The following is a 57,671-nucleotide window of genomic DNA, read 5'->3' as shown; positions in this document are numbered from 1 at the left end:
GCCGGTGGCCGTGGTCGGTGAAACCTTCAAGCAGAACGGCTTGACGAACGCCGCCGATATCCACGGCGTCGATGCGAAAAAGCTCAACGAGATCTTTGGCGCCGATGCGGGCTTGTACGTGACGATTTCCAAGTACGGCACGACCTACGCCGTGATCGACAGCGTGACGGTGGTCTCGGTCAACGCCAAGCTGGTCGACCTGAAGACGGGCGCCTTGCTGTGGCAGGGCGCGGCCAGCGCATCGAGCAACGAAGGCAATAACAGCGGTGGCGGCGGCCTGGTCGGCATGCTGGTGACGGCGGCGGTCAAGCAGATCATCAACACCAGCACCGATGCCAGCCATCCGCTGGCTGGCACGGCGAATGCGCGTATGCTGTCGGCCGGCGTGCCGAACGGCCTGCTGTACGGCCCCCGTTCGGAGCGCTACCTGGCGCAGTAAGCGTCTGGTAAGCTGCCGCACAGGCCCTGCATCCCCCAGGGCCTGTTGTGGGCAGTGCCAGGCGAGCGCCGCTGCATCGTTTGCAGTGATGACCAGCGCCAGAGGAAATCGCGGGCTCGTCGTCCGGCGCGGGTGTTCCTGAAACCGCAGAACCCGCAGAGCAATTAGCAGATTCCTGCCTGGCAAGTGTTGAAGGGCGTGCCTGGCCCCACCGAATCGTTCGTCTACGACCAGCATATCCCGCTCGACGTGCGCAGCCATAGCGCCGACGATCACATGAAGATGACGTCGGAGCGCCAGTGACAGCATCCACAGGCCAGTCTGACGCCGCAGCAGGGCGGCGGTATCCACAAGACCCATCCCTATATCCAGTTCGACAGCGACTCGTACGTCAACGCCAGGCCCGTCGTGACACCGGTGCAGCGATGGGGCGTCGCATACGGGAGTAAGATGACGGTATTTTCAAGACTGCGAGAGGTTCCCGTGCGCGTGTTGCTGGTGGAAGACGATCCGATGATCGGGGAAAGCCTGGTCGAGGGCTTGCGCGGCGAGTGCTATGCCGTGGACTGGGTGCGCGACGGCCACGATGCGGAGTTGGCGCTGGCCGGTTTCGCCTACGATTTGATGCTGCTGGACCTGGGTTTGCCCGGCAAGGAGGGCATGGCGGTGCTGCGCGCCATGCGCGCGCGGGGCGCCGAGTTGCCCGTGCTGATCATCACGGCGCGCGACGGCACGCCGGCCCGCGTGGAAGGCCTCGACAGCGGCGCCGACGACTACCTGGTCAAGCCGTTCGACCTCGATGAGCTGCTGGCGCGCATACGTGCGCTGCTGCGCCGCCGGGTCAGCCGTTCGCGCTCCGTCATCGAGCATGGCGCGCTGATCCTGGACCTGGCCAGCCACGACGTCACGTTCGAGGGGGAGCTGATCAAGCTGCCGCCGCGCGAGTTTTCCGTGCTGCGCGCCTTGCTCGACCATCCGGGCAAGGTGGTGTCGAAGCGCCAGCTGAGCGAGAAGCTGTACGGCTGGGATTGCGAAGTGGAAAGCAATACCGTCGATGTGTACGTGTACCAGCTGCGCAAGAAGCTGGGCGCCGACTGCATCCAGACCGTGCGCGGCGTGGGCTACAAGATGCGGGTAGCATCTTGCTGACCATCCGCCGCCAGTTGCTGCTCGGTTTGCTGGCAGCGACCTTGCTGTGCGTGCTGGGCGCCGGCATTTCGCTGTTCCGCTCGCTACTGGAAGAAACCAATGAACTGGCCGATTTGCAGCTGCGCCAGCTGGCCGTGGCCTTGCCGGACGAGTTCGAGCCGCTGGCGGGCCTGGCCGCCGCGCAAGACCCGGAAGAAGCGTTCGTGCTGCAGGCGTGGGATGAGGGCGGGCAGCCATTGCCCGTCCTGCAGGGCCAGCCGTCACTGCCGCGCTATGCGCTGACCGGCTTTGCCGATGTCGTGTTGCATGGCGAGGACTGGCGCCTGTACGGCGAGACGCGGCGCGGCCGCTACGTGCAGGTGGCGCAGGCGCAAACCGTGCGCGATCAGCTTGCCTGGCGGATGACCATGCGCGCCGGCGCGCCCCTGCTGGTGTTCGCGCTGATCCTGGCGCTGCTGATCGTCGCCGTGGTAGGGCGCGCGCTGGCGCCGCTGCACCGGCTGGCCGAATCGGTGGCGGGCCGTTCGCCGGACAGCCTGACGCCGCTGGCGGCCGACGACATGCCGCCTGAGCTGCGGCCCGTGGCGCTGGCGCTAAATAGCCTGATGGGACAGTTCGAAGCGGCGCTGACGGCGCAGCGCACCTTTGTTGCCGATGCCGCGCATGAATTGCGTTCGCCGCTGACGGCGCTGAAATTGCAGCTGCAGGTGGCCGAGCGGGCCGGCAGCGAGGAAGAACGCCGCGTGGCGCTGGCGCGGCTGCATGAGCGGCTGGACCGCAGCACGCACTTGGTGCGCCAGCTATTGAGTCTGGCGCGCCATGAAACGGCGCTGGCGACCAGCCAGCTGCACACGGTGGACCTGGGCCAATTGCTGGAAGCGGCCGTGGCCGATCACAGCGCGCTGGCCGACAGCCGTGCAATCGACTTGGGCGTGGTGGAAGCGCCGCCGGCCAGGGTGCTGGTGCAGGCCGATCCCGACGGCTTGCAAGTGTTGCTGAATAACCTGATCGATAATGCCTTGCGCTACACGCAGCAGGGCGGCAGGGTCGACTTGCAGGCGGCGGTGGAAGGGGGCCGGCCCCTGCTGCGCGTGTCCGACAACGGCCCCGGCGTGCCGCAGCAGCACCATGCGCGCCTGTTCGACCGCTTCTTCCGTCCCGACGGCAACGACGCCTGGGGCTGTGGCCTGGGCCTGTCCATCGTGCGCCATATCGCCGAGCACCACCAGGCCGATATCGCGCTGGCCGAAGGGGAGGCCGGACGGGGCTTGCAGGTGACGGTGCGCTTCCCGCAAGCGGCCTGAACGAAAAAAAAGCGGATGCCGGTGAGGGCATCCGCTTTTCAAGCACGGGTGAGGCGCTTACGCCAGCTCGGTGATGAATTGCTCGCGCGCAGGGCGCACTTTTTTCAAGTCCACCAGCCAGTCGCCTTCGTCGGCGCGGTAGCCCAGCGGCAGCATGACGACGGAACGCAGGCCTTTTTCGCGCAGCTTCAGGATGTCATCGACCTTGGCCGGATCAAAGCCTTCCATCGGCGTCGAATCGACTTTTTCCTGCGCCGCGGCGATCAGGGCCGTGCCCACGCCGATATACGCCTGGCGCGCCGCGTGCTGGTAGTTGGTCTCGGCATCGCGCTGCGGATACGTGGCCAGGATCTGCTGGCGGTACGCTTCCCAACCTTCATTTTTGAAGCCGCGCACTGTGTTGACCAGGTCAAACATCTTGTTGATGCGTTCGACCGTGTAATTGTCCCAGGCGGCAAACACCAGCAAATGCGAGGCGTCCGTCACTTGCGACTGGTTCCATGCATGCGGCTTGATCTGCTCGCGCAGGGCCGGATTCGTCACGACGAAGACTTCGTAAGGATGCAGGCCGCTGGAGCTGGCCGTCAGGCGCACGGCTTCCAGGATGCGCTCGACCTTGTCTTGCGGCACCGTTTTAGTGGGGTCCATCTTCTTGGTGGCGTAGCGCCATTGCAGTGTTTCGAGCAAATCGGACATGTCAATCTCTTTCATAATGAATAGTTCAGATTGGAAATGATAGCGGAATCAGGCATTTCAAGTGCGGCGCCCAAAGGAAATATGTCCAGCCAGGTGCTGCCTTGCCTTGCCGCTGTGCTGGCTGACGCCCGATTTCCCAGCGTTGCCGCCAGTATGCCTGATCTGTGGCGGCCAGGCAGATGCCCGTCAGTGCCTGCCGATGGCCCAGGGGCGGGATAGCAGGAGGGCTGCCAGTGCCATCAGTCCCGCCATCCACGCCAGCAGCGCAACGAGTTGCATGCGCCATGGGGAGGTGAGCGATAACGCCGCTGACGGCGCGAAGACGGGTACCTGCCCGAAGTCGCGAAAACCGTAGCCGCCCAGGCAAGTGGCTGCACAGGGCGCGCGCTCGTCGCCCAGCGCCGACAGCTGGATGGTGCGCTGGAAATAGTCGCGCAGGCGCTGCTGGTGCTGCTGGACTTCCCCGAGGAAGCGCTGATGGCGGGCGCTGTCATTGCCCGCCATGCCGACCAGGGTCTGGTAGGCGAGCGTCATGGGACTGAATACTTGCCATTGCGCCAGCAAATCCTCGCGCCGCTGCCGGGCCTGTGCGAATTGCCCTTCGACGCCGACCATGGCCCGTTCCAGCTCCTGCGCCCGCTGCAGCCGCGACACGCTGGACGCAACCTTGTCGAGCGGTGTGGCGGGACGCCATTCGGGGTGGCTGTCATAGAAGCGGCCCAGGCTGGCGAGCTTGTTGGCGGCGACCTGATCACCGGCGTCGCGCATGGCCTGGACGTAGCTTTCGCGCTGGGGCACGGGCGCGCGCCATTGGGTCACGGCTTGCATGGCGCCGGGCATCAGCACGGCCAGCACCAGCCAGGCGCCAAAACCGGCAAAGGCGGCGCTCATCCGATTGCCGCAGGTGGCGCAAATGGCCATGGCAACGCAGGCCCAGAACAAGGAATACAACAGCACCACGCCGCACCAGGCGGCGAGTACCGCGATGCCGGCCACGTTGCAATTGACCGTGCCGAGCGCCAGCGCGCCCGCTGCGCACATGGCGCACAGCAGCGCCGTGGCGGCCAGCGTGCGTGCAGTAATCTGCGCCGCCAGCATGCGCCCTGGCCGCACGCCTTGCAGCTGCAGGGTGCGCAGGCGCAGGGTTTCCCGGTCCTGCGTGAGGACGGAAGTGGTCAGCGCCAGCAAGATAAGGGGCCATAGATAGATGATAAAGAACAGCAGGTCGAAACGTCCTGCCGCCAGCAGCGCAGGATGGGCGATCTCCAGCGCGGTGCGCACCGACTCCATTGATTCGGCCCGCACGCGCACATAGGACGGCAGCAAGTCCGCCTGGCCGATGGCCAGTCCGGCGCCTGCCATGGCGGGTTTCGCGGCAAATCCCACGTGCTCGCGGAACGCATAGCCGCGCACATCGACCGCTGTGCGGTACCATTTCAAGTCGGCAAATTCCTCCGCCGCCGGGTTGGCAAAATAGCGTTGCGCCAGCGCCGTGGCGTCCGCCCGGGCTTGCACTTCCTGTGCTATCGCCGAAGCGGCCGCCTGGCGGCCCTGGCGGTCGAAACGCGTGCCTTCGCACAGCGCGAACGCGGCCAGCAGCAAGCCCGCCAGCATCAGGATCAGCGTGCCGCGCTCGCGCAACTGACTGCGCAAGTCGTAGGCGATCAGGGTCATCGTCTGTTTCATCGTATACTTCCATGGCGTAGATGGCGCAAGCCGGTGCCGCATAGCAGCAGGCTGGCGCCGAACAGGGTAAACAGGGGCAGCAGATGCCGCGACAACAGCTTGTCCAGGTCGAGCGGTGCGAAAACGAAGCGCAATGGCGGCACCTGGTTCCATAGCGACGCGTCACCCAGATACCGCACGCCGGCGTGTTCGCGATGCGCCGTGATGGCCCGGTTCATGATTTGCTGTATCAGCCGGCGCTGCCGTTCCGCGCCTTCGACAAACTGCAGATGATGCTCCATGTCGCTACCCGCCACCGAGCTCGACAGGCCAGCGATGGCCACCGACGGCGAGAGCCAGCCGGCCAGCGTCGCCGCCGCGCTCTGGCGCCGCATGGCGTCGAAGACGCGTCCATAGTGTGCATCAAAGAGCCGGTCACCCCGTTCTTCGCCCCGCTGCAGGCTGATGCCGGCCCAGTTGACGGGCAAGTCGCTGACTTCCTTGACCCCATGCTGACGCAGCAGCTGCTCGCGGTCGCGATTGGCCTGCGCTGGATCGTCGGGCATGCCCAGCGCGTTATCGAGGTCGGTGCGGAACTGCTGCATGCTGGGCAGGGGCGAGGCAAGTTGCGCCAATTCGACGGCGGCGCGCGGCACGGCCAGGGCCGCCAGCGCCCAGGCGCCTATCAGCACAGCCAGGCTGCTGCGCAGATTCGGCATCCAGGCGGAGACGCCGGCGATCAGCGCGGCCCAGGTGCACAGATACAGTCCATAACCCAGCGCAAACAGCGCCGCGCGCAGGGGACCGTCGCTGAACGGGCTGCGTTGTTCCAGGGTCCAGTCGAGCAGGCTGACAGCCAGGCAGGCCGGCAGCGCCATGCTCAGGGCTAGGCACAGCAGGACGGCGCCGCGCGCCAGCGCCAGGGCACCGAGCGGCGCGGCGTTGATGCGCAATGCGGCCAGTGTGCCCCGTTCGCGTTCGGCGGCGAACATGCCGAAGCCGAGAAAAATCATCGCCATCGGCGCCAGCACCTGGAGCACGAATGCGGGCTGCAGCCGCAGCTGGCGATTGATGCCGATGTCGTCGTTGGCAGGGCGATATGCCAGCTCGTTCTGCTTGTGCGCCTCCAGCCAGACGCTGGCGCCGACATACTGTTCGATGCCGGGATCGAGGGCGGCCAGCGCGGACAGCGGCTTGAAGACGTACACGCCATAATGGGCTGCCGCGTGCGGATACTTTTCGCCCTGCTGCGACCAGCGCTGTTTTTCCGCCTGTTGCGCCGTCTGTCGGGCATCGAGCGTCGCGCGCAGCTCCAGCGACGACAGTGTCGCCGCACAGATGGCCAGCGCCAGGCCCACGAGGATCACCAGCCAGACGCGCCAGTCACGCCGGCGTTCGCGCCAGTCGGCCTGCCATGCGCCCTTATACGCGTGGCGCCAGCGCCTCCAGCCACCACGGCGCTCAGGCGCTGCGGGCGAGGATGTCAAGGTAGTTGCGTTCAAGTTCGCCTGCATTCAATTCTCCCAATTTCCATTCTCCGGCCAGGCGGCCGCCTACCAGCATGCCGCAGCGGTCCGCCAGTTCCTGCGCGCGGAACAGATCGTGCGTTGCCATCAATACCGCCGCGCCGTCGTCGGCCAGTGAGCGCACCAATGTGCCGAACGCTACGCTAGCTTCGGGGTCGAGGCCGGACGTCGGCTCGTCGAGCACCAGCACTTGCGCGCCCTTGGCCAGAGCCATCACGATGCCCACTTTCTGCCGCATGCCTTTCGAATAGCCACAGGCCATGCGGTGCCAGGCGTGTTCGGGCAGGCCCGCGCGCTCCAGCAAGGTTTCGATGTCGCGGCGGCGCGGCTTGATACCCAGCAAGCGCATGAAGAATTCGACGTTCTCGACGCCGCTCAGGCGCTCATACAGCGCCACGTTTTCCGCGATATAGGCCGCGTGCTCGACGGCGGCCTGTGCCGGCGCCAGCGTGGATCCGGCCAGACGGATGCTGCCGGCGTCGGCCTCGATAAAGCCCAGCAGGCAGCCGATGGTGGTCGACTTGCCAGCGCCGTTCGGCCCCAGCAAGGCATAGATTTCCCCGCTATCCACGCGCAGGTTGAGTCCATCGACTACGCTTCTGCCGTCATAGCGCTTGCTCAGTTGTGCGATCTCTATCATGCCGTTTCCTTGTCTTCTTAAAAGGCGTAACGCACTTCGGCAAACAGCGTGCGCCCCGGGTAGGGATGCAGCTGGAACGCCTTGTCATTGTTCAGGTTGTCGATGCCGAGCGCTACTTCCGTGCCTCTGGCCGGCTTCAGGCGCAGCCGGACATCGAGCTGGCTGATGCGCGAGACGCCGCCATACACGTTGCTGTTGACATCGCTATTCGTCATTTCATTGAACTGGGCGCTGGAATAGCGGTAACTGGCCGCCACGTTCCAGGCATCGGCGGGCGCATACACCAGCGTGGCGCTGGCGCGCACGCGCGGCACGCGTGGCCACTGCTTGCCCACCGATGGCTGATAATTGTCGTTCTCGACAATAACCGCGCGCGTGAAGGCGATATTGGCTTCCGCGCTCAGCCCATCGATGCCGAGACTGTCCTGTTGGCCGACCAGTTCCAGCCCCCGCGTGCGCACGCGGCCGATATTTTGCACATTCGTCACGTTGGGAAAAACATTCAGATTGAGCTGGGTCCAGATGGTATGGCGAATATCGTCCTGGAACAGCGAGGCGCGCACGCTGCCCGCAGCATGGCGGTGTTCCGCCGTCAGTTCCAGCGCATCCGAACGCTCCGCCTTCAGGCCCGGATCGTTGATGGTGATGCTGCTGCCTGCCGCGGTGCCCTGGAACAGCTCGGCGACGGTGGCGAAGCGCGTGCCGCGCCCGGCGGAGGCGCGCAGCGTGGTGTCCGCATCGGCATCCCAGCTGAGCGACAGCTTGGGCGACCAGGCTTGCTCGCTGCGGCGCGGATAGTTCACGCTGGCACCCGGCACCACGCGCTGCGTACCGTCGTCCGCGTTCCACGCTTCCGCGCGCAGGCCGACAACTGCGCGCCAGCGGGGCGCAAGCTGCCATGCGTCCTGGCCATACAGCGCCAATGTCCGCGTTTTTCCGCCCACGAATTGCGTTTCGCCGCCAGCGGCAATGCGCCAGTCCGCTGTCTTGCGGCTCTGTTGCCGCAAGGTATAGTTATCCGCGTGCATGCCGAAGGTCAGGCTGTGGGCGCCATTGCCCCAGTCGCCGCTGGTTGGCGTGTAGGTGGTTTGCGCGTCGAGCGATTGAAAGCCGCTGCCGTCGCGCACTACCGCCGTACCGGCCCCGCCCAGCGCAGCCAGGGGATCGGCGCTGCCTGCATTGCGCTGCACGTCGTCGAGCACGCGGTACAGGCTGGCGCTGACACTGCCATTCCAGCCGCTCCTGTTGCGCGTCTTGATGCTCAAGCCGGCTTGCGCGTGATGTTCATCGCGCTGGTAGGGGGCGAAGGCGTTGGCGGGAATGGCGAAGACATGCGTGCCATCGCTGACGCGGCCGGACCATACGGGCTTGCCGCCCGCATCGCGCAGGAAGGTCTGATTACGGGTGACGCTGGCATTGCTCCACCAGGCGGCGAAGCCTTCGGCGCTGACGGTGGGGCTGACGTCGTAGCCCACAGTCACTTTTGCCGTGTTCTGCCTGGTGTGATCGATGGCGCCTGCATTCGCACCGAAGATGGCGCGGCGGCTGCCAAACGGCCCCTGGTCATAGACGATGCCGGTGACTGGCGTCGCCGCGCCGCCGGCTGGCACGGCAAATACGCCGGCGCCATTCGCCGTGGCGCTGTAGTAGCCCATCGGCTGGCTGGTCGCATCCTGATGGTTGAGCAGCAATTTGTACCACAGCCCGGATGCCAGTTTGTCGCCCAGCAGGGCGGAACCCTGGACGTTGCGGTAGTGGCCATGCAAGCCATACTGGCTGAATGACTGATCCTGGCCCGCGATGCGCACGGAGCCCGCGAAGGCGGTCGGACGGTTGGTGCTGATGGCGATGGTCGTACCCATCGAATTGCCGGGATAAAGCGCCGAAAAGGGGCCATACAGCACATCAACGCGGCTCATTTCCTCCGGCGCCAGCATGTTCCAGCGCGGCGCGTCGAAGCGGCCCAGAAAATTCGACAGCAGGTAGCCGTCCATGTAGACCAGCGCGCGCGGCGCCTGCGTGGTGGAAAAGCTGCGTCCGCCAACCAGGGCGTTGCGGTCGCCGCTATAGCGCTTGCGTATGCTCATGCTGGGCATGTTGCGCAGCGCATCCTCGGGATTGAAGATGTTTTGCTGCTGGCGCATTTCCTCTTGTGTCTTGCTGGCGCTGCTCGCTGGCAGGTTCGGATCGAGGGCGCTGCGCGTGCTGTTGACGGTGATCGCCTGCAGGGCTGCTTCGCCGATGGCATCGTCTGCAACGGCGTAGCCGCCATGGGCGAGGGCGAGCGAAATGGCCATGGCCGTAGGCCGTATTCTAGTTTTCATGATGTGGAAGTGGGGCAATGGTGGTAAACGGCAGTTACCGGATATAACTGCCGGCTGTCAAACGGCTTGCCGGCTGCGGCATGGCGTTAATAATGCAACTGACTTGCATAATATAGCCGCGTGCGCATTAATGCAATTGATTTGCATTTTTGAGGAGGGAGCGGGGAGTTGCTGGTAAAGCGGGTACTGCGGCTGTTGCCGCCGGCGTGATCAGGCCGTGGTCTGCGGCATGGCGTGGTCCGCAGGCCACTTGATGGTAAACAAACTGCCGCCCGCCTTGCCGCGCGTGCAGACCGCGCTGCCGCCATGCGCGCGGGCGATGGCTTCGACCACGGCCAGACCCAGGCCGCTGCCCGCGTTCAGGTCGACCCTGGCGCTGTCGCCGCGGCGGAACGCTTCGAACACACGCGGCGCCAGTTCCTCGGCAATGCCGGGGCCCGCATCCTCGACGCTCAGATAGTACTGGCCGGCTTGCACGCGGGTGCGCACGCGCAGCAGGCCCGGATGCGCATAGCGGCGCGCGTTGTCGAGCAGGGCCAGCACGATTTGGCGGATGCGCGCCGCGTCGCAGCAGACGGGATGGTCGGACAGGTGCAATTGCAGAGTAAATCCGGCCGCTTCCATTTCCTGCGCCAGCAGGTGGCCCACTTCCTCGATTTCCAGGGTCAGGTCCGTCCAGGCCATGCGCAGCTGCATGTGGCCGCTGTCGGCCAGGCTCAGGGTGCGCAAGTCCTCGATCAGGCGGCCCAGGTCCTCGACTTGCGCCAGCAGGCTGGAAAACGGCACTTCCTCGGGCTTGAAGACGCCATCGACGACGCCTTGCAAGGTGCCGCGCAAGATGGTCACGGGTGTGCGCAGTTCGTGCGCGATGGCCGCATTCCACGTTTCGCTTTCCTTGGCTCCCCGCTGCAGGCGCTCGGCCATGCTGTTGAAATCGTCGACCAGCATGGCCGTCTCGCCCAGGCTGCGGTCGCCGGCGAAAGCGCGCGCCGACAGGTCGCCATGCGCCACGCGGCGCACGCTGTCCATCACGGAATTGATTGGTTTCAATATGCGCGCGGCCAGCCTGATGGCGAAAAAGGCGGCCAGGGCCAGGCCGAAGATGGTGATGGCGAAGATCCACAGCCATTCGACGGTGCTGGGCGACCAATCGTCGGGCTCGGACAGCATGCCGGGGTCGATCTTGAAGGCGATGGCGAAGAAGGTCCAGGAACCGATCCAGATGATCAGGATGCTGCACACCATCAGCACGGACATCGACAGTACGATCTGCCGGTTCAGGCCCGTGAAGCGCATCAGGCGTCGCTTTCCAGGCGGTAGCCCACGCCGCGCAGGCTGGCCGGCATGTTCATCACGCCCGCTTCCTCCAGCTTCTTGCGCAGCTTGCTGACGTGGCTGTCCACCGTGCGTTCCATTGAATTGCTCTCGGGCATGCACGATTCCAGCAATTCCAGGCGGCTGCAGACGCGGCGCGGCGTGCGCGCCAGGTGGGCCAGCAGGCGAAATTCCGTCAGCGTCAGGCTGAGCATGAGGGGCTGGGGCGCGCCGTCGCGCAGCACGCTGGCCACATACGTTTCCTGGTCGATTTCGATGGGTCCGCAGCGCAGGCGCTGGCCCCCCACCGGGTGGTGGCGCACGCGCGAGCGGCGCAGCACGGCCGCCACGCGCGCCACCACTTCGGCTGGATTGAAGGGCTTGATGATGTAATCGTCGGCCCCCACGCGCAGGGCGGCCAGCTTGTCCGCATCCTGGTCGCGCGCCGTCAGCATGATGACGGGCGTCTCGCCGCGCCGCCGCACTTCGGCCAGCACGCCCCAGCCATCGACACGGGGCATTTGCACGTCGAGCAGCAGCAGGTCCGGCGCGATGGCCAGGTGCTGCTGCAGCGCTTCCTGGCCATCGTGCGCGAAGGCCGTGCGGTAGCCGTCGCGCTCCAGGTAACCGGCGAGGATGCGGGCGATTTGCGGTTCATCTTCGGCGATCAGGACGAGGGCGGAAGGCGGCGTGGTGGCAAGGAAGGAGGGCTGACTGGCGCTGTGATGATAGTTCATGCAGGAGTCTAGCATTCTTCGCTCTCTCCATCGAATCTCCACATTTCTTTGACGGAACATCCACGCAAGGCTTTTATGCTGCGCTTATCTGTCGACCGGACCGCCGGTTGGGATCCGCCATAGAGAAAGACCATGCATCCGAACCACCTCACCAAGAAAAACATATTGATCGCCGCGGCACTGCTCAGCCTTGCCGCCTGTTCCAAGCCCGCGCCAGAAGAAGCTAGTGCGCCGCCCGCCGCTGTGATGGTGCTCAAGCTGCAAGCGGCCCCTGTCGTCCTCAGCGACGAATTGCCGGGCAGGGTGGCGGCCTTCCGCACGGCCGACATACGCCCGCAGGTGGGCGGCATCGTGCTGCGCCGCCAGTTCGAGCAGGGCGCCGAAGTGAAAGCGGGGCAGAAGCTGTTCCAGCTCAACCCCGCGCCGTTCCAGGCGGAAGTCGATTCGGCCGCCGCCGCCCTGCAGCATGCGGTGGCCACGGCGAACCGCGCCAGCAACCAGGCCGAGCGTTTGAAACCGCTGGTGGAGGCGGACGCCATCAGCCGCCAGGCGTATGACGATGCCGTGGCCCAGCGCGAGCAAGCCGTGGCCACCGTGGCGCAGGCGCGGGCCAGCCTGGCGCGCCGTCGCCTGGACCTGGCCTTTGCCAGCATCGAGGCGCCGATTGCCGGGCGCATCGGCTCAGAACTGGTGACGGAAGGCGCGCTCGTGGGCCAGGCCGACGCGGCGCCGATGGCGCGCATCCAGCAGATCGACAAGGTGTACGTCGACGTGCGCCAGCCGGCCGCCGCGCTGGCCGCGTTGCGAGCCGCAGGTTCGGATAGCACCGGTGGCGCGGACAAGCTGCCCGTGACCATCCTGGGCGCGGATGGCCAGCCGCATCCCGTCACGGGGCGCATCCTGTTCTCGGGCATCAGCGTCGATGCGGGCACGGGCGACGCCGTCATCCGCGTGCTGGTCGACAATCCGCAGCGCCAATTGCTGCCGGGCATGTTCGTGCGCGCCCGCATCGCCCGCGCCGTGCAGGAAAATGGCGTGCTCGTGCCGCAGCAGGCCGTCCTGCGCAGCAGCGATGGCCAGGCGCAGGCCTGGATACTCGATGGCACGCACAAAGCCAGCCTGAAACCGATTGCCGTGGGCGACGTGATCGAGCACCAATATGTGGTCAACGGCGGCTTGACGGCCGGCGACACCGTCGTCATCGAAGGCCAGGAACGCTTGCAGCCGGGCGCCACCGCCGCGCCGCAACCGTGGAAGCGCGCCGTCGTAGCCACTGCGCCCGTCGTCAGCGCCGTGCGCTGATCCGTACTTATTGAAAGTGTAAGCACATGCCTCAATTTTTCATCAACCGCCCCGTCTTTGCGTGGGTGGTGGCGGTCTTCATCGTCCTGTTCGGACTGATCGCCATACCGCAATTGCCGATTGCGCGCTTTCCTTCCGTCGCACCGCCCAGCGTCAGCATCAGCGCCAACTACCCTGGCGCCACACCGCAAACCATGAACGATTCCGTGGTGGGCCTGATCGAACGCGAACTGTCGGGCGTCAAGCACCTGCTGTATTTCGAGTCATCCACCGATACCTCGGGCTCGGCCTCGATCAGCGTCACCTTCCAGCCCGGCACCGATCCTGAAATGGCGCAGGTGGATGTGCAAAACCGCCTGAAAGCCATCGAACCGCGCCTGCCGCAAGCCGTGCGGCAAAATGGCTTGACGGTGGAATCGGCGTCGTCGGGCTTTTTGATGATCGTCAGTTTGATCTCCGAGAATGGCCAGCATGATGAAGTGGCGCTGGGCGACTACCTGGCGCGCAACGTGACGGAAGAACTGCGCCGCATCTCCGGCGTGGGCAAGGTGCAGCTGTTTGGCTCCGAGCGGGCCATGCGCATCTGGGTCGACCCGGCCAAGCTGGTGTCGTACAACATCGCCATGGGCGAGCTGACGGCCGCCATCGCGCAGCAAAATGCGCAGATCGCCCCGGGCCGCTTGGGAGACTCGCCCGCCGTCGAAGGCCAGCGCGTCACGATTCCGCTGACGGTACAGGGCCAGCTGCAAACGCCGGCCGAATTTGCCGCCATCGTGCTGCGCGCGAATGCGGATGGCTCGAAAGTGACGATTGGCGACGTGGCGCGCGTATCCTTGGGCGCGCAAAGCTTCAATTTCAGCATCCGCGAAAACGGGCAAGCCGCGTCGGGCGCCGCCATCATGCTGTCGCCGGGCGCCAACGCCGTGCAGACGGCGGCCGCCGTGCGCGCGCGCATGGCCGAACTGGCGCACACCATGCCGGCCGGGATCAAGTATTCGGTGCCGTTCGACACGGCGCCGTTCGTGAAGATATCGATTGAAAAGGTCATCGTCACCCTGTTGGAAGCCATGGTACTGGTCTTCCTCGTCATGTACCTGTTCCTGCAAAAGATACGCTACACCCTGATTCCCGCGATCGTCGCGCCGATTGCCCTGATGGGCACCTTCACGGTCATGCTGCTGGCCGGCTATTCCATCAACGTGCTGACCATGTTCGGCATGGTGCTGGCCATCGGCATCATCGTCGACGATGCCATCGTCGTGGTGGAAGCGGTGGAGCGCCTGATGGCCACCGAAGGCTTGTCGCCGAAGGAAGCGACGTCGAAAGCGATGCGAGAAATCACCGGTGCGGTGGTCGGCATCACCCTGGTGCTGACGGCCGTGTTCATCCCCATGGCCCTGGCCAGCGGTTCCGTGGGCGCCATCTACCGCCAGTTCACCCTGGCCATGGCCGTGTCGATTTTGTTCTCGGCCTTTTTGGCACTCACCCTGACGCCGGCCCTGTGCGCCACCATGCTCAAACCCATCGGCCCGCACGACCACGATAAAAAGGGATTCTTCCTTTGGTTCGACCGCCAGTTCGAGCGCATGACGGCCCGTTATGAAAAGGGCGTGGTGGCGATGCTGAAACGCGCCGGCCGTTCGATGGTCGTGTACGTCGCCATCGTCGCGGCGCTGGGCGTGGCCTTCATGCAGCTGCCTTCGGCCTTTTTGCCGGAAGAAGACCAAGGCTACTTCATTACTTCGATCCAGTTGCCGTCCGACGCGACCATGGAGCGCACGCTCGATGTCGTCAAACTGTACGAGCAGCACGTGGCCACGCGGCCCGGCATTGAAGTAAATCAATCGATCCTCGGCTTCAGTTTTTCCGGCGCGGGGCCGAACGCGGGCCTGGCGTTCACCATGCTGAAGGACTGGAAAGAGCGCAACGGCGCCACGGCGCAGGAAGAGGTGGCGCTGGCGCAGGAAGCCATGTCGCAGGCGAAGGAGGGCGTGATCATGAGCCTGATGCCGCCGGCCATCGATGAACTGGGCAATTCGTCCGGCTTTTCCATGCGCCTGCAAGACCGCGCCAACCAGGGCATCGCTGCCCTGCAGGCGGCGCAGAACCAGTTGCTGGGCCTGGCCGCGCAAAGCAGCAAGGTGGCGGGCGTGTATCCGGACGGCTTGCCGCCCGGCGCCAGCGTGCGCCTCGATATCGACCGCACCAAGGCCGAGGCCCTGGGCGTGTCATTTACGGCCATTGCCGACATGCTGACGGCGGCCATGGGGTCGACTTATGTCAACGATTTCCCGAATGCTGGCCGCATGCAGCAGGTAATCATCCAGGCCGATGCGCCGTCGCGCATGCAGCTCAACGACGTGCTGGCCTTGCGCATCCGCAATAACGCGGGCGGCATGGTGGCCTTGGGCGAGCTGGTGCGCCCCGTGTGGAGCGAGTCGCCGCTGCAACTGGTGCGCTACCAGGGTTATCCGGCAGCGCGCATTTCGGGCAGCGCGGCGCCCGGCGTGTCGAGCGGCGACGCCATGCTGGAAATGGAACGGCTGGTGAAGCAATTGCCACCCGGCTTCGCGCTGGCGTGGACGGGGCAGTCGCTGCAAGAGAAGGAATCGGCGTCGCAAGCGCCCATGCTGATGGCGCTGTCGATGCTGGTGGTGTTCCTCGTGCTGGCGGCCCTGTATGAAAGCTGGAGCATTCCCGTCTCCGTCATGCTGGTGGTGCCGCTGGGTTTGCTGGGCGCCGTGCTGGCCGTGATGCTGCGCGGCATGCCGAACGATGTGTTCTTCAAGGTGGGCATGATCACGATCATCGGCCTGTCGGCGAAGAATGCCATTCTGATCGTCGAATATGCGCGCCAGTTGCAGGCGCAAGGGCGTGGGCTGGTCGAGGCGTCGGTGGAAGCGGCCAGGTTGCGCCTGCGCCCGATCCTGATGACGTCCTTGGCCTTCGCGCTGGGCGTGGTGCCACTGATGCTGGCCACGGGCGCCAGCGCCGAGACGCAGCATGCGATCGGCACGGGCGTGTTCGGCGGCATGATCACCGCCACCGTGCTGGCCGTGTTTTTCGTGCCAGTGTTCTTTGTCGTGGTGCTGGGCGCCGTCGACAAGATGGGCAGGTACTTCAACAAACGCAGTAATCACATCGCCGTCAAGGCAGTGGAAGGAGAGTTGTAATGCGTTTGATTTTTATCACGCCGCTGGCCGCGCTGGCTTTGTCGGCCTGTTCCTTGACGCCGCCGCTGGTCAAGCCGGCGCCGCCTATCCCTGCTGCCTATGCCGAGGTCGCCGCGCCAGCCTCGGCCAATACTGCAGCCGACCTGGGCTGGCGCCAGATGCTGCTCGATGCGCGTCTGCAGCGCCTGGTCGGTATCGCACTGGAAAACAACCGCGACTTGCGCGTGGCGTCCCTCAACGTGGAAGCCGTGCGGGCCCAGTACCAGATCCAGGATGCGGGCCGCACTCCGGCCATCGGCGCGAATGCGGGCGGGGTGCGCCAGCGCGGCGCCGATGGGGTGACGCAGAATCAGTTCACTGCCGGCATCGCCATGAGCGCGTTCGAGATCGACCTGTTCGGCCGCCTGCGCTCCCTGTCGGACGCCGCGTTTGCCCGCTACCTGGCCACGCAGCAGGGCCAGCGCGCCGCGCACATGGCCCTGATCGGGGCCGTGGCCGATGCCTACCTGGAACAGCGGCTGGCCGAGGAACAGCTGGCGCTGGCCCGCCACACCTTGCTTGACTGGCGCCAGGCTTTGATCCTGACGCAGCGCCTGCACGGCGCGCAGCAGGGCAGTGGCCTGGACGTGGCGCAGGCCGAAGGGCAGGCGGCCACGGCGGAAGCGGATGTGCAGGCGCGTGAGCGGGCCAGCACCTTGGCGCGCAACAACCTGGAATTGCTGCTGGGCGCGCCGCTGCCAGCGGACTTGCCGGCGGGCCGGCCGCTCGATGGCCAGCCCGTGCTGACGCAGCTGCCGCCCGGCCTGCCGTCGGACTTGCTGGCGCGCCGTCCCGACATCCTGCAAGCGGAATACGCGCTGGTGGCGGCGAATGCGGAAATCGGCGCCGCCCGCGCCGCCTTCTTTCCCCGTCTGTCGCTGACGGCGTCGCTGGGTTTTGCCAGCCCGGAGCTCGGTGATCTGTTCCGTGGCAGCGCGCGCGGCTGGTCGTTTGCGCCGCAAGTGACGCAGCCCCTGTTCCAGGGCGGCCAGTTGCGCGCGGAATTGCAGTTGTCGCGCCTGCGCAAGGACGTGGCCGTGCTGCAATACGAACAGGCGATCCAGGCGGCGTTCCGCGACGTGCGCGACGGTTTGGCGGGCAGCGCCACGTATGCGCAGCAGATCGCCGCGCAAGAACGCGTGGTGGCAGCGGCGCGGCAACGCCAGCGCCTGTCGCAGCTGCGCTATGACGCGGGCCAGGACAGCCGCCTGGAATTGCTCGACGCACAGCGCCAGTCGTATGCGGCCCAGCAAACCCTGCTCGACGTGCGGCGCGAGCAGTTCAAGTCGGCCGTGGCCCTGTACAAGGCGCTGGGAGGAGGGCTGGAAGGGTAGCCGATGACGGCGGCGCAATACTGCTCCCCGGCCGCCGCCGCCCTGCGGCAGGCTGCGGCCGGCCACGCCGGGCATGAGCAAGTCTGCGTTGCCGTGCTGCACGATGGCTACCCGCATGTCGGCTTCGTCCATGTTGCCGGTCTGATGGATGCGCGCCACTTTCCTGCCCCCAGTTTTCATCGTAGCTGCGACCATATACCGGTCAAGTTGCTTAAAGATAAACGCCAACGGCAGCGGGGGGACACTTTTTTTTTACGCCGTTGCATCCAAACGCGCGCATGGCGCGTAGTACAGGGGTGCGCTCGCCGCAACGGCGGCACGGGCGGCACTTCCACTCACTCTTTCAGGGGCCACGATCATGCCGATATTATCAACCTTGCCAACTTTGCCATTCGCCAAGCTGCTGCTTGTTTCCGCTGTCGCCATGTCGCTCGCCGCTTGCGGCGGCGATGACCATGATGATGCCATTGTCACGCCACCGCCGCCCGTGGTGGTGGCCGGCGACGTCTTCGTGCTCACCGCCAGCAACAAGCTGCTGTCGTTCGACCGCGCCACGCCAGCCACCATCCGCACCACGGCCGCCGTCACGGGCCTGCAGGCCGGCGAAAACCTGCTGGGCATCGATGTCCGTCCCGCCGATGGCCAGCTATATGGTGTCGGCAGCACGGGGCGCATCTATACCCTGAATGGCGTAACGGGGGCGGCCACCCTGAAAGCCACCCTGGCGGCCGATGCGGCCGACACCACGGCGCCCTACACGGCGCTGGCCGGCACGGAATTTGGCGTTGATTTCAACCCCGTCGCCGACCGCTTGCGCATCGTCAGCAACACGGGGCAAAGCCTGCGCATCAATGTCGATACGGGCGCGACCACGACGGATGGCAGCATCAACGGCGGCGTGGCCAGCACCGCCATCACGGCCGCCGCCTATACCAACAGCTTCGCCGGCACGGCCAGCACCACCCTGTTCGTCATCGATGGAGCCAACGCCACCCTGTATACGCAAAATCCGCCGAATAACGGCACCCTGGCCAGTGCCGTGCCGCTGGGCGTGGCGGCCACCAGCGTGGCCGGCTTCGACATCGATGCGCGCACGAATACGGGCTACGCCGTCATGACGGTGGCCGGCGTGCGCAACCTGTACACCCTGAACCTGGCGGCAGCCACGGCGCCGGCGACCCTGGTGGCGGCCATCGGCGTGACGGAAGAACTGCGCGGCATCGCCTTGACGCCGCCGGCCGCGCCCGTCGCCTACGGCTTGACGGATGATGGCCGCGTGGTTACCTTCAAGACGGCCACGCCGAACACCCTGGACGCCAACGTGGCCGTCACGGGCCTGGCGGCGGGCGAACGCCTGCTGGGCTTTGACATCCGTCCCAAGGATGGCTTGCTGTACGGCATTTCTTCGGCGGCGCGCCTCGTCACCATCGACCCGGTCACGGGCGCCGTCAGCGTCAAGGCGACCTTGGCGGCCGACGCGGCGGACGTCACCGCACCGTACACGGCGATTGCCGGCACGGCTTTCGGCGTGGATTTCAACCCCGTCGCTGACCGCCTGCGCGTGATCGGCAACACGGGCCAAAGCCTGCGCATCAATGTCGACACGGGCGCCACCACCACCGATGGCGCCGTCAACCGGGCAGGCGCGACGCCGGCCGTGACGGCGGCGGCCTACACCAACAGCTTTGCGGGCACCACGTCGACCATGCTGTTCGATATCGACACGGCCAGCGCCAGTCTCGCCCTGCAAAATCCGCCGAATGACGGCACCCTGGTGAATGTGGGTGCGGTGGGCGCGTTCGGCGTGGCCGTGGCGGGCGACGTGGGCTTCGATATCGCGGGCGGCGCCAACGGGCTGGCGCTGGCGGCCCTGCGCACGGCGGCCGGCGGTCCCAGTTCGCTGTACCGCATCGACCTGGCGACGGGTGTGGCCGTGCTGAGTGGCGGCGCGGCCACGCCGGCGGCGTCCGCCATCGGCAACGGGACGGTGGGACTGGTGGATATCGCCATCGCGTTCAAGTAAGAAAATGCGCCGCAGCTTTGCTTTGATTCAATAATTCCAGTGTTACGGAAATATTGCTGACATACGCAGGCTGCGGCGCATGGTGCCCGCCACGCCGTGGCCGCCACCTTCCGCGCCAGTTGGCCGCGCTGGCGCTGCGCCTGTCCTGAGTTCCGTGTATCGTAGTGGCTGACAGCAACTTTAACGGGAAAGCCATGAAATTACTGCTCGTGGGCGCCACCGGCCTGGTGGGCCGCGAAGTGCTGCGCCTGGCGCTCGCCGACGCTCGCGTCAGCACGGTCGTGGCACCGGCGCGCAAGCCCTTGCCCGCGCATCCGAAACTGGAAGCGCCCATCGTCGACTTCGACCGCTTGCCGGCGGACGCGTCCTGGTGGCAGGCGGACGCCGTCATCTGCACCCTGGGCACGACCATGAAGGTGGCCGGCACGCGGCAAGCGTTCCGGCGGGTCGACCACGATTATCCGCTGGCCGCAGCGCGCCTGGCGCTGGCCGCAGCGCGCCTGGCGCTGGCGGCCGGCACGCGCACGTATGCGCTCAATTCCGCCGCCGGCGCCAATGCCGCCTCGCGCTTCTTCTACAACCGCGTCAAGGGAGAGCTGGAACGCGACCTGGAAGCGCTGGGCTTTGCATCGCTCACGCACGTGCGGCCGGGCCTGATCGGCGGCGAGCGCGACGTGGCGCGGGCGGGCGAGGGCGCCGCCTTGCGCATCCTGCGCCTGCTGGACCCCGTGCTGCCGCGCCGCTGGCGCATCAATCCCGCGCCGCGCATCGCCAGCGCCTTGCTGGAAGCGGCGATTGCCGCCGCGCCGGGCGTGCATGTGGTGACGTCCGAGGGCCTTTTGTGAGCGCGCGCGCCGTATAATTATTGAGATGATAACGTTAATCGTTTACGATCATTGGGTGTTTCAACTAGGAAAGATGCCCATGTGCCCCTCGCTCTTGTCTGACCGCCCATTGCAGACCGCCGCCAGGCAAGGTTGGCAGCATGGCTGATGACAGCCTGCCGACATCCCCGCTCGTCATCGTCGCCAGCAGCGGCACCGGCGGCGACATGCAACCGTTTATCGCGCTGGCGCAGGGCTTGCAGCAACGGGGCCGGCGCGTGCTGCTGCTGGTGCCGGGCTGGCAGGAAGCGGCCGCGCAAGCCTCAAGGCTGCCGTATCAAACCTTTGGCAGCGCGGAAGAGGGCCAGGCCATGCTGGGCGACCCTGGCCTGTGGGATGAGCGCAAGGGCTGGGGCGTGGTGTGGAATGGCCTCGTGCCACACCTGGATGCCTTGCGCGATGTCGTGCAAGGCTTGCCGGACGGTGAAGATTGCGTGGTGCTGTGCCACCCCATCCTCGTGCCGATGGCGGCCTTGGCCAGATCCGCGCGGCCGGACCTGCGCATCGTCGCGGCGTATCTCGCGCCATCGAACCTGTGCAGCAGCCATGATTTCCTGGCGGCCGGCTCGCTGCGCATTCCCGCCTGGGTGCCGCTGGCCTGGCGCGAGGCCCTGTGGCGGCTGATCCACCGCAGCATGATCGACCCGCTGATGCTGCCTGGCCTGAACGGTGCGCGCGCGCAGCACGGCTTGCCGTCGGAGTCGCATTTTTTTGCACACATGCTGGCCGCGCCAGACACGTCGCTGGGGCTGTTTCCCGCCTGGTTCGCCGCTCCTCAGGCGGACTGGCCGCCGCATTTTGTGCAAGCCGATTTCCCCGGCGCCGCCATGCATGGCGCTGCGGCGTTACCGCCGGAGCTGGTACGCTTTCTGGGCGAGGGCGAGCCGCCCATCGTGTTTACGCCCGGTACCGGGCACCAGCACGCGCAGCGCTATTTCAGCATCGCCCTGGACGTCTTGCAGCGGCTGGGGCGGCGTGGCCTGTTCCTCACGCCCCATGCGGCGCAATTGCCACAGCATTTGCCCCCGAACGTCATGTGGCAGGCGCACGTGCCGTTTGCGGCGCTGTTGCCGCGCGTGGCGGCCGTGGTGCATCATGGCGGCATCGGCACCAGCGCGGACGCCTTCCGCGCGGGCATTCCGCAACTGATCGTGCCGTTTGCCTACGACCAGTTCGACAATGGCTGGAGGATCAAACGGCTCGGCGTGGGGGATGTCTTGCTGGCCAGGCGTTTGTCGGCCGGGCGCCTGCGGCGGCAGCTGGCGCGCCTGCTCGCCGCGCCCGAGGTCAAGCTGGCGTGCGGCGAGGTAGCCCGCCAGATGCAGCAGGGCGTCGACTCATCGCGCCTGCTCGATCAGGTCGAAGCGGCGCTTATCGGGACTGGGGCACGCCGTCGTCGAGGGCGATGACACGGTCGTTTGCGCCAGGAATACAGCCGTCGGCGATCGGTTCCCAGCCCCGGTGCACCACCACTTGCTTGCCGTCGTGGCAGATTTCCACGCGTTCGCTGGCGGGCAGGCGCTGGCGCGCGAACGCTTCCAGGCTGGCCGGCAGGCTCACTGCCAGTTGCATCGTGCCGATGGCTTCCTGCGGGTGGTCGTCCATGTGCACGAGCGGCACGAAGATCGAACCGAGCATCAGCCAGCGCGCACCCACGTTGACGGGGGCGGGCGCATATTGGGCGGCGCGCAGCCAGTCCTGGGCGCGGGCGCGCAAGTCGCTGCCTGCTGCCAGTTCACCCCAGGCCGAGGCCAGCAATTCCACCACCCACTGATTGCAATTCTGGTATTTCAGGCTGAATGCATAGGCATTGGCGCTGTAGCGGCCCGCCAGCAATTGCTGCACGCGCACGGGGTCGAGCAGGGCGCGGCGCAGGGGCGGCACGGTTTCGGCCGGCAGTTTCACGAGCGAGATGTAGCCGAGCGATGGATTTTCCGTGCCCATGGCGAAACCGGCCGTGCCCTGATCGAAGATGCGCGGACGGCCTTCGTCGCAGGCGTAGTACAGCTGGCGCGCGGACCAGCCGCTGTCGTTGTCGTGGCGCCAGGCCAGTGCCGCGTGCGAATAGCGGATGCCGAAGCGGGCCAGGTCCAGGCCCGAGCGGCTGATCAGGGCCACGCTGCCTTCGCTGGTGGCCAGTTCTTCGCGCACCACGGCGGCAAAGCGCAACAGGCGATCCTGCTCGGTGGCCGTGAGTTCCTGTGCGCGGTCGCAAAAGCGCGAAGAGGCGAGGGAAGTGCCCGCCTGGGCCGCGCCGGCCAGGACGAGCGCGGCGCAGCCGGCCAGCAGCGGCGCCAGTTTGCGCAAAATCAAAGGCTGACGGGACGCGTGGCCATTTCGCCGTACCAGTCGTCGGCCAGCACGAGGAAGAAGGCGGCGCGCGTGTCGTTGCGCGAGAATTCGATGCCATAGGCGCGGTTTTGCGCATGCACCATGTCGCCCTGCGCCAGCTGCTGCTTGTCGAGCGCCACTTGCGGCAAGTCCAGCACCAGCGGCGTTGCCGTGGCGTCGGCTTGCATGGTCAAACGCGTCATGCCGTCGCGGCCCGGCACGGCGGCCACGTCGATGATGCGGTAGGGGCCATTGGCCACCTTGTTGTCGCGCGAAGAGCTGTTACTTGAACCGTTGAGCGAATCGGAAATGCTGCCGCTCGACTGGGAGCCGGCGCTGGAGGCCGAGGAAACGAAGCTGTCGGCGTTGGCGTTGCACGCCATGGTCAGAGCTGCGGCCAGGCCGAGCATGCGTAATGAGGTAGTCAAGGCAGTTTTCCAGTGGACGTCGATGAAAGCGGGCCGGGTCCATCCCGGCCTGCGCCATCATAGCAGATCGGCCATCAGCTGAGCAGGACCTCGATCAGGCCCTTCGTATCGGCCGACGGCTGCGTGCGCAGCGCCTGCAGCACGGGATCGTGTTCCAGGTAGGCCTGCAACTGCGCGCTGACGGTGACGCTGGCCTGCGGCAGCGGCGAAGGGATGGGCGCCAGCGCCTTGGCCAGCAGCAGGGTGTCGCGCAAGCCTTCCGGCGGCAGCATGATGGTCGAGCCGGGCAAGGCATTGACGGCATCGGCGACGGGCGGCGGCACGCCCAGCTGGCGCATCAGCGCACGGCCGATCACTTCCAAGGTGGATGCCATCTGCGTTTCCAGCTGGGCGTACAGGCCCGGGGTCTTGTCGGCCTGGGCCAGCATATAAAAGCCGGCCACTTCATGCACGATGCCGGCAAACAGTGCCGTATCGGCATCCGTCTGCGTGACGCTGCCTGCCAGCGCCTGCGCCAGCGCCGCCACATGCACGGTGTGCGCCCACAGCTGGGTGGCGCGGGCGCGCAAGGCTTCGTCGCGGATGCCCGCGTTCAGCTGGCGGATGACGGCCGCCGTCGCCAGCGCATACAGGTTGCGGTGGCCCAGCCGCTCGACGGCGGCGCGCACGCTGGTGATGGCAGGCGTCTGGCCGGATGCGAACATGGCCGAATTGGCCAGCGCCACGGCGCGCGCCGACAAGGTCGGTTCGCACAGCAGCAGCCGGCTGATGTCGGCCGAGTGGCAATCCGGGTTGGCCAGTTCCTTTTGCAGGAGCAGGGCCGTATTAATGCTGGTGGGAAAGGCCAGGGTTTCCGTTTCGGCGCTGGCCAAAAGTTGCGCCAGGCTGCTGAGCGTGTTGACGTGCATGGGTAGGGGAGCGAGAAGTAACAATGCCCCCATATTATCAGGCAATCCGGCCCGCATGGCGTCCGCCTGCCTTTTCAGCCATGCGCCTGCCCGGGGGAAAGCTGTTGCGCGGCATTGCCGAGGTCGGCAATGTCACGGCAGCAGCAATGCATGCTGGCTGGCCGTGTGGAAATCGCGCCAGACCCGGTTGATGCTGCTGTCTTCGCGTGCCGCGTACAGGCCGCAGTAGGGGTACAGTGCATCGACAGCTGCGCGGCATACGGCGACCAGCTCCAGCGAACGCTCTTGCACGGCTTGCATGGCATCTTCATTGAGCGCCGCGCCAGCGGCTACCTGCGCCCAGCTGTCGTCCAGCACGGCATAAAAGCGGGCGCGGGCGGCGATAAATGCGTCTTTCTTGCCTTGCAGCATGGATGCCACTTCCGGCACCCCCAGCAGGGGCAAGTCGGCGCGCGCATGCCGGCGGTGGCGCATGCATTCTTCGGCCAGTTGCATGAAATGGCTGGCCATGCCGGCCACGTTGGCCGCCAGGGTCACGTAAGCCAGTGAATAGAAAGGGTAGCGGTACAGGGGGCCGTCGGCCGTCGCGGCGGACGCATCGATGGTGAAACCGTGTTCCTTGCTGAGCCACTGGCTGTCGATGCGGTAGCTGTGCGAGGCGCTGGCGCGCATGCCGATGCTGTTCCAGGACGGCACCAGCTGCACCAGGGCGGCGGGCACGAGGAAGGCGCGGATGCGCGGCTTGCCGTCCCCATCGAGCAGGGGCTGGCCACCGCGTTGCAGCCGGGCGTTCAAGGTGAAGTGGGTCGCCATCGGCGCGCCGCTGGCGTAGTCCCAGCTGCCCGTGATGCGGTAGCCGTCGCCTTCTTCCTCGGCGTAGCCGGTGGCCGCGCCGCTGCCGCCCAGGCAGACGCGCGGCGTGCCGATGATGGCGCGCGCCATGTCGTGCGCGATAAAGCCCGCGAACCAGCCGGCGCCCGCGCACAGGGTCAGCACCCATCCCATGCTGCCATCGATGGCGGCCACGGCTTCTTCCAGGCGCACCACGTGCGGCAAAGGCAGCTCGGCGCCACCCGCGCTGCGCGGCGCCAGCATCGTCAGCCAGCCGCGCCGGTGCAGCAGTGCCTGCTGGGCCGGATGCAGGAAGCGTGCTGCGTCGGCCGCCAGGGCATGGCGCGCGATGCGCCGGGCGTCGCGTGCGGAAAGGGGAGCTATGGCTGCGTGCGGCATGAGTAAAGTCCGGCAATGGCGAAGGCGGGCATTTTCGCACAGAGCGGGGTGGTCCGCGACACGTCGTTCACCCGACCTTGGCCAGACCTTCCGCTTCCAATGCCGCCTTGATGCTGTCGCGCTGGGCAATTCTGCCCGGGAAGGCCTGCACATGCGCCAGCGCGAACAAATCCACACCTACGCGCGGCGCCCAGCCCGTGATGACGAACAGGTAGACATCGGCCACCGTGAATGTGTTGCCGGTCAGGCAGGCCTGGCCTTCCAGGCGGCTGTCGACCCACTTGTATTTCTTGCCCAGTTGCTCAATGAGTAGTGCTTTGGTGGCGGCGTCGATGCGGGAATCGAACAGGGGACTGAACGATTTGTGCAGCGCGGACGCAATGTGGTTTTGCCATTCCAGCACGCGGATCAGGCGGCCTTCATCCTGCGCGCACGCCGCGCCGCACAACCTATCCTGGCGCTGCTCCTGTTCGTGCCGCGTTTGACGCGCCGGCCGGGCAGTTCGCTGGGGCTGGCGGCGCTCGTGTCCGTGGCCGGGATGGACACCAGCGCTCGGCTATAATCTGGGCACGTTGGCAAGTCTTGCCCAACGTCATTACGAGGCCGTCCATGCATAAACTGATTTCCGAACTCACCCGCCTGTACCTGTTCGAGGAACAGCAGCAATACGTCGATGCGCAGGGCGGCGCGCAGCCTTTGACGCCGGCCGTGCTGGCGCGCCATCTGTCGGGCGAGCAGACGGTGGCGGTGCAACTCGTGACCGGGAGCGGCTTGACGCGCGTGCTGGTGCTGGAGTTTGGCGGCAAGGGCGGCGGAGAAGCGCACTGGAGCGCGCTGTGCGCGATCGCCAATGCCGTGCAGCACGAGCTGGACTTGCCGGCGCCCGCCGTCAGCATTTCGGGCACGGCGTTTCAATTATGGCTGTCGCTGGCCACGCCCGTGCCCGTCGCCCAGGCGCGCCAGTTCGTGCAGCTGCTGCGCTCCACCTTTTTACCCGCCTCGACCGACATCCTCGCTGCAGCGCCGCCCGCTGACGTGGAGCAGGTGGCGCTACCGCCATGCCTGCAGCTGTCGGGCAAGTGGGCCGCCTTCATCCACCCCAGCATGGGCGCCGCCTTCGTCGACGAACCGGGCCTGGACATGCCGCCACCGCCCGCCGCCCAGCTGGGCTTCCTGGAAAGTTTGCGCAGCATCAACCCGGCCCAGTTCGCGCAAGCGCTGGCGAAGTTGCAGGGACATGCGGGGCTGGCGCAGCCTGCGCCCGCGCCTGTTTCCATGACTGTATCGCCTGTTTCATCTCCCGCTACTGCACCAGGCTTGCTGTTGCAGGACGCCAGCCTGGAAGACATCGTGCGCTGGCTGCATGCGCGCAATATCGAGCCGACTTTCCGGCACAGGCTGCCGTAGCGGGGCGATTGCAGGTGCTGGCGGCAGGCGGCCAGCAGTGGATATTTTCACAAGTGTGACAATGCATGCATTTTTCTTACCGGCAATTTGCTATCCTCCACGGCCGCTCTTGAGTCATGTCGGCAATGAAAAATCAGCTCGAGCATTGCGTTAAATTAAATCCAGGAAACCGTCAATGCACTTGCCCGTCGAGAAAAACGCCCCGCTAGACTTTGATTTCATCATTGGCGATTGGCTGGTAAAACATCGACGGCTCAATTCCAGATTCACCAATTGCAACGAGTGGACGGAGTTTGACGGGCTCTCTTCGACCGTCAAGACACTGGGTGGCTTTGGCAACCTGGAGGACAACGTTCTCTACTTCCCCGAAGGCAGCTTCCGCGCCCTTGCACTGCGCTCGTTTTGTATGAAATCAGGCACATGGTCGATCTGGTGGCTCGATGCACGCAAGCCGACGACGCTTGACGTCCCTGTCGTTGGAGCATTCTCCAATCATGTCGGCATATTTTTCGCGGATGACATACTCGATGGTCAGGCAATAAAAGTACGCTTTACCTGGACTGCCACACCTGGGGAAAATCCCCGTTGGGATCAAGCTTTTTCGAAGGACCAGGGAAGAACATGGGAAACGAACTGGACTATGGATTTCGTGCGCGCCACACAGGAAATGGTAGCCATTCAACCTTCAAAGCTTGGATTGCCAACGGCGATACGTAGTACGACATAAAAATGATTCTATAACGTGCGCATAAGGCATGAAAATATTCTTTTTTTTGACGACTGCTCTAAAAATTAATGATGGCTCGATTTCTGTACAAATAAAAATAAAATCATGATGAAAATTTTTTACCAACTTTTCACTGATGGCGACAAAGAAGAACTCGACGTCGGCACAAAAAAATTGATTAATGCTCTGGCCGCAGTGGTGTTAATCGTTGCCTCTATTGTGGTAGTCCTTCTTGTGATCGACTATAGGGGGCATGCAACAGGAGCAGTTCAACCAAATGCAGAGGCTGGCGCCGGAAATGCTGGCCAAAACGGCGCGACACAATTTAATTATGGGACGTTCGGTGATTTTTTCGGGGGCGTGCTTAACCCAATCCTTACATTTGGTACATTTATCGGATTGGCGATAACTATCATTTATCAACGTATTAGTATGCGAGCTACACGCCTGCAAGCCTTCGAGACAACACTCTTTAATATGCTGGAGTTGCATAATCAAATCGTCGCTCAGCTGAGGTTCAACCCCATATCACTTGAAACGGTTGCGCCTGCTGTGCCAGGTAAACTCACCTTTAAAATTCAGCCTGCGGGATGGACGCCTCCAGAAATGGCCGAAGGACGTGCAGTATTCAATCAGATTTTAGAGGCGCTTAAAGTCCAGGCGAAAAAGCGAGAATCTAGCATCGTCGAAACTTATAAAGATGTGCTACAAGACCAACACAACTATGTTCTGGGCCATTATTTCAGGAACCTCTACCAAATTCTTCGATTGATTAAACGTAATCAGGGCCCAGTACTATCAAAATTCCGCGCTCAAGAGTACTCAGCTATCGTGCGTTCGCAGCTGTCTGCTTACGAACTTGCACTGCTATTTTTAAATTGTCAGCGAAACGTAGCGGATCACAATGGGAAATTCAAGAGTTTGCTCGTTGAATTTGAACTGTTAGAGCATCTTCCACTCAAGAGAGGCACGACTCATCAATCACTTGAAGCTTTGGATTTCTCCGCTGAAATAGAATCTTTCAAGTATTACTTTGACTTCGATCGTCAGAATAACTTAAAATTTACTCCTGGTGCATATGGAACGAATCCTGAAGTCTCTGCATATATAAAATCGATGAGTAGCCAAAGCAAGTTCCATAAAAATGAGAAATGAATACTGAAACCGGTTGGTTCGATCCGAGGTGGAAGGGATAGTCGTTTACACACTGAAATTTCACAGGTGAAACTTTGATCTGCGATTTTCCAATTGCAGCAGAAACTATTTACAGGCAATACGGTTGTATTCAGTTCCGCAACCACTTCGAGCGACAGGATCCGCGTATCGGGAAATTGATGGACAAGATAACAATCGATGGTAGCCAAAATACTATTTTTGCAACGTCGACGATCTGTTGCACAACCTGGGTCGCAGCTAATCTAGGGCCATCGTCGCAGATGCAGGCACGCAATGCGCCACGACTTGCCTGACGATTGCCGGGCTACCGCTGAATGGTCAGGCGGCGAAATTATCACCTTACATTGCCATATACAATTTAGCCGATGACTATTAACTTTACATCCGATCAGCCATGCGCCGAGGCGTTCAAGGCACTGTACGACTCGACTGGCTGGGGGCCAATATCACGCGGCACCGCGTTCTATCAAGATGCACTTGACGGCTCCTGGTGTTCGCGGTCCGCCTACTTTGGCGGCCAGCTTGTTGGTTTTGTGCGTGTCATTTCAGATGGCCGCTTGCACGCGTTTGTCACCGAGATGATTGTTCACCCCGAATTTCAACAGCAGGGAATCGGAGCGGCTTTGCTCAGTTCCATTCTTGACGATTGTCGCGACGCTGGCATTGCAGATATTCAGCTTTTCAGCGCCAAAGGCAAGTCGCTATTCTACGAAAAACTGGGATTTTCCTCGCGACCGGAAGATGCGCCCGGCATGCAATTCAAGGCAGCCACCTGAGTACACTGCGGTCGCAGCGTCGAGCCAGATATCTCTCTGACTGGCATGCTCAAATCAGTGCGCCATTTCCCTGGCCAGGGTCAACACCAGTTCCTCCGCCCCCATTTCCCGCGCCAGCGGCGCGCCCTGGCCGGCCCATTGCGCGGCGAATTCGCTGTCGCCGTGCTGGCTGGCCAGCGCGTTCAATTGCTTGGCGGCATCGTAGGCGACGGGATAGTCGGCCGGTGGCGGGCTGCCCGGCGCTTCGCCGTGTTCGATCAGACGGTTCAGCATGCCGCGCGCCAGGCGGCCCGAGAGCACGCTGGTCAGGCGCGTGCTTGCCGCCCGCTCGCTTTTCAGGTTGGCGCGGTAACCTGCATTGGCCGACGATTCCGGGCATAGCACGAACGCCGTGCCCAGCTGGGCGGCCACGGCGCCCAGGTCCAGCGCGGCGCGGATGCCTAGGCCATCCATGATGCCGCCGGCGGCGATGAGGGGCAGGGTGGTGCGGCCCGCCAGCAGGCGCAGCAGTACTGACGTGCCGTGGCGCTCGTCCGGCGCTTGCGGGTCGAAGACGCCGCGATGGCCGCCCGCTTCCACGCCCTGCGCCACGATGGCGTCGACCCCGGCCTGCTCGATCAGGGCCGCTTCGCGCAGATTGGTGGCCGTGGCCATGGTGTAGATGCCGGCCTGGCGCAGGGTGGCAATCTGCTGCTGCGTCGGCAAGCCGAAATGAAAGCTGACGACGGCCGGGCGCTGTTCCAGCAACAGGGCGAATGCCGCTTCGTCACCGAGAAAACTTTGATATATCTCATCGAGTTCCACGGGAACGGCCGCGCCCAGCTCCGCAAACAGGGGCGCCAGATGGGCCAGCCAGGCGGCTTCGCGTCGCGCATTCCTTGTTGCTGGCGCATGGCAGAACACATTGATATTGAATGGCCCCGTTGTCAGCGCGCGCGTGTCTTCAATCATCTGGCGCGCCTGCGCCACGCTGCCGGCGCCGATGCCCAGGGAGCCCAGGCCGCCCGCGTTTGAGACGGCGGCGGCCAGGCGCGGCGTGGAGACGCCCGCCATCGGCGCCTGGATGATGGGAAATTGCAAGCCGAGGCGGTCGAGGAAGGGCTGGATTGAAGTCATGATGTTTCCTTCATGAAGTTGGGCTGCTATATATGATTCTTCTTTTGAGAATATAATATCATAATCATTTCAAATTAAAGAACGTTATGGATCTGGAGTCATTGACGACTTTTTGTGCCGTGGCCACTGAGCTGAGCGTCACCCAGGCCGCAGCGCGGCTGGGCCGCGCGCCGTCCAGCGTCACCACGCGCATCCAGCAACTGGAAGCCGATATCGGCGCCGAACTGTTCGTGCGCACCAATAAACGCATGGCGCTGACGGTGGCGGGCGAGCGCTTTCTCGAGTATGCGCAGCGTTTGCTGGCGCTGGCGGAAGAGGCCAGGCATGTCGTCACGGGCGGGCGCGAAGGCGGCACCTTGCGCGTCGGCAGCATGGAAAGCACGGCGGCCAGCCGCTTGCCGGCATTGCTGGCCGCGTATCATGCCCGCTATCCGGCGACGCGCCTGGCGCTGAGCACGGGGCCGTCGCGTCCCCTGATCGAAGACGTGCGCACGGGCTTGCTCGACTGCGCTTTCGTCGCCTTGCCGCCATCATTCGGCGGCAGCGCCGCCTTGGCGGAGCTGGGCCTGGCATCGACCGCCGTATGGCGCGAGGAATTGTGTTTGCTGCTGCCAGCCAGCGAAGGGCAGGCGCACCGCCCAGTGGATGTGCGCACGCGCTCGCTGGCGGCGTTTCCGCCGGGCTGCACCTACCGCGCTATCGCCGAAGAGGTGCTGGGCGTGGCTGGCAGCACGCAGTGGCGGGTGCAGGAGATGAGTTCGTATCACACCATGATCGCCTGCGTGGCGGCCGGCGCCTGCGTGACCCTGCTGCCGGCCAGCGTGCTGGCGTTGTCCGAGGCGCCGGCCAGCTTGATAACCCTGTCCATCGGGCAAATTGACACCTTGCTGGTGTGGCGTGCGGGATTCGACGTGCCCGCTTTTCAGCATTTGCTGGCGCAGCTCGGCGAGGCGGTGCCGTGAGTGGGGCGGCGAGGCAGCGCGCGGCCTTCTCTGCGGCGGCCATCCTCGCCGATGCCGGTATGGTCTGTCAGCTTGGTTACAGGCATATTGATTGTGTCGTTGAGGTCTTGCCATCCTCTGCCGCTGCCACCCCCAGCCAGCGCGCCACCGATTGCGCCACCCATTCCCCCTCGTCGAGTGGCAGGTCGTGGCCCGCGTCGCGGTGGATCAGGCAATCCGCCTGCCAGGCGCGCGCCAGGCGCTGCGAGCAGCGGTGGTCGACCAGTTGATCGCACGCGCCGGCCATCACCAGCACGGGCATGGCCGGGCGAATGAGGGGAGCGCGGTAGCGGGCGGCCGACAGCAACTGGCGCAGCGCATTGCGCCGGCTCACCGGGTATTCCTGCTGGTAACTGAGCCAGTCGGCCAATAGAGTGGGGTTGCCGCCAGCATGCCGGCGGCTGGTCAGGCGCAAAATCAGCGCTTCCTGGCTGCCTGGGTCACCCAGCAGCAGCTGGCGCAGCAGGGCGCCGTAGTTCTGCCAGCGCAGGCGCCGGTAAAACGGACTGTAGGGCCGCATGCTGGTGTTGAGCAGCACGCAGCGGGCGATTTCCTGCGGGTAGCGGCTCGCCCATTCCACGGCCACCATGCCGCCCAGCGACAGGGCCAGCAGGTGGTACGGTGCGGGGATGCCCCGCGTCAGCAGTTCCTGGCGGCAGTCTTCCACCATGGCGGCCATGCGGGTGGCGCTGTCCTGCGCGTGGCGCCTGCCATTGCCGGGCAAGTCGGGCGTGACGATGCTGGCGCCGGGCAGGGCGCACGCCAGGCTGGCGGGAAACTCGCCCCAGTGGCGCTGTTCGCGCATCAGGCCGCGCAATAAAATCCAGGTGTGTGGTTTCATGACTCGTACCATTGCATGAGCGCGCGCCGGCGCTGCGCCTTGCGCAGCAAGCCTTCCGGCATCCAGCGGCCGTGGCTACTGGCGGCGCGCATGAGGAAATCGAACCAGACCAGATGCCGCCGCAGCACGCGCTGCAAGCGGTGCGCGGCCGTGGGGTTGAAAATGCTGACCCGGTTGAATAACTGGCGCGGGTTTTTCTTGACCCATAGCCATGAGCCCATTTCCAGGGTCAGCGGCAGGAACACACGCCCGCTGTAACTGGTGCCGTTCAGGTACAGATAGTCCCACAGGTCGCCATGCGTGCGGTATTGCCGGCTTTGTGGCTCGAACACATAGTTGTGGTTGGGATAGCTCTGGTTGAACAGTTCTTCCAGCGCGCCGATCTCGGCCAGGTGTTCTATCGGCACTTTGGTATGCGCATGGGGAAACCAGATGCGGTCGCGCAAGCCGAAACCGGAATGGCAATCGAGGGCGATGCTGAACTGGCGTGACAGCAGTTCGCGCTCGACCAGGTCGCATACGGCCTGGCTTTCCAGCTGCATCGGCGCGTCTGGCGCGCCGCGGTACCAGGGCAGGCGGGCGCTGTAGCGCTGTCCGCCCAGCATGAACGGCACTTTTTCGCGCGCGCTCAGCGGCGCGTTGCGCATCAGGTCCACGCCCTGCGGATTGCAGCGCGTGGCTTGCCACATGCCGCCCGGATTGACCAGCGGCATGAACACCAGGCGCATGCTTTCCAGCTGCTGGTGCAGGGTGGCATCCCAGCGCAGGCGCGCGATCAGGCTTTCCAGGAAGGACAGCAGTACTTGCGTGCCGATGCGTTCGAGGCCGTGGATGCCACCGAAAAAGCCCAGCACGGGCACGTCGGGGCCGGGATTGCCCAGGGCGATGGAGTACACAGGAAACGCGCGCCCATCCATGGCGATGCTGCAGGGCGCGGCCACTTCCAGGTGGCTGCCGCCCTCGTCGATGAGGCGCTTCAGCATGACCAGCTCGGGCAGATTCTTTTCGATCATCAGGCGTCTGAAAGGGAAAGTGACAGCCAGTGTAGCCGAAATAACAGCCGCGCCCGACGTCCCGCATGGCGAAATTTGCGCACGGTGGCCATGTCACGAAGCCGTCATTTTTTATGTGTAGGCTATTGCAGTTGATGCAAGCATTATCACTTGGCAATACTTCGTCTCCGCATATTCCACCCTCACTCGATAGCGACACGATAGCGATATGACAGGCAGCCCGGCATCCGTTCATGTGCTAGCGCTGGCGGGATACCTGGTACTGCTGGGTTTCCTGGCCGCGGTCGGCCCCGTGCGGGCCCAGCCGGCCGATGGCGCGGTGCTGCAGTTCGATATCGCTGCGCAAAACCTCGGCGACGCGCTGGATCTCTACAGCCGCCGCACGGGCATCGCCGTGCTGATGGACCAGCGCTACGCGCAGCGCCAGTCGGCCGCCGTGCGCGGCCCCCATGCGGCGGGCGCGGCCCTGCAAGCCTTGCTGGAAGGAACGGGCCTGCAATCGCGCCTGTCCGACGCGCAAGCCGTCATCGTGTATGCCCCGGCGGGTGCCTCAGGCACAGTGGACTTGCCGCCGGCCGCCGTCGTGGCCGCCGCCGACATACCGGGCGCCACGCAGGGCGGCGGCGACCATGCGGCCTATGTCAGCCGCTTGCAGCACGTGCTGCTGGGATTGCTGTGCCGCGCGGCGCAGACGCGTCCCGGTAGCTACCGCCTGGCGCTGCAGCTGTATCTGAACCGCGCCGGGGTGGTGGACCGCGTGCACCTGCTCGACAGCACCGGCTTGCGCGCGCGCGACACGGCCATTGCGCGCCTGGTGCTGGGCATGCGCGTGGGCGCGGCGCCGCTGCCCTCGATGCCGCAGCCGGTCTCCATTCTGCTGCTGCCGCAAGGCCCTGGCAGCGAAGTCGATTGCGCCGCCAGCGCGCCGGGAAGGCTTGCGCCATGAGCATGCCCGATCTGCGCACCAAGCTGAAACGCCACCTCAGTTCGCGCTACGCCGTGCTGCGCTGGCGCCTGGAACGGGTGGTCGGCTGCAAGCACCATGCGGCCGATGCGCTGCAGGAAACCTGGCTGCGCCTCGAAGCGATGGTGGCGCCGGGCCCGACTGCCGCGCCCGTCCACAATCCCGACGCCTACCTGCTGCGCATGGCGGCCAATATCGCCACCGATGCCTACCGCCGCGACCGCATCATCGTCACCGAGCGCGAACGCGAAGAGCTGATGCACATGGCTGACGAGGTTGGCGACGACATCAGCGACCCGGCGCGCATCGTCTCGGCGCGGCTCGACGTGCAGGCGCTCGACGTGGCGCTGGCGGGCCTGTCGCCGCGCCGCCGCGCCATCCTGACGGCGGCGCGCATCGACGGCATGCTCAACGGGGAAATCGCCGAGCGCTTCGGCATTTCCGTGGCGATGGTGAAGAAAGAATTGCAGGCCGCCATGCAACACTGTAAAACGTGCATGGCCGACGCCGATGCCGCCCAGCGCAGCGATGTGTCGGGCCGCCGTAAATATTGATGAATCTCATGACTGCTCCTGACCGCGATCCACGCGACACTTTCGATACTGCCGACGGCGACGCTGACATCGGCCAGCAAGCCGCAGCCTGGTGGGCGCGGCTGCGTGCCGACGATTTCACGCAGGCCGACGCTGACGCCTTGCGCGCCTGGTGCGCGCGCAGCCCCGCACATGCGCGCGCCTGGCGCGAACTGCAACAGCTGTGGCAGGCGCTCGATCCTGCGTTGACCCGCGCCGCCGCCGCGCCACAGCGGGCGAACGTGCTGGCGTTCCCGGCGCGACCCGGACGGCGTGCCTTCCTCGGCGGTGCGCTGGCGGCCGGCGTGGCCGTGCTGGCCTTGCGCCCGCCGCTGGGCGCCTGGCCGTCGCTGCAGGAATTCGCCGCCGACTACCGCACGGGCACGGGCGAGCAGCGGCAAGTGGCCCTGTCGCAGCAGATGACGGTGCAGATGAATACGCAGACGCGCATGAATGTGCGGGCGCCGGAGTCGATCGAATTGCTGGCTGGCGAGGCGGAAATCCTCGCCAGCGGCGCGCGCCAGCCCGTGACGGTGCTGGCGGGAGCGGGGCGCTTGCTGGCGCAGTCGGCCCGCTTCAACGTGCGCCACACGGACGATGCCGTGTGCGTTACCTGCCTGGCGGGCGCCGTGGACGTGCTCTGGCAGCAGCGGCGCCAGACCCTCGATGCAGGGCAGCAACTGGTGTACGACGATCAGGTTGCGCAGGCAGCCACGGCCGCACCAAAGGGTGAAGCGAGCGCCTGGCGCACGGGCGCGCTGTCGTTTGTCGGCAAGCCGCTGGCCGAGGTGGTCGATGAAATCAACCGCTACCGTCCGGGCCGGGTGGTGCTGCGCAATGCCGAACTGGGCCGCCGCCTGGTGCGCATGCGTTTTTCCATCGGGCAAACCGATGGGGCGCTGGCGATGATACGCGACCTGTACGGCGCACAAATGACCAGCCTGCCAGGCGGCATCGTGCTGCTCAGCTGATCCCGGTTTTCCAGCGGCAGGGGATTGAAAATATTTTTCAAAAAACATTATCCCTTCCGCCATCGAGCTACGTCATGGAGGCATGGATGCCTGCGCTACCGCCAGGCTCCGTTCCCTACTCTCTAGCCAGGAAACCATTGCCATGACCAAGCTTCACACTGCCCAGCGCCCAGTCCCAAACGTTGATACGGGCGCGCAGCGGTCCTCCACGCTGGGCAGCCGCTTGCGGCTCACGCCGCTCGCTTACGCACTGACCACCATGCTGATGGCGGGCGCCTTCACTACGCCGGCGCGGGCGCAGCAGGCGTTCAGCGGCGGCTGGTTCGCGGCCAAGGGCGCGGCGCAAAATACGGCGGCCAGCTCGGGCCGCTTGCCGAATGGCCAGCCGCTGCCGCTGGGCAGCCGCCCCGAGGGCCAGCAACAGCAGGCAAATCAGCAGTTGCAGCGCTCGCTCAACAACCTGAACCTGGCCGCGCGCGCCATCGCCGCGCAGCAAGCGGCCCAGGCGCAGGCGCGCCAGGCTGCAGCCGGCGTGCCCGGTGTGCCGAATGGTCTCGCGCAAGGCGGCTTGCAGGTCGACACCAACAGCCTGACGGCCGGCTGGCTCAACGCCCAGGCACCCGTGCAGACGGTGGCGGCGGGCAAGACGGCGGTGGTGGTGCAGCAGACGGCGGACAAGGCCATCCTGAACTGGGAAACGTTTAACGTCGGCAAGGACACGACACTGACCTTCCAGCAGCAAAAAGACTGGGCCGTGCTGAACCGGGTCAATGATCCACAAGCCCGTCCCAGCCAGATCCAGGGCCAGATCAAGGCCGACGGCACGGTGCTGCTCGTCAACCGCAACGGCATCGTGTTTACCGGCACGAGCCAGGTCGATACGCGCAGCCTGGTGGCGGCCGCTGCCCGTATCAGCGATACGCAATTCCAGAAGAACGGCATCTACAGCCCCGGCACGGCCGGCGGCAGGACGTTCACCGATGCGGCCGGCAAAATCCAGGTGCAGGCGGGTGCGCGCATCGCCAGCAATGCCCCCAAGGGCAGCACGGAGGGCGGCGGTAATGTGATGCTGCTGGGCAAAGAGGTACACAACGGGGGCGAAATCAGCACGCCCAAGGGGCAGGCCCTGCTGGCCGCCGGCGACAGTTTTGCCATTAAAAAAGGCGTGGGTACGGATGGCAACCCGCTGTCGACCACGCGCGGCAGCGAAGTCACGCCGCAGTTCGCGGCTGCCAGCACGGCGGGCAAGGTTGTCAACACGGGCTTGATCCAGGCACGCGAAGGCGACATCACCCTGGCCGGGCGCGAAGTGCGCCAGGAAGGCGTGCTGCTCGCTTCCACCACGACGGCCACGCGCGGCACCATCCACCTGAATTCGCTGGGCAGTGACGCGGCAGTCACCCTTGGACGCGGTGCCACCACGGCCATCCTGGTCGAGGACGACGGCAAGACGACGGCGCTCGACAGCCAGCGCGACGCCATGCGCGGGCCGGCCGTGGCGACGGAAAACATCGCCGCCGTGAACGACCGTCGCGACCAGTCGCGCATCGAGATCGGCAGTGCCGGCACGGTGGAATTGCTCGGCGACTCGCTGACCCTGGCTACGGGTGGCCAGATCGCCGTCCATGCGGCCAGCCGCAGCCTCGTGCGCGACGGGGCGCAGCTCGACGTCTCCGGCGCCGTGGGCGTCAAGGTCGCCATGGCAGCGAACAATGTCGAGATCAATGTGCAGGGCAACGAGCAGCGCGATGCGCCCGTCAACCGCGACGGCAAGGCCTTGATCAACAGCAATATCTGGGTCGACCGCCGCAAGCTGGCGTTCGTGCCGAAGGGCACGAACGGCTATGACAGCGACCGCTGGTACACGGCCGGCGGCTTGCTGGAAGTGGCCGGCTACCTGGGCACGCAAGGCCATTCCGTCAGCGAGTGGATGGCGCAGGGCGGCAGCGTGACCTTCGGCGGCAAGGATGTCGTCACGCAGGCCGGCTCCGGTATCAACCTGTCGGGCGGTACCCTGGACGTGCAGACGGGCGCGCTGCGCCAGACCTGGCTGAAAGGCGCGGACGGCAAGCTGTACGAGGCGGGCAGCGCGCCCGCCGACCTGGCTTACCTTGGCGTGTACAAGGGTTACGAGGAAGAACACGCGCGCTGGGGCAAGGATGCCAGCGCCTTCTACGCCAATCCATTGATCGCCGCGCAACAGCGCCTGGAAAACGGCTACACGGTGGGCCGCGACGCGGGCAAGCTGGTGATCGCCACCGGGTCGGCCGTACTGGAAGGGGGGATTGCGGGCGACGTCTTCCAGGGCGAGCGCCAGACGCAGGCGTCACAGGCCCTGCTCGACGGCTACCAGCAGTCGCAGCTGGCGGCCGCGCAGCGGGGTCAACTGATCGTCGGGCAATATCAGCCGATGTTCGACAAGCGCACGGGCGTGCTGCAGCATGCGCTGTCAGCCGTCATGGACGAGGTGCGCCTGACGCGCGTGCAGGACGGCATCGCGGCCGGCCTCGACGTGGCCGACGTGCTGGCTGCAGAGCGCCAGGGCAGGCTGCTGCTCGACACCAACTTGCTGAACGAACAACAGCTGGGCGCCATCCGCATCGCCGCGAAAGGCGCGATCACCGTCGACAGCGCGCTGCAGGTGGCCGATGGCGGCAATATCACCCTGTACGGCAAGGACGTGGCCGTGAACGCCAGCCTGCGCAGCCATGGCGGCAGCATCTTGGCCGGTAATGTGCTGAACCAGATCGGCGCGCTGGGCATGGTCGATACCTTCGTCAATCCTGGTGGGCCTGTGGGCAAGCTGATACTGGCCGATGGCGTCAGCCTCGATACCAGCGGCTTGCTGGCCAATGTGCTGCGCGACCCGCTGGCCGCCGCCGGCCTGCCGTACCTGAACGGCGGCAGCGTGGCCCTGCGGGCGGTTGGCGACGTGCGCATCGGCAATGGCAGCCTGATCGACGTGAGCTCCGGCGCGGCCATCCTTCCACAGGCGAAACAGCAGGGCGGCAAGGGCGGCAATGTGACTTTGGCCAGTTATGGGCCCAAGGCCGACCTGCTGCTGGGAGAAGGCGCGCAAGTGCGCGGCCATGGCGTGCAAGGCGGCGGCAAGCTGGAGCTGCAGGCTAACAGGATTGTCATTGGCCAGGCTGACAAGCCTGCAGCCGGCACCGTGCAGCTGGGCAGTGACTTCTTTGACAAGGGCTTTTCCAGCTATAGCCTGGTCGGCAAGCAGGGCGTGGCTGTAGCCGATGGCACGCAGGTCGACGTGCGCATGCCCGTGCTGCGCGTGGTGGACAACGAGAAATTGGCCCTGTGGACGCCGGATCAATACACGGAAAACGCGCACAAGAGTACTTTGACGCAGCGCAAGGGCGCCAGCCTGGCCTTGCAGGTGGGCGATGTCCAGTCCGATGCGGCCGACATGGCCAGCGCCGAACTGCTGGTGGGCAAGAATGCCGTGGTGAATGTCGATGCGGGCCAGGCCATCAAGCTGTCCAGCGTGGGCCAGTTGACGGTGGAAGGGCGCTTGAATGCCTGGGGCGGCAAGATCAGCCTCGGTGGCGTGGGCGTCGGCGTGGATGTGTCCGAAGCCGTGGAAGCGGCCGGCCATGGCCGTTCCCTGTGGATCGGCGAGAACGCCGTGCTCGACGTGGCGTCGCGCGCCGTCACGGCCACGGACGCGCAGGGCCGGCGCTATGGCAAGGTGGCGGACGGCGGCAGCATCGTCGTCGGCGGCGAGATCGACCATGCGCAGGGCAGCACGTCGGCGGTCAGCCAGTTTGTCGTCGTGCGCGACGGCGCCGTGCTCGACGCTTCCGGCGCGCACGCCGTGCTGGACGTGAACGGCGCCGCCATCGGCGTGGCGAGCGCGGGCGGCAGCATCGCGCTGGCGTCGAACAATGGCTTGTACCTCGATGGCCAGTTGCTGGCCCGGGCTGGCGGCGCGGGCGCGGCAGGCGGCAGCCTGTCCGTGGCCACCGGTACCCCCGTCTATCTGAAAACGCTGGCGACGGACAAGGTGCTGCAGGGGCGCCAGCTGGCGTTGACGCAGCGCAAGGTTGCCAGCGACCTGGCCGATGGCGTCAGTGCGCAGGACGCGGCGCAGGCGCTGCAGTACGGCCACGGGCGTTTTTCCGTGGAGCAGGTGGAAGCGGGCGGTTTCGGCAAGCTGGCCCTGCTGGGCGCCGCCTCCTTCGATGGCGACGTGTCGCTGCAACTGCAGCAAAGTTTCCAGCTATACGGTGCACCCATGCTGACACCCGGCAGCAAGCCGGGCGCGAAAGTCAGCATCGCGGCGCCGTATGTGCGCCTGGCCAGCATCAAGCCGGCCGGCCGCGACTTCTATGTCACGCCGGGCAGCGCGGGGGAGTCGCCGATGGCTGGCCAGGTCGGCATGACGGGCGACCTGATCGACGTGCGCGGCATGGTTGCCATCCTGGCCGACGACGTGCGCCTCACCAGCCGCGGCGACTTGCGCTTCCTGCTGTCTCCGCTGGGCTGGGGCGGCGCGGAGGCGACGACGGTGCTCTCTTCGCCGGGCGACATGACCCTGGCTGCGGCCCAGCTGTATCCGGAAACGGGCGCCGGCGCCGCCGCGCGCGTTGGCTATGGCCGCGTCGATGGAAAGCCCGGCTACGACCCGGCGCGCAGCCTGCGCATCGCCCGCACGACCGAGGGCGTACCGGCCATGCCGTATTCCGCCTTCGGCTCGCTGGAGCTGGAGGCTGCGCATATCGAGCAGGGCGGCGTGGTGCGCGCGCCGCTGGGACGCCTGGCGATCGGCGCGGCCCGCTATGACGATGACAAGAGCTTGACGGTCAATTTGCTGGCCAACAGCATCAGCTCCATCAGCGGCGCCGGCCTGGTCATGCCGTATGGCGGCACCGTCGATGGCCAGAGCTGGAACGTGGATGGCAAGCTGGCCGCCTTCATGGGCGTGGGCGGTTTCAATGCGCAAGGCGGCTTGCGCGTCGGCATGGAGATGGCCGGCGTGGCCGTGAACGTGCAGCCGGGCGCGCTGCTCGACCTGTCCGGCGGCGGCGAACTGACGGGGGCCGGCTTCATCGCGGGCCGTGGCGGCTCCACCGACGCGCGCTACCATCCGCTGGCGCAAGTGCAAGCGAAGGGCGGTTTCGTCTTGCCGGGCCTGGCAACGAATCCCGTGTACGCCATCGTGCCGGGCGTGCAGGCGCCGCAAGCGCCTTCGGCTGCCTTCGACGCGGTCATCGGCCGGCAGGTGACGCTAGGCAGCGGCGTGCCGGGCTTGCCCGCTGGTACCTACACCCTGATGCCCTCGACCTATGCCTTGCTGCCGGGCGCCTTCCGCGTGGAACTGAACGGCTTGGCGGGCCAGGGCAGTGCCGGCACCGTGGCGCAGTCCTTGCGCAACGGTTCCTGGGCCGCGCCGGGCACCCTGTCGATCGCCGGCACGGACATTCGCGCGCCGCTGGCCAGCCAGCTGATACTCACGCCGGCGAAGGTCTTGCGCACGTATTCGCAGTACAACGAAACGGGCTATGCCGCGTTTGCCCTGGCCGATGCGCAAACGCGCGGCATTCCCCGCGCCATGCTGCCGTCCGATGCCAAAACGCTCAAGCTGACCCTGGCGCAAGGTGGCGGCCTCGACACGTTCCAGTTCCGGGGCGCGGGCAAGTTCGCCGCAGCCGAGGGCGGCTATGGCGGCACGGTGGTGCTGATCTCGAGCGATAGCTCCGCTGGCGAGATTGAAATCCTTGCCGACGGCGCGCCGGCCACCGGTGGCGCGAAACAGGTCAGCATACGCGCTTCGAGCTTGAACAATATCGGCGCGGCCCGTATCGTGGTGGGTAATTCGCCCACCGTGGAATATGGCCAGGGCGGCAATTACGTGAACTTCGGCGTCCAGTCGGCGCGCGCCATCTACCTGCGCGCGGGAGCCGTCCTGTCGGCGCCCGAAGTGTTCCTGGTCGCCCAGGACCCTGGCAACTACGAATTGGGCGATGGCCTGATCGATATCGCCTCCGGCGCCGGCATCAACACCCTGGGCCGCGGCAAGGCTGCGTACGACGCCAACGATGGCTTCATCTACAAGAGCCGCCCGGACGTGCACGTGCTGGCCGCGTCGAACGGCTTGCTCAATGTGGCGCCCGTCAGCGGCACGACGCGCGGCGGCATCCGCATCGGCATGTGCGACGACGCTTGCGCCGGCACGGCCAGTCTGTACTCGGAAGGCACCCTGCTGCTGGCGACCAGCGGCAGCTTCCAGCTCCATGATACGGCCCGCTACGGCACGCGCAACCTGAGCCTGGCCGTGGGCGCCATCAATATCGGCTCGAACGAGGCGCTGGCGGCGGCTCAGGCCAGCGGCACGCGCCCCACCGGCCTGACCCTGAACCAGGACCTGCTGGACCGCCTGCTGCGCGGCGACACCAGCACGGGCGCGCCAGCGCTGCAGGCGCTGATGCTGAACGCGGCCGACAGCGTCAATTTTTATGGCGACGTGGCGCTCGATACCTACGACAAGGCGAGCGGAAAATCGAACCTGGAGCGCCTGGTGCTGACCACGCCGGCCATGTATGGCCAGGGTGGTGCGGGCACGGTGGCCACCATCCGCACGGCCAACCTGATCTGGGGCGGCGCCCTGTCGCCGGCCGGCAACGTGATCGCGCATGGCGCCGGCACGGGCAGCGGCACGCTGAACCTGGAAGCGGAGCGCATCGATTTCGGCTTCGGTCCCTTCACGCAGCCGCCCGGCGTCGTCTCGTTCGACCGCCTGGCGCTGGGTTTTGGCGACGTCAACCTGAAAGCGTCGGGCCAGGTCACGGCCAACCACAAGGGCAGCCTGTCCGTCTACCAGGCGCAGGGCGCGTATGCAACGGGCAAGGGTTTCCAGTACAGCGGCGGCAATCTGAACATCCGCACGCCGCTGCTGACGGGCGACGCCGGTTCCGCGCACAGCTACACGGCGGGCGGCGCGCTGGCCGTGACGGCGCCGGCCGGCGCGGCGGCCGCCATTCCCGCCAAAAATAACGCCGCGCTGGGCGCCCAGTTGGCCTTGAACGGCGAAAGCGTGAGCGTAGCGACAGCCGTGGTGTTGCCGAGCGGCAAGCTCAGCGTCAAGGCGCAGCACGATATCAGCGTGGCCGACGGCGCGCGCATCGACATGGCGGGCCGCAAAAGCAGCTTCTTCGACGTGGATAAATATAGCTGGGGCGGCGACGTGACCCTGGACAGCCGCGCCGGCGATATCCGCGCAGCTGCCGGCAGCGTGATCGACCTGTCGGCCGAGAACAACCGCGCCGGCAGTCTGAAGGCCGTGGCCCTCGATGGCGCGGCCGGCATGGTCGATTTGCAAGGCAAGATATTGGGTGGCGCCAGCGGCAGCTACGACGCGGGCGGCACCGTGGTGCCGTACAAGAAGGGCAGTGTGGAGGTGCGCGCGCAAACCCTGGGGGCGGGCGGCACGCTGGACAGCCAGTTCGCCGCGCTGAACAAGCGCCTCACGGAAGGCGCGGTAACGGGCGGGCGCAGCTTCCAGCTGAAGCAGGGCGACCTGAGCATCGGCAATGAGCTCAAGGCGGGCGAAGTGCAGGTGTCCGTCGACAATGGCCGCCTCACCGTCGCAGGCGTGATCGATGCCAGCGGCGAGCGCGTGGGCAGCATCCGCCTGGCCGGCAAGCGCGGCGTCACCTTGGCCGGCAATGCCGTGCTCGACGCGCATGGCACGCTCTTGCGCGTCGACAGCTATGGCAAGATCATCGACAGCCCGAACCGGGCCACGGTGGAACTGAACGCGGGCGAGGGCTTGCTGGACCTGGCCGGCGGCGCGCAGATCGACGTGCGCCACGGCACGGCGGCCGTGGCAGGCAAGGGCAAGGGCGAACACGATGGCGCGGCGCGCGGCACGCTGGAACTGAGCGCGCCGCGCCTGGGCAGCGGCGGCGCGCGCACGGACGTTGACGCCGCCACCTTTGGCGACATCGCCATCGCGGCAGGCGGCGGTTTCACCGTGCGCGGCGCGAAATCCATCGCCGTCAACGCCATGCAGCGCTATGACGACGCCGCCTACGCCATGGTGGCCGACGCCAATGGCGTGCTGGTGCAAGACCTGTCGGTCAGCGGTCGCCCCTACCAGGTGGTCAACCAGGCTTACCTCGACAGCAAGCATGCCGACAGCACGGCCTTCATCGATGCGGCGCTGGCCAATACGAACTTGCGCAACGGCAAACTGGCAGGCTTGACGACGGCCGCGTATGCCGATGCGCTGCATTTGCGTCCCGGCGTCGATATCGTCAGCAAGACGCCGGACGGCGACCTGGTGGTGCAGGGCGACCTGGATTTGTCCGGCATGCGCTACGCCAGCCTGAATCCGCGCTTCCAGCAAACGACTGTGCGCGGTTCGGGCGAGGTGGGCAGCCTGCTGCTGCGCGCCGGCGGCGATTTGAATATCTATGGCAGCATCAATGACGGCTTCGCGCCGCCGCCCGCTACCAACGATGACAATGGCTGGAAATTGCTGCCGGGGCGCGACTTCAACGGCAGTGACGTCATTGTGCCGGGCAAGGGCGTGACCCTGGCCGACGGCACCATCTTCCCGGGCGGCGTCACGCTCAATTACGACGTGCCCGTCAAGGCCCTGAGTTTCCGCGCCAACACGCGCCTGCCCGTGGACGTGGTTCTGAATCAGGCGCTCACCTTGCCGGCCGGCACGGTACTGGCGGCCGCCGTGCGCGACGGCGCCGGCAATATCGTCCATGCGGCGGGCACCCTGCTGGCCACGGAACAGACCTTGACAGCCGGCACGCGCCTCGACGCGGGCAGCGCGGTGGCGCAGATGGTCAAGGTGCGTGCCATGACCTGGCCGAAAGGCATCGCCTTGCCGGGCTTGCTGGGCGAGCGCAACGTGGTCACGCTGAATGGCAAGCTGGCGCTGCCGGTCGGCGCGCTGATCCCGAATGGCACCGACGTCAAGCTGCTGCCCGGTGTCAAGGCCATCGAACTGCGCCCGGAAGTGGCGGGCCGCCAGGGCAAGCTATGGGCCATCGCGCCGATGCTGGCCGAAGGCTCGCAAGCGTGGGGCATGCGCCTGGCAGCTGGCGCCGACCTGGAGGCGGCCGACACGCGCAGCGTGCAGGCGCATCCCGCGCACGGCACCCTGCGTCTGGCCGACAGCCATTACGGCATGTATGGCGTGCCGGTGCCGCCGAAGGGCGTGCAGCACTGGACCAAGGAAGCGCAGGAGCTGGGCGAGCGCGAGGGCGTCGTCGGCATCGTGGCGGGCGCGCCCATCACCGAGGAATTTATCAGCCAGTTTGGCCAGACTGTCGCGGAATTTTGCGCCAACGACGCGAGCATGTGCGTGCTGAAGGTGGCCTATGTATGGACCAGGGCCGGCGCGGAAGAGTTCGCCGACCCCAGCGTCAAGGCGGGCGATGTGGTCAATCCGGTGGCGCTGAAATGGCTGACCATTTGCGAGGAAAACCCCAGCTGGTGTACCGTTTCCAGCCCCACGTATGACTACAAGGCGTCCAGCCTGCGTTACAGCGTGCTGCGCACGGGCACGGGCGACCTGGACCTGGTCAGCGGCGGCGACTTGCGCATGGACAGCCTGTATGGCGTGTACACGGCCGGCATGTCGTCGGTGGCGACGGCGGCCGGCGACCCGTACAACCTGCCGCGCGCGCGCAACCTGGACGGCACGGTGCTGTCCAACCCCGATGGCGCGCATGAACGCCTGGTCGATGGCGGCGCCGACAGCCTCTACCGCGCCTGGTATCCGGAGCAGGGCGGCAATCTGCTGCTGCAGGTGGCCGGCGACCTGAGCGGCTCGCTGGTCGGCGCGTCTGCCGCCACCAGCGGGCGCCCCGTCAGAAAGGATGGCATCGGTGATACGGTGGCGGTGGGCAACTGGCTGTGGCGCCAGGGCAGCGGCGGCGTGGCCACGGGCGGTGCGGCGCAGCCGACGGCGTGGTGGATCAATTTCGGCAGCTATGTGGGCCGCGACACCCTGGCCGATACCGTGCTGGGCTTTACGGGTTTCGGCACCCTGGGCGGCGGCAATGTGCGCGCCGACGTGGCGGGCGATGCGGGCGTGCTGGCGCCGAAGGTTGCCACCGTTTTTAACACCAACATCAATACGCGCTCGCAGGGCTTGCTGCTGGCCGTGGGCAGCACGGGCCGCGTGCTGGCCGATGGCAGCCTGCAACTGACGGGCGGCGGCGACCTGGACCTGCGCGTGGGCGGCGGTCTCAATCCCGCCAGCCAGCCCAACGGAGGACATCTGAATGGCGCGCTGGCCGACTTGCGCGGCCACGTGGAGGTGTCGGCTGCGCAGCTGGGCAGCGTGGCGCTGCAGTACGGCACGCGCTCGACCGACCACGTGCCGCTGGAAACGCGGGCCTTCGACGCCTTCCGCGCCACGCGCGCCACGCCGCAGGGCGGCATGACCCTGGTGCCGGGCGATGCCACCTTCAGCGTGGCAACCCTGGGCGACCAGGTGCTGCAGGACGTGGCCGACCCCGGCCGCGTGCTCATGTTCAATGCCGCGCCGTATATCAGCGCGGCCGGCGAACCGGGCGCCGGCTACAGCTGGTTCAGCCTGTGGACGCGGCGCACGGCGCTCGACCTGTTTTCCGCCGGCGGCAACATGACGCCGCTGACGGCGCCGATCGGCACGGCCACCGACCTGGCCGTCGTCTACCCCTCCATCGTGCGGGCCGCGGCCGCGAATGGCAGCTTGTACTATGGCAAGACCATCACGGACTGGGGTAGCGCGACTATCTACACGGAGCCCTTGCTGCTGGCGCCGTCGCCCAACGCCCAGCTGGAATGGCTGGCCGGCGACTCCATCTATGCGGGCGGCTACGCCGTCAGCCAGTCCGGCGCGGCCGCCGACAGCATGGCCACGCCTTTCAAGCCGGCCTTCGAGGGCTGGAGCCTGCAGCCTGGCAGCCTGACGTCGGCGGGTGGCAATGTATCGAGCACGGGCGTGCCGTCGTCGCAGTGGAACTTTCCGCTGTTCGCCTTCGGGCCCGATTCCGCCGCCGGTCCGGCTAACAGCGGCACGCAAGCGGCGCGCATCTACGCCGTGAAGGGCGATCTGATCGGCGTCAACAGTGGCCGGATGGTCGAGTTCTACGATGCCAAACATGCGGGCCTCACCTGGTACGAAGGGGCCCAACCGGTGTGGATGAAGGCGGGCCGCGATATCGTCGGCAGCGGCACGGCGCTGCTGGAAACCATCGACGGCAGGGACAACGGCGACATGATGTTCCGCAATTACAGCAACCTGTTCGTGCATAACAATGCGTATGACGTATCGGTGGTCTCGGCCGGGCGCGATATCCTGAACAGTTCCTTCAACGTGGCCGGCCCTGGCACGCTGGACATCAGCGCCGGGCGCAACATCCTGATGCAGGACAAGGGCAGCGTCGTCAGCCTCGGCCCCATTGTGCAGGGCGACAAGCGCCCGGGCGCCGGCATCGCCATGCAGGCGGGCGTGGGCGCGGCTGGTCTGGATTACCTGCGCTTCGTCAAGCCCTACCTGGACTCCTCCAACGTGGCGCAGAAGGGCGTGCCACTGGCCGACCAGGCCGGCAAGGTGGTGAAATCGTACGACAGCGAATTGGCCACCTGGCTCGGTGAACGCTATGGCTTCAAGGGCACGCCCGCCGAGGCGCTGGCCTACTACCTGGCCTTGCCGGAGCCGCAGCAGCGCGTGTTCGCCCGCAATGTGTATTTCGCGGAACTGAAAGCGGGCGGGCGCGAGTACAACGACCGGGACAGCGCGCGCTATGGCAGCTTTTTGCGCAGCCGCAACGCTATCGCGGGCCTGGCGCCGGCCACCGACGCCAGCGGCAAGGCGATTTCGTATGCGGGCGACATCATCATGTACCGCGGCCTGTACGCCAAGCGCAACGACGGCGAACAGCGCTGGGAGTACTTCCCCCGCAGCGGCTACGTGCATACCAACTTCGGCGGCGACATTCAGCTGCTGACGCCGGGCGGCAAGCAGGTGTTCGGCATCGAAGGCGAGGCGCCGCCGTCGACTTCGGGCGTCATCACCAAGGGCAGCGGCAATATCGAGCTGTTCTCGCATGGCAGCATCCTGCTGGGCCAGAGCCGCATCATGACCACGTTTGGCGGCGATATCCTGGGCTGGTCGTCGACGGGCGACATCAACGCGGGGCGCGGTTCGAAGTCGACCATCGTCTACACGCCGCCCAAGCGCGTGGTTGACAACTGGGGCAACGTGACCCTGTCGTCCGACGTGCCGAGCACGGGCGCCGGCATCGCCACCCTGGCGCCGATTGCGCAAGTGCCGGCCGGCGACGTGGACTTGCTGGCCCCGCTGGGCACCATCGACGCGGGCGAGGCGGGCATCCGCGTCTCGGGCAACGTCAACCTGGCCGCGCTGACAGTGATGAACGCGGCGAATATCCAGGTCAAGGGCGAAGCGAAGGGCATGCCGACGGTGGCGTCCGTCAACGTGGCCGCCATGACCAACGCCAGCGCGGCAGCTTCCCAGGCCACGGCCGCGGCGCAGGATGTGGTGCAGCGCGAACGCGCCGCCACCCGTTCGGCGCAGCCATCGGTGTTTACGGTGCGCGTGCTGGGCTTTGGCAATGACGCACCGCCGGACAGCGCGCAATCGATGCCGCAGGACGGCGCGCGCATCGAGGCGGCCGACTACAACCCGCGCAGCGCCGTGCGCGTGCTGGGCCTGGGTCCGCTGCCGGAATCGGCCACGCGCCAGCTGACGGCGCAAGAGCGCAGCAGGTTGTCGCCATGATGGCCGGCATGGCCAATATGGCTGCTGTCTTGCCCTTGCGCATGGCCGGCATGGCCTGGTACCGGCCCGCCATCCGGCCCCGTTTGCAGGCGGCCAACGACGTGGCGCTCCTGCCAACGCCGGCGCCAGGGCAGGGCGCCCGACTGCAAGCGGTGCTGGAAAGCAATTACGCGGCCCTGCACCGGCGCCTGGCGCGCCACCTGGGCTGCGCCGAGATGGCCAGCGACAGCTTGCACGACGCCTGGCTGCGGCTGGGCGCGCTGGCGGCCGGGGACGGCGCGGCGCTGGCGCACAGCCCCGTGGCCTATGTGTTCCGCGTGGCGTGCAATGCGGCCATGGACAGCCTGCGCCGCAACCGCGCCTGGTTGTATGCGGACGAGGGTGATGGGGATGGCGCTGCCGGCCTGGTCGATTTCCTGGCCGATACGGCGGCGGGGCCGGAACGCCTGGCCGAGTTGCAGGCCGACGTGCGCCGGCTGGCGCAGGCCGTCGACTCGCTGCCGCGGCGCCACCGGCAAGTGCTCGAAGCGCTGCGCGTGGACGAGCTGACCCGCCAGGAAGTGGCCGAGCGGCATGACATGTCGCTGCGTAATGTCGATACGGCCCTGCGCCAGGCGCTCGACCATTGCGCCCGCCACACGGGTTACGCGGCGCAGGGCGGCGTCGGCACGAGCCGGCGCGGCTTGAGGCTGAACGTTCGTTCGCGTACAGACGCGTAAATCTCCTGCCGTCAGACTGGTACTTCGGGCCTGCATGCGCCCACCCAGCCAGTCGACAGCCAGGAGGAAGCGCGAGATGACAGAGTGTAATCACATCAATGCCGGCAGGCGCGGCGTGCTGATCGCCGGCGCGCTGTCGGCCACGGCGGCGGCCGTGCCCGGCGTGGCGGGAGCGGCAGAAGCGGTGACAGCGGCCAGCCAGGCCGGTGCCTCGCCACCGCCCGTGCTGATGAACGTCAGCCTGGACGTCAACGGCCGGCGCCACAGCCTGGAACTCGACACGCGCACCACCTTGCTCGACGCATTGCGCGAACACCTGCATCTGACGGGGACCAAAAAAGGCTGCGACCACGGCCAGTGCGGTGCTTGCACCGTCATGCTGGACGGCCAGCGCATCAATGCCTGTTTAACTCTTGCCGTGATGCATGACGGCGCCAAGGTCACCAGCATCGAGGGACTGGGCACGCCGGACAAGCTGCACCCGATGCAAGCGGCCTTCATCGCGCACGACGGCTTTCAATGCGGCTACTGCACGCCGGGGCAAATCTGCTCGGCCGTCGCCGCGCTGGGCGAAATCCGCCAGGGCATTCCCAGCCACGTCAGCGCGGACTTGAACGCGCCCCCGCAGGCGACAGCGGAAGAATTGCGCGAGCGCATGAGCGGCAATCTCTGCCGCTGCGGCGCGTATTCCAACATCATCGAGGCGATTGCCGAGGTGGCGGGGAGGCCGGCATGAGAGTGTTCAGCTACCAGAAGGCCGCCACGCCGGCCGAAGCGGCGGCCGCCGCCTTGCACACGCCGGGCGCCCGTTTCATCGCGGGCGGCACGAATCTGCTTGATCTGATGAAACTGGAGATCGAAACGCCCACGCATTTGATCGACGTCAATGGCCTCGCGCTGGATCGCATCGAACCGACGGCGGACGGCGGCTTGCGCATCGGCGCCCTGGTGCGCAACACGGCGCTGGCGGCGCATGCCACGGTGCGACGCGATTACGGCGTGCTGTCGCGCGCCTTGCTGGCCGGCGCTTCGGCGCAATTGCGCAACAAGGCGACGACGGCGGGCAACTTGCTGCAGCGCACGCGCTGTCCGTATTTTTATGACACGAACCAGGCCTGCAACAAGCGCGTGCCGGGCAGCGGCTGCCCGGCCATCGCCGGCTTCAGTCGGCCCCTGGCGATTCTGGGCGGCAGCGAGGCTTGCATCGCCACGCACCCCAGCGACATGGCCGTGGCCATGCGCGTGCTCGACGCTGCCATCGACACGGTGCGGGCCGACGGCGCCGTGCGCAGCATCCCTATTGCCGACTTTTACCGCTTGCCGAGCAGCACGCCGCAGCTGGAAACCGTGCTGCAGTCGGGCGAACTGATCACCAGCGTGACCTTGCCCCGGCCCATCGGCGGCACGCACGTCTACCGCAAGGTGCGTGACCGCGCCTCGTACGCGTTCGCGCTGGTGTCCGTGGCGGCCATCATCTTGCCGGACGGCACGGGCCGGCTGGCCCTGGGCGGCGTTGCGCCGCAGCCGTGGAGAATTTCTAGCGCCGAGCAGGCGATACCCAATGGCGCCGCTGCCGTGAGCGAACGCCTGCTGGCCGGCGCTCAGGCGACTGACGACAACGCCTTCAAGCTGATCTTGGCGCAGCGCACGATTGCTGCCGCACTGGCGCAAGCACAAGCGAAGAAAGGCTAGGGCCATGAAATTTACGACACCGGCTTCCACCAATCCCATCGACCAGCTGAAAATCGTGGGTCGTCCCACGGACCGCATCGATGGCCCCCTGAAAACCACGGGCATGGCGCCGTACGCGTATGAACAAAACAAAGCCGCGCCGCACGCCGCCTACGGCCATGTCGTCGGCGCGGCGATTGCCAAAGGGCGCATCGTCTCGATCGACACCAGCGCCGCGCGGCGCGCGCCCGGCGTGCTGGCCGTGGTGACGGCGGAATCGGCTGGGAAATTGGGCAAAGGCAAGATGAACACGGCGACGCTGCTGGGTGGTCCTGACATTGAACATTACCACCAGGCCATCGCGCTGGTGGTGGCGGAATCCTTCGAACAAGCCCGCTCGGCCGCACAGTTGCTCGACGTGAAATATGTCGAGCAGAACGGTGTTTTCGACCTGGCCAAGGCAAAGAATACGGCGGCCAGGCCAAAGGACGGCAAGCCCGATAGCAAGACGGGCAACTTCGCCGGCGCCTTTGCGAATGCGCCCGTGCGCCTGGACGCCACCTATACGACGCCTGACCAGTCGCACGCCATGATGGAGCCGCACGCCTCGATTGCCGCCTGGGAGGGCGACAAGGTGACGGTGTGGACGGCGAACCAGATGGTGGACTGGGGCCGTGGCGACCTGGCCCGCACTTTGGGCATACCAAAAGACAAGGTGCGCATCGTTTCGCCGTACATCGGCGGCGGTTTCGGCGGCAAGCTGTTCGTGCGCGCCGAAGCCTTGCTGGCGGCCCTGGGCGCCCGCGCGGCGCAACGTCCCGTCAAGGTGGCCTTGACGCGGCCCCTGATGTTCAACAACACGACGCACCGTCCCGCCACCATCCAGCGCCTGCGCATCGGCGCCACGCGCGATGGCAAGATCACGGCCATCGGCCATGAATCCTGGTCTGGCGACCTCAAAGGCGGACAGCCGGAAACGGCCGTGATGCAGACGCGGCTGCTGTACGCGGGGCCGCACCGCATGACGGCCATGCGCCTGGCCGTGCTTGACTTGCCGGAAGGCAACTCCATGCGCGCGCCGGGCGAGGCGCCAGGCCTGATGGCGCTGGAAATCGCCATGGACGAGATGGCCGACAAGCTGAAAATGGACCCCATCGTGTTTCGCATCCTGAACGACACGAAAGTAGACCCGGAAAAGCCCAGCCGCCCGTTTTCCCAGCGCCGCCTGATCGACTGCCTGCGCACGGGCGCCGTCGAGTTCGGCTGGAAGGAGCGGCAAGCGCAGCCCGGCATGCGGCGCGACGGCCGCTGGCTGGTGGGTATGGGCGTGGCGGCCGCCTTTCGCAACAACCTCGTCATGCAATCGGCCGCCCGCGTGCGCCTCGATGGCAATGGCGTGATCACGGTGGAAACGGATATGACGGACATCGGCACGGGCAGCTATACGATCATCGCGCAGACGGCGGCCGAAATGCTGGGCGTGACCTTGAACAAGGTGGTCGTGCGCCTGGGCGACTCGGATTTTCCCGTTTCGGCCGGTTCTGGCGGGCAGTGGGGCGGCAACAGCTCCACGGCCGGCGTGTATGCGGCCTGCGTGCGTTTGCGTCAGGCCATCGCCGGCAAGCTGGGCTTCGATGAAAAGGAAGCGCGCTTTTCCGATGGGCAAGTCAGCCAGGGCGGGCGCAGCGTGCCGCTGGCGGCCGCCGCCTACCATGGCGACGTCGTCGCGGAAGACCACATGGAATACGGCGACCTGGATAAAAAATTCCAGCAATCGACGTTCGGCGCGCATTTCGTGGAAGTGGCCGTGGATAGCGACACGGGTGAAGTGCGCGTGCGCCGCATGCTGGCCGTGTGCGCGGCCGGCCGCATTTTGAACCCGAAAGCGGCGCGCAGCCAGGTGATCGGCGCCATGACCATGGGCGTGGGCGCGGCCCTGATGGAAGAGCTGGTAGTCGACCGGCGCCGCGGCTTCTTCGTCAACCACGACCTGGCCGGCTACGAAGTGCCCGTGCACGCCGACATCCCGCACCAGGACGTCATCTTCCTCGACGAAACCGACCCCATGTCCTCGCCCATGAAAGCCAAGGGCGTGGGAGAGTTGGGCATTTGCGGCGTGGCGGCGGCGATTGCGAATGCCGTCTACAACGCGACGGGGGTGAGGGTGAGGGAGTATCCGGTGACGCTGGACAAGCTGCTGCAGGGGCTGCCTATTCTGTCCTAGCGTTGACTGGCGTCCCTGCGCCGCCGCGCGCGTGACAAAGCGTGCATTTCTGGTAATTTCCTGGTGTTATGCTGGGAACGCATGTTGCGGGGCACATTCGCGACCCGCAAGGTCATGCCGCCAGGAGAATGCATGAACAGCTCGCCTATGCCGGCGCGGATACTGATTGTCGATGACGAGCTGGCACACGTGCGCGCGCTGTGCGACACCTTGCGCGGCCAGGCGTATGACGCGACGGGGCTCGCTTCGGGCGAGGCGGCGCTATCGCTGCTGGCCAACGAATCGTTCGACCTGCTGCTGGTCGACCTGATGATGCCGGGCCTGAACGGCATCGCCGTGGTGGAAGCGGCGCGCCAGATCGATCCTGACCTGGCCTGCATCATCATGACGGGCGAAGGCACGATCGCTTCGGCCGTGCAGGCCATGAAGGCGGGCGCGCTCGATTATGTCGTCAAGCCGTTCAAGGTGTCGGGCATCCTGCTGATACTGGCGCGGGCGCTGGAAACGCGCCAGCTGCGCATCGCCAATGCGCGCCTGGAACTGCTGCTGCGCCAGCATACGGCCGAACTCGACGCCATGAACAAGGATTTGCAGCTGGCGCGCGAAGTGGCCGAGCGGGCGAACCAGGAAAAGACCAATTTCCTGTCCAGCATGAGCCACGAACTGCGCACGCCGCTCAACGCCATCCTGGGCTTTTCGCAGATGCTGATGTCCGATTCCATTCCTTCGACGGCGCAGGAAAAGAAAACCTTCGCCTCGCACATCTTCGGCGCCGGCCGGCATCTGTTGACCCTGATTAACGATATCCTCGATATTGCCAGGATCGAGTCGGGCAATATGTCGCTGGCGATGGAGCCCGTGGAGCTGGCCGGCATCTACCACGAATGCTGGCAAATGATGGAACCGCTGGCGCACAAGCGCGGCATCACCTTGACGTTCGTCGAGGCGGGCGGGGTACACGTGCTGGCCGACCGCACGCGCCTCAAGCAGGTGCTGCTCAACCTGCTGTCGAACGCCGTCAAGTACAACCGCGAACAGGGCGACATCCACGTTGATTGCCAGCCCGCCGATGCACGCCAGCTGCGCCTGTCCGTGCGCGACACGGGCGGCGGCATGAGCGCCGCGCAGTTGGAGGCGCTGTTCCAGCCCTACAACCGCCTGGGACGCGATGCGCGCGACGAAGAGGGCACGGGCTTGGGGCTGGTGGTCAGCAAGCGCCTGGCCGAAGCCATGCAGGCCAGGATAGGCGTGGCCAGCACGCCCGGACGCGGCACCACTTTCTGGATCGATATCGCCAGTTGCCCGGCGCGCCAGCCGCTGCAGGAAAGCCCGCGCCTGTCCGCCATTGCCCGGCCCGCTGAAACGATACGGCTGCCGGAGCGCAAGACGCTGTTGTATATGGAAGACAATCCCCTGAATCTGGCCCTGGTGGCGGGCCTGATCCATTTTCGCCCCGACCTCGACCTGGTGTCCGCCGGCGACGTGCAAACGGGCCTGGACCTGGCGCGCCGCCACCTGCCGCAGCTGATACTGATGGATAGCGATCTGCCCGACATCAGCGGCACGCAAGTCCTGCAGTTGCTGCGCGCCGATGCCCGCACCGCGCATATCCCCGTCATCGCGCTGACGGCCGTGGCCGCCCCAGGCGATATCCGCCAGGGACTGGCGGCCGGCTTTTACCGCTATCTCACCAAGCCGATCGACGTGGCGGCGTTTTCCGAGGCCATCAACAGCGCGCTGGAGTCGGCCACGGCGCAGTGCAGCGCATGAACGGCGCGACGCCGGTGCGGCGGGCGGTCTGGGTGGCGGCCATGCTGCTGTTGCTGGCGCTGGCCGCGACAGCCATCTGGCGGCTCCATGCCCGTCCCGCTGCGCCGCCCGGCCCGGCGGAAGTGCTGCGCCTGGCCGTGAATGCAGAATACGTGGGCAGCTGCCCCGTGCTGGCGGCGCGCGCACATGGTTATTTCGCGCGCGAGGGCATCGATGCGCGGCTGCAACCGTATTCGTCCGGCAAGGCGTCGCTGGAAGCCGTGCTGCAGGGCAGGGCCGACCTGGGTACGGTTTCCGATATTCCCGTGGTGCTGGCCAGCCTCAACAAGCAGTCCGTCGTCATCATCGCCAGCATTTTTGAGGCCCAGCGTGACCACGGTATCGTGGGGCGCCTGGACCGCGGTGTGTCCACGCCTGCCAGCCTGAAAGGCAAGCGCATCGGCGTGACCCTGGGCACCTCCGGCCATTTCACGCTGGACGCTTTCCTGAACCGGCAGAAGCTGCTGCCCGCTGAAGTTACCTTGCGCAACTACACGCCGGACCAGCTGGCTGGGGCGCTGGCGCGGGGCGAGGTCGACGCGGCGGCCGGCTGGGAACCCTTCCTGACGGGCATGACGCATGCCATCGCGGGCAAGGCGGCCATCTTCTATGGCGAGGACGTGTATGCAGGCCTGTTCAACGTGGCCGGCGCGGGCGACTATGTGCGCAAGCGCCCGGCCACGATGCGCAAGGTGCTGCGCGCGCTGATCGCCGGCGCGCGCTTTTGCCGCGACGAGCCCGATGCCGCGCGCGCCCTGTTCGCCAAGGCATCGGCCAGCGAGGCGGCGCGCCTGCAGGCGGCCTGGCACGGTTATCAGTTTGGTATCGTGCTCGACCAAGGCTTGCTGCTGGCGCTGGAAGACGAGGCGCGCTGGGCCATCAGGAACCGCCTGGCCGAGGGCGGCGACATGCCGAACTTCCTCGTTGCCGTGTATCTTGACGGCCTGGAAGCCCTGGCGCCATCGGCCGTGACGGTCATTCATTGAGAAGGCCACCGTGAAAATCGTAACGCGTTTCAAGCTGGCCCAACTGTTTTGCGTGGTGCTCGTGGCCATCATCGTCGCCGTGCTGTTCTCGACCAGCATGACGATGCAGCGCGAACTGGCGAAAAACAAGGCGGCGGCCGATATCCTGCAAGCCGTCACGTCGCTGCGCTACTTGTCGATTGAATATGCGCTGCACCATGGCGCGCGCACGCGGTCCCAGTGGCAGCTGCGCAGCGAATCGCTGTCCACGGGCTTGCTGGCCACGCCCGCCTTCAGCACCGGCGAGGAGCGCGCGCTGCTGCGCGAATTGCAGGGCGACCTGTCCCGCGTGGGAGACCTGTTCAGGCTGTTTGTGGCGAATCACCGCGAGCTGGGGCAGGACCCGCAGCGGCGCGAGGTGCTGGGCGAGCTCGAGTCGCGCCTGTCCGGCCAGATCATGGGCAAGGTGCAGGGCATGATTTCGGACGCGATGCGGCTGTCCGAATTGAGCCGGCAAGGCGTGCTCGATGCGCAGCAGCGGGCCAACGTGGCCGTGATGCTGTTTGGCGGCCTGATCATCGCCCTGGTGGCCGGCCTGATCTACTTCACCATGAACAGCGTCACGGGACCGCTGGAGAAGTTGCGCCAGGGCACCCTGATCGTCGGTGCTGGCAAGCTCGATTTTACGCTCGGCGTGCACACCAAGAATGAAATCGGCGACCTGGCGCGCGCCTTCGACGGCATGACGGAAAAGCTGCGCCGCACCACCGTCTCGCGCGACGAGCTGGCGCACACGAATGGCGCCCTGGAAACGCAGATCGCCGAACGCCAGCTGGCCGAGCGCAAGGTGCATGAGCAGCTCGAGCGCCTGAACCTGCTGCAGCAGATCACGCGCTCGATCGGCGAGCGGCAGGACTTGCGCAGCATCTTCCAGGTGGTGGTGCGCAGCCTGGAAGACCAGCTACCCATCGATTTCAGCTGCATCTGCCTGTACCAGCCGTCGCAGCACGCGCTGCAGGTGACGTGCGTGGGCGTGCGCAGCGAGGCGCTGGCGCAGTCGTTCATGATGGGCGAGCAGGCACATATCCCCATCGACGAGAATGGCCTGTCGAGCTGCGTGCGGGGAAAACTCGTGTATGAAGCCGACATCGCCGAGGTGGCGTTTCCGTTTCCGCAGCGGCTGGCGCAAGGGGGGCTGCGCGCCCTCGTCATGGCGCCGCTGCTGGCCGAAAACACGGTCTTCGGCATCCTGATCGTGGCGCGCCGTGCCGCGCACAGCTTTACCAGCGGCGAGTGCGAATTCCTCAGCCAGCTGAGCGAGCATGTGGCGCTGGCCGCGAACCAGGTGCAGCTCTACGGCGCGCTGCAGCGCGCGTATGACGATTTACGCCAGACGCAGCAGTCGGTGATGCAGCAGGAGCGCCTGCGCGCGCTAGGGCAGATGGCCAGCGGCATCGCGCACGACATCAACAACGCCATTTCCCCCGTCGCCTTGTACACC

At 66.0% G+C, this 57,671-nt stretch carries 40 protein-coding genes (2 of these 40 running past the window's edge); 25 read left to right on the top strand and 15 right to left on the bottom strand.

The window, feature by feature from the left end:
• From ACQ4WS_RS00885 to ACQ4WS_RS00875, 3 genes are all read left to right on the top strand, one after another.
• On the top strand, positions 1-439 hold the 3' portion of the coding sequence (locus ACQ4WS_RS00885; protein ID WP_131688753.1) for a DUF799 domain-containing protein. The gene continues 224 nt to the left of window position 1, outside the view; only the last 439 of its 663 coding nucleotides appear in the window; its start codon lies off the left edge, out of view; it ends in the stop codon at positions 437-439.
• A gap of 483 nt (positions 440-922) precedes the next feature.
• Positions 923-1,588 carry a response regulator transcription factor gene (locus ACQ4WS_RS00880; RefSeq protein WP_436472811.1) on the top strand — a complete coding sequence of 222 codons (666 nt, stop codon included), beginning with the start codon at positions 923-925 and terminating at the stop codon, positions 1,586-1,588.
• A complete protein-coding gene (locus ACQ4WS_RS00875; RefSeq protein ID WP_436472809.1) occupies positions 1,582-2,892 on the top strand; it encodes an ATP-binding protein in 1,311 nt (436 codons plus the stop codon). Before ACQ4WS_RS00880 ends, ACQ4WS_RS00875 begins: the two co-directional genes overlap by 7 nt.
• Before the next feature lie 57 nt (positions 2,893-2,949).
• Here the strand turns inward: ACQ4WS_RS00875 and ACQ4WS_RS00870 are convergent, their stop codons facing one another.
• From ACQ4WS_RS00870 to ACQ4WS_RS00840, 7 genes are all read right to left on the bottom strand, one after another.
• Entirely contained in the window at positions 2,950-3,588 is a 639-nt protein-coding gene (locus tag ACQ4WS_RS00870; protein WP_436472807.1) for an NAD(P)H-dependent oxidoreductase, read from the bottom strand.
• A 186-nt stretch (positions 3,589-3,774) separates the two neighbouring features.
• A complete protein-coding gene (locus ACQ4WS_RS00865; RefSeq protein ID WP_436472806.1) occupies positions 3,775-5,274 on the bottom strand; it encodes a DUF3526 domain-containing protein in 1,500 nt (499 codons plus the stop codon).
• Positions 5,271-6,755: a DUF3526 domain-containing protein gene (locus ACQ4WS_RS00860; RefSeq protein ID WP_436472804.1), complete on the bottom strand. Its 1,485-nt coding sequence runs from the start codon at positions 6,753-6,755 to the stop codon at positions 5,271-5,273. Before ACQ4WS_RS00860 ends, ACQ4WS_RS00865 begins: the two co-directional genes overlap by 4 nt.
• The gene (locus ACQ4WS_RS00855) at positions 6,715-7,419 is read right to left on the bottom strand and encodes an ABC transporter ATP-binding protein (protein WP_436472803.1); all 705 of its coding nucleotides are present in this window, start codon (positions 7,417-7,419) and stop codon (positions 6,715-6,717) included. The genes ACQ4WS_RS00860 and ACQ4WS_RS00855 overlap by 41 nt, the downstream gene beginning before the upstream one ends.
• Before the next feature lie 17 nt (positions 7,420-7,436).
• Positions 7,437-9,716, bottom strand: a complete 2,280-nt coding sequence (locus tag ACQ4WS_RS00850; protein WP_436472801.1) for a TonB-dependent receptor — start codon at positions 9,714-9,716, stop codon at positions 7,437-7,439.
• Positions 9,717-9,953: 237 nt separating this feature from the next.
• Positions 9,954-11,039 (bottom strand): ATP-binding protein, encoded by a 1,086-nt coding sequence (locus tag ACQ4WS_RS00845; RefSeq protein ID WP_436472799.1) that lies wholly within the window; start codon positions 11,037-11,039, stop codon positions 9,954-9,956.
• Positions 11,039-11,794, bottom strand: coding sequence for a response regulator (locus ACQ4WS_RS00840; protein WP_436472797.1), 756 nt, complete (start codon positions 11,792-11,794; stop codon positions 11,039-11,041). Before ACQ4WS_RS00840 ends, ACQ4WS_RS00845 begins: the two co-directional genes overlap by 1 nt.
• 132 nt (positions 11,795-11,926) lie before the next feature.
• Between ACQ4WS_RS00840 and ACQ4WS_RS00835 the strand changes: the two genes are divergently transcribed.
• The 6 genes from ACQ4WS_RS00835 (at position 11,927) to ACQ4WS_RS00810 (ending at position 21,958) form a co-directional block, all read left to right on the top strand.
• Positions 11,927-13,096, top strand: coding sequence for an efflux RND transporter periplasmic adaptor subunit (locus ACQ4WS_RS00835; RefSeq protein WP_436472796.1), 1,170 nt, complete (start codon positions 11,927-11,929; stop codon positions 13,094-13,096).
• Between the two features lie 26 nt (positions 13,097-13,122).
• Complete coding sequence (locus ACQ4WS_RS00830; protein ID WP_436472795.1) at positions 13,123-16,269, top strand: multidrug efflux RND transporter permease subunit; 3,147 nt, start codon at positions 13,123-13,125, stop codon at positions 16,267-16,269.
• Entirely contained in the window at positions 16,269-17,642 is a 1,374-nt protein-coding gene (locus ACQ4WS_RS00825; RefSeq protein ID WP_436472794.1) for an efflux transporter outer membrane subunit, read from the top strand. The genes ACQ4WS_RS00830 and ACQ4WS_RS00825 overlap by 1 nt, the downstream gene beginning before the upstream one ends.
• 358 nt (positions 17,643-18,000) lie before the next feature.
• Positions 18,001-19,665: a DUF4394 domain-containing protein gene (locus ACQ4WS_RS00820; RefSeq protein ID WP_436472793.1), complete on the top strand. Its 1,665-nt coding sequence runs from the start codon at positions 18,001-18,003 to the stop codon at positions 19,663-19,665.
• 194 nt (positions 19,666-19,859) lie between these two features.
• On the top strand, positions 19,860-20,510 hold the full coding sequence (locus tag ACQ4WS_RS00815; protein WP_436472791.1) for a Rossmann-fold NAD(P)-binding domain-containing protein: 651 nt from the start codon (positions 19,860-19,862) through the stop codon (positions 20,508-20,510).
• Positions 20,511-20,650: 140 nt separating this feature from the next.
• Positions 20,651-21,958 carry a nucleotide disphospho-sugar-binding domain-containing protein gene (locus ACQ4WS_RS00810; RefSeq protein ID WP_436472789.1) on the top strand — a complete coding sequence of 436 codons (1,308 nt, stop codon included), beginning with the start codon at positions 20,651-20,653 and terminating at the stop codon, positions 21,956-21,958.
• Here the strand turns inward: ACQ4WS_RS00810 and ACQ4WS_RS00805 are convergent.
• The 5 genes from ACQ4WS_RS00805 to ACQ4WS_RS00785 form a co-directional block, all read right to left on the bottom strand.
• The gene (locus ACQ4WS_RS00805) at positions 21,921-22,862 is read right to left on the bottom strand and encodes a DUF2145 domain-containing protein (protein WP_436472787.1); all 942 of its coding nucleotides are present in this window, start codon (positions 22,860-22,862) and stop codon (positions 21,921-21,923) included. The genes ACQ4WS_RS00810 and ACQ4WS_RS00805 overlap by 38 nt on opposite strands.
• A complete protein-coding gene (locus tag ACQ4WS_RS00800; protein ID WP_436473162.1) occupies positions 22,859-23,290 on the bottom strand; it encodes a hypothetical protein in 432 nt (143 codons plus the stop codon). The genes ACQ4WS_RS00805 and ACQ4WS_RS00800 overlap by 4 nt, the downstream gene beginning before the upstream one ends.
• A 92-nt stretch (positions 23,291-23,382) precedes the next feature.
• Entirely contained in the window at positions 23,383-24,216 is an 834-nt protein-coding gene (locus ACQ4WS_RS00795) for an HDOD domain-containing protein (RefSeq protein ID WP_436472786.1), read from the bottom strand.
• Positions 24,217-24,348: 132 nt separating this feature from the next.
• A complete protein-coding gene (locus ACQ4WS_RS00790) occupies positions 24,349-25,446 on the bottom strand; it encodes an acyl-CoA dehydrogenase family protein (protein WP_436472784.1) in 1,098 nt (365 codons plus the stop codon).
• 67 nt (positions 25,447-25,513) lie between these two features.
• On the bottom strand, positions 25,514-25,894 hold the full coding sequence (locus tag ACQ4WS_RS00785; protein ID WP_436472782.1) for a glutathione binding-like protein: 381 nt from the start codon (positions 25,892-25,894) through the stop codon (positions 25,514-25,516).
• A 161-nt stretch (positions 25,895-26,055) separates the two neighbouring features.
• Between ACQ4WS_RS00785 and ACQ4WS_RS00780 the strand changes: the two genes are divergently transcribed.
• From ACQ4WS_RS00780 to ACQ4WS_RS00765, 4 genes are all read left to right on the top strand, one after another.
• The gene (locus ACQ4WS_RS00780) at positions 26,056-26,853 is read left to right on the top strand and encodes a TOTE conflict system archaeo-eukaryotic primase domain-containing protein (RefSeq protein WP_436472780.1); all 798 of its coding nucleotides are present in this window, start codon (positions 26,056-26,058) and stop codon (positions 26,851-26,853) included.
• A 175-nt stretch (positions 26,854-27,028) separates the two neighbouring features.
• Positions 27,029-27,580, top strand: a complete 552-nt coding sequence (locus ACQ4WS_RS00775; protein WP_436472779.1) for a DUF1579 domain-containing protein — start codon at positions 27,029-27,031, stop codon at positions 27,578-27,580.
• Positions 27,581-27,685: 105 nt separating this feature from the next.
• The gene (locus tag ACQ4WS_RS00770; protein WP_436472777.1) at positions 27,686-28,735 is read left to right on the top strand and encodes a putative phage abortive infection protein; all 1,050 of its coding nucleotides are present in this window, start codon (positions 27,686-27,688) and stop codon (positions 28,733-28,735) included.
• Positions 28,736-29,121: 386 nt separating this feature from the next.
• Positions 29,122-29,532: a GNAT family N-acetyltransferase gene (locus ACQ4WS_RS00765; protein ID WP_436472775.1), complete on the top strand. Its 411-nt coding sequence runs from the start codon at positions 29,122-29,124 to the stop codon at positions 29,530-29,532.
• A gap of 54 nt (positions 29,533-29,586) precedes the next feature.
• On the opposite strand, the gene ACQ4WS_RS00760 is transcribed toward ACQ4WS_RS00765, so the two are convergent.
• On the bottom strand, positions 29,587-30,648 hold the full coding sequence (locus tag ACQ4WS_RS00760) for an NAD(P)H-dependent flavin oxidoreductase (RefSeq protein WP_436472773.1): 1,062 nt from the start codon (positions 30,646-30,648) through the stop codon (positions 29,587-29,589).
• 86 nt (positions 30,649-30,734) lie between these two features.
• Between ACQ4WS_RS00760 and ACQ4WS_RS00755 the strand changes: the two genes are divergently transcribed.
• A complete protein-coding gene (locus ACQ4WS_RS00755; protein ID WP_436472771.1) occupies positions 30,735-31,610 on the top strand; it encodes a LysR family transcriptional regulator in 876 nt (291 codons plus the stop codon).
• Between the two features lie 76 nt (positions 31,611-31,686).
• Here ACQ4WS_RS00755 and ACQ4WS_RS00750 read toward each other — a convergent pair whose 3' ends face one another.
• Positions 31,687-32,490 (bottom strand): alpha/beta fold hydrolase, encoded by an 804-nt coding sequence (locus tag ACQ4WS_RS00750; RefSeq protein WP_436472769.1) that lies wholly within the window; start codon positions 32,488-32,490, stop codon positions 31,687-31,689.
• Positions 32,487-33,503: a M14 family zinc carboxypeptidase gene (locus ACQ4WS_RS00745; protein ID WP_436472768.1), complete on the bottom strand. Its 1,017-nt coding sequence runs from the start codon at positions 33,501-33,503 to the stop codon at positions 32,487-32,489. The genes ACQ4WS_RS00750 and ACQ4WS_RS00745 overlap by 4 nt, the downstream gene beginning before the upstream one ends.
• Positions 33,504-33,711: 208 nt before the next feature.
• On the opposite strand from ACQ4WS_RS00745, the gene ACQ4WS_RS00740 reads away from it, so the two are divergent.
• The 11 genes from ACQ4WS_RS00740 to ACQ4WS_RS00690 all read left to right on the top strand — a co-directional run.
• Entirely contained in the window at positions 33,712-34,449 is a 738-nt protein-coding gene (locus tag ACQ4WS_RS00740) for a hypothetical protein (RefSeq protein WP_436472766.1), read from the top strand.
• The gene (locus ACQ4WS_RS00735) at positions 34,446-35,021 is read left to right on the top strand and encodes an RNA polymerase sigma factor (protein WP_436472764.1); all 576 of its coding nucleotides are present in this window, start codon (positions 34,446-34,448) and stop codon (positions 35,019-35,021) included. Before ACQ4WS_RS00740 ends, ACQ4WS_RS00735 begins: the two co-directional genes overlap by 4 nt.
• A gap of 8 nt (positions 35,022-35,029) precedes the next feature.
• Positions 35,030-36,010 carry a FecR family protein gene (locus tag ACQ4WS_RS00730; protein ID WP_436472762.1) on the top strand — a complete coding sequence of 327 codons (981 nt, stop codon included), beginning with the start codon at positions 35,030-35,032 and terminating at the stop codon, positions 36,008-36,010.
• Between the two features lie 142 nt (positions 36,011-36,152).
• Entirely contained in the window at positions 36,153-48,782 is a 12,630-nt protein-coding gene (locus ACQ4WS_RS00725) for a filamentous hemagglutinin family protein (protein WP_436472760.1), read from the top strand.
• On the top strand, positions 48,779-49,501 hold the full coding sequence (locus ACQ4WS_RS00720) for an RNA polymerase sigma factor (RefSeq protein ID WP_436472758.1): 723 nt from the start codon (positions 48,779-48,781) through the stop codon (positions 49,499-49,501). The genes ACQ4WS_RS00725 and ACQ4WS_RS00720 overlap by 4 nt, the downstream gene beginning before the upstream one ends.
• Before the next feature lie 76 nt (positions 49,502-49,577).
• Positions 49,578-50,237, top strand: a complete 660-nt coding sequence (gene paoA / locus ACQ4WS_RS00715) for an aldehyde dehydrogenase iron-sulfur subunit PaoA (protein ID WP_436472756.1) — start codon at positions 49,578-49,580, stop codon at positions 50,235-50,237.
• Positions 50,234-51,193: an FAD binding domain-containing protein gene (locus ACQ4WS_RS00710; RefSeq protein WP_436472754.1), complete on the top strand. Its 960-nt coding sequence runs from the start codon at positions 50,234-50,236 to the stop codon at positions 51,191-51,193. The genes paoA and ACQ4WS_RS00710 overlap by 4 nt, the downstream gene beginning before the upstream one ends.
• 4 nt (positions 51,194-51,197) lie before the next feature.
• A complete protein-coding gene (paoC, locus tag ACQ4WS_RS00705) occupies positions 51,198-53,396 on the top strand; it encodes an aldehyde oxidoreductase molybdenum-binding subunit PaoC (protein WP_436472753.1) in 2,199 nt (732 codons plus the stop codon).
• Between the two features lie 132 nt (positions 53,397-53,528).
• Positions 53,529-55,166, top strand: a complete 1,638-nt coding sequence (locus ACQ4WS_RS00700) for a response regulator (protein ID WP_436472751.1) — start codon at positions 53,529-53,531, stop codon at positions 55,164-55,166.
• Complete coding sequence (locus ACQ4WS_RS00695; RefSeq protein WP_436472749.1) at positions 55,163-56,191, top strand: ABC transporter substrate-binding protein; 1,029 nt, start codon at positions 55,163-55,165, stop codon at positions 56,189-56,191. The genes ACQ4WS_RS00700 and ACQ4WS_RS00695 overlap by 4 nt, the downstream gene beginning before the upstream one ends.
• Before the next feature lie 10 nt (positions 56,192-56,201).
• A protein-coding gene (locus ACQ4WS_RS00690; RefSeq protein ID WP_436472747.1) for an ATP-binding protein crosses the window boundary here: on the top strand, positions 56,202-57,671 show its 5' portion. 1,044 nt of this gene lie beyond the right edge of the window; the window shows 1,470 of its 2,514 coding nt (coding positions 1-1,470); the start codon lies at positions 56,202-56,204; its stop codon lies off the right edge, out of view.

Source organism: Janthinobacterium leeuwenhoeki (genome assembly GCF_051380795.1).
In the GTDB taxonomy this organism is placed as follows: Bacteria; Pseudomonadota; Gammaproteobacteria; order Burkholderiales; family Burkholderiaceae_D; genus Janthinobacterium.
Note: the sequence above shows the minus strand (reverse complement) of the source record. Positions and strands in the feature narration are given on the sequence as shown.

Coding starts and splice junctions, on each gene's coding strand:
- ACQ4WS_RS00740 (WP_436472766.1), top strand. CDS start 33,712: ATGACAGGCAGCCCGGCATCCGTTCATGTGCTAGCGCTGGCGGGATAC.
- ACQ4WS_RS00855 (WP_436472803.1), bottom strand. CDS start 7,419: ATGATAGAGATCGCACAACTGAGCAAGCGCTATGACGGCAGAAGCGTA.
- ACQ4WS_RS00840 (WP_436472797.1), bottom strand. CDS start 11,794: ATGAACTATCATCACAGCGCCAGTCAGCCCTCCTTCCTTGCCACCACG.
- ACQ4WS_RS00765 (WP_436472775.1), top strand. CDS start 29,122: ATGACTATTAACTTTACATCCGATCAGCCATGCGCCGAGGCGTTCAAG.
- ACQ4WS_RS00795 (WP_436472786.1), bottom strand. CDS start 24,216: ATGCACGTCAACACGCTCAGCAGCCTGGCGCAACTTTTGGCCAGCGCC.
- ACQ4WS_RS00830 (WP_436472795.1), top strand. CDS start 13,123: ATGCCTCAATTTTTCATCAACCGCCCCGTCTTTGCGTGGGTGGTGGCG.
- ACQ4WS_RS00870 (WP_436472807.1), bottom strand. CDS start 3,588: ATGTCCGATTTGCTCGAAACACTGCAATGGCGCTACGCCACCAAGAAG.
- ACQ4WS_RS00790 (WP_436472784.1), bottom strand. CDS start 25,446: ATGCCGCACGCAGCCATAGCTCCCCTTTCCGCACGCGACGCCCGGCGC.
- ACQ4WS_RS00700 (WP_436472751.1), top strand. CDS start 53,529: ATGAACAGCTCGCCTATGCCGGCGCGGATACTGATTGTCGATGACGAG.
- ACQ4WS_RS00770 (WP_436472777.1), top strand. CDS start 27,686: ATGATGAAAATTTTTTACCAACTTTTCACTGATGGCGACAAAGAAGAA.
- ACQ4WS_RS00775 (WP_436472779.1), top strand. CDS start 27,029: ATGCACTTGCCCGTCGAGAAAAACGCCCCGCTAGACTTTGATTTCATC.
- ACQ4WS_RS00845 (WP_436472799.1), bottom strand. CDS start 11,039: ATGCGCTTCACGGGCCTGAACCGGCAGATCGTACTGTCGATGTCCGTG.
- ACQ4WS_RS00695 (WP_436472749.1), top strand. CDS start 55,163: ATGAACGGCGCGACGCCGGTGCGGCGGGCGGTCTGGGTGGCGGCCATG.
- ACQ4WS_RS00835 (WP_436472796.1), top strand. CDS start 11,927: ATGCATCCGAACCACCTCACCAAGAAAAACATATTGATCGCCGCGGCA.
- ACQ4WS_RS00815 (WP_436472791.1), top strand. CDS start 19,860: ATGAAATTACTGCTCGTGGGCGCCACCGGCCTGGTGGGCCGCGAAGTG.
- ACQ4WS_RS00725 (WP_436472760.1), top strand. CDS start 36,153: ATGACCAAGCTTCACACTGCCCAGCGCCCAGTCCCAAACGTTGATACG.
- ACQ4WS_RS00820 (WP_436472793.1), top strand. CDS start 18,001: ATGCCGATATTATCAACCTTGCCAACTTTGCCATTCGCCAAGCTGCTG.
- ACQ4WS_RS00825 (WP_436472794.1), top strand. CDS start 16,269: ATGCGTTTGATTTTTATCACGCCGCTGGCCGCGCTGGCTTTGTCGGCC.
- ACQ4WS_RS00730 (WP_436472762.1), top strand. CDS start 35,030: ATGACTGCTCCTGACCGCGATCCACGCGACACTTTCGATACTGCCGAC.
- ACQ4WS_RS00780 (WP_436472780.1), top strand. CDS start 26,056: ATGCATAAACTGATTTCCGAACTCACCCGCCTGTACCTGTTCGAGGAA.
- ACQ4WS_RS00810 (WP_436472789.1), top strand. CDS start 20,651: ATGGCTGATGACAGCCTGCCGACATCCCCGCTCGTCATCGTCGCCAGC.
- ACQ4WS_RS00710 (WP_436472754.1), top strand. CDS start 50,234: ATGAGAGTGTTCAGCTACCAGAAGGCCGCCACGCCGGCCGAAGCGGCG.
- ACQ4WS_RS00720 (WP_436472758.1), top strand. CDS start 48,779: ATGATGGCCGGCATGGCCAATATGGCTGCTGTCTTGCCCTTGCGCATG.
- ACQ4WS_RS00850 (WP_436472801.1), bottom strand. CDS start 9,716: ATGGCCATTTCGCTCGCCCTCGCCCATGGCGGCTACGCCGTTGCAGAC.
- ACQ4WS_RS00735 (WP_436472764.1), top strand. CDS start 34,446: ATGAGCATGCCCGATCTGCGCACCAAGCTGAAACGCCACCTCAGTTCG.
- ACQ4WS_RS00755 (WP_436472771.1), top strand. CDS start 30,735: ATGGATCTGGAGTCATTGACGACTTTTTGTGCCGTGGCCACTGAGCTG.
- ACQ4WS_RS00760 (WP_436472773.1), bottom strand. CDS start 30,648: ATGACTTCAATCCAGCCCTTCCTCGACCGCCTCGGCTTGCAATTTCCC.
- ACQ4WS_RS00750 (WP_436472769.1), bottom strand. CDS start 32,490: ATGAAACCACACACCTGGATTTTATTGCGCGGCCTGATGCGCGAACAG.
- ACQ4WS_RS00800 (WP_436473162.1), bottom strand. CDS start 23,290: ATGCTCGGCCTGGCCGCAGCTCTGACCATGGCGTGCAACGCCAACGCC.
- paoC (WP_436472753.1), top strand. CDS start 51,198: ATGAAATTTACGACACCGGCTTCCACCAATCCCATCGACCAGCTGAAA.
- ACQ4WS_RS00745 (WP_436472768.1), bottom strand. CDS start 33,503: ATGATCGAAAAGAATCTGCCCGAGCTGGTCATGCTGAAGCGCCTCATC.
- ACQ4WS_RS00865 (WP_436472806.1), bottom strand. CDS start 5,274: ATGAAACAGACGATGACCCTGATCGCCTACGACTTGCGCAGTCAGTTG.
- paoA (WP_436472756.1), top strand. CDS start 49,578: ATGACAGAGTGTAATCACATCAATGCCGGCAGGCGCGGCGTGCTGATC.